Consider the following 55,286-nt stretch of genomic DNA (forward strand, 5'->3'; position numbering starts at 1 on the left):
CCTCGGAGTGCAGGGCGGTCACCCACAGGTCGGTCCGGTCGGCGTCCTCGCGGCTCGGCGCCGGCCCGACGCCCAGGACGCGCAGACCCGCCCGGCGAGCGGATTCGACCCCCGCCATCGAGTCCTCGACGGCGAGGGCGGAGGCCGGCGGTACGCCGCACAGCTGGGCCGCCGTCGCGTACACGTCGGGCCACGGCTTGGGCCGCACGACCTGCCGACCGGCATCGCCGCCGGCCGGGCCTTCACCGGCGGGCGCCGGCCCCGGCGTCTTGGTCGGGACGACGACGTGCAGGAAGTGCCGGCGCAGACCGGCCCGGCCGAGGCTCTCCTCCACCACCTCTTCCGGGCAGTTGCTGGCCACCGCCAGCGGCAGCCGGCCGGAGAGGAGCCGGACGAAGTCGACCGCGCCGGGCATGGTCACCGGGTCCTCGGCGACGAGCGTCCGGAAGTGGTCGAGCAGTGCCGCCGTCAGGTCGTCCGCCAGGTCGGGCTTGTTGGTCTCCTCGGCCATCAGGCGTCCGCAGTCGACGTAGTGCACGCCCTTCGCGCGCTCCGCGAATCCGGGCGGGGGAAGCAGCCCGAAGTCCCTGAAGGCACGGTTGCGTGCGTCCTGCCAGTGGCGTTCGGAGTCCACCAGGGTGCCGTCGCAGTCGAAGACGACGGCCTCGGGCGACCAGCCGAGCAGGGAGTGTGACCTTGCAGCCACGGGGACCTCCTTGAGGGGGGTGGGCGGCCGCCTCCTGGGCGGACACGCCGGACGAGGCACTGCGGCCTCCCGAGCCGTAATTCGGGACAACAGCCGCAAATGGAAAACATTGTGGTCGCTACGTTATTTCGTCCACAAAAATCCACGCAATCACCGTTCGGGGCACTGGACCGGCACCCGTTTCGGAGGTATGCGCTGGACGGACTCCGTTACGCCCGAGCCGTCTGACGCATAGTCATGTAAGCGCTTCCAAAAGGGAGTTGCCGTGCCTCTTCGCTCGCGGTCCCGCCCTGCACGGGACACCGCAGTCTCCTCGGGCGACGGCCAAGAACAGCACCTGAAAGGGCTAATGGCCACTCACACGCGCTCACATTCGAAAGAAATGCGCAATTATCATGCGCGAGCCGCTTTCGATTACTCCCGGCGCACGCGGGCGCACTACATTTTCCCGTCGTCACTCCGGAGGCGAGCGAAGGTGAAGAGGATCTTGCAGGAACGGGCCAGGGCGACCCGGAGGTCGCTCCTCGAGGCGGCCGCCGGCCTCTTCGCAGAGCAGGGGTACTCGGGAACGAGCGTCAACGACATAGGAGTCCGCTCCGGCCGGACCAGCGGGGCCGTCTACTTCCATTACGCCAGCAAGGAGGGCATCGCCCTCGCCGTCGTCCACGACGGCTTCGCCACGTGGCCCTCCCTCGCCTCACGCTACGGCGACCAGGCCGTGCCGCCGTTGGAACGCCTGGTCGGGCTGAGCTACGAAATCGCGCACGCCCTCGCCGAGGACCCGCTGACGCGAGCGGGCGCACGCCTGTGGGCGGAGCGGGACACCATCAACGCGCCCCTGCCCGACCCATTCGTCCTCTGGACGGCCGCCACCACACGCCTGCTCGCCCAGGCTCGCTCGACCGGTCAACTGGCCGCCCACGTCCGCCCGGCCACCGCCGCCCGCACCCTGGTCCGCGGCTTCTTCGGCTTCTGCACCCTCACCGAGTCCCTGGAGGGGCCGGGAGCCCTCAACGACCGGCTCTACGACTGGTGGTGCCTCACCCTGCCCTCGCTCCAGCAGGCCCCCGCGCCGCACGGCGAGCGGACACTGACGAGGCACTGACCGGCAGGGGCGCGCCCGCTGCCGCCGTCCCACCCCACCCGCGTCCGCCGCTCCCCCCGCTCCCCCGGCCGGCTGCGCGTCTACAGGTCCGGCCCGCCCGTAAATGGGCCGCTTCCCCAATGGCGACGGGCCGTCAGCTCGGCGAGGATCTTCACAACCCCTGTTCCGGCCCGGCGTCGTGCGGCCTCCTGCCGCTTTCGGCGCGCTCGTGCCTGCGCTTCCCGGTTCCTCACGGCCGTGCGGCCCGACTGGGCCTCGTCCCGAGGCCGCGGGCCCGGTCCTCGGGCGGGCGCGGCACGCCACTGGCCGGGCGACGACGAGAGGACCCCGGCAGTCATGACATCAGTGTTGCGAAAAGCCTCCTGGGCGAAGGAGTTCGACGACCCCGGACAGTCGCCGCGCACGTCGCACAGCGCGAAGGGGGACACTGGGTGAGCCTCACGACCTGGATGGCCGTGGCGGTCTTCGCCGTCGTCTTCGTGCTCATCGCGACCGAGTGGGTGAACCGTGTCGCCGCGGCGCTCGGCGGCGCCGTGGTGATGCTGCTCATCGGCGCGACCGACGCCGAGCACGCCTTCTTCTCCGAACACGCCGGCGTCGACTGGAACGTCATCTTCCTGCTGCTCGGGATGATGCTGATCGTCGCCGTGCTCAGACGCACCGGCGTCTTCGAGTTCATCGCGATCTGGGCCGCGCGCAAGGCCAGGGGCAGACCGTACCGGCTCATGGTTCTGCTCATCGTGGCGACCGGGGTGCTGTCGCCCTGGCTGGACAACGTCACCACCGTGCTGCTGATCGTCCCCGTGACGATCTCGGTCTGCCGGCGGCTCGGGGTGCCCGTCGTCCCCTACCTCATCGCCGAGGTGATGGCCTGCAACATCGGCGGCGCGGCCACCCTGATCGGTGACCCGCCCAACATCATGATCGGGTCCCGTGCGGGGCTGTCCTTCAACGACTTCCTGATCCACATGACGCCCATCGTCATCGTGCTGATGATCGTGTTCATCCTGATGAGCCGGGTGATGTTCCGGAACGCGTTCCAGTACGACCCCGAACGCGCCGCGTCGGTGATGGAACTCGATCCCCGGGACGCCATCAAGGACGGCCGGCTGCTCGTCGTGAGCGGTGTGGTGATCGCCGTCGTGATGAGCTGTTTCGTCCTGCACACCGCACTGCACCTGGAACCGTCGGTGGTGGCCATCAGCGGCGGTCTGGTGCTGCTCGCCGTCTCCCGGCTCGCCCCCGGGGAGGTCGTCAAGGACGTCGAGTGGGAGACACTGGCGTTCTTCGTGGGCCTGTTCGTCATGGTCGGCGCGATGGTGCAGACCGGAGTCATCGGCGACCTCGGCGAGGCGGCGGCCAGGGCGGCCGACGGCAACCTCCTCGGCACCGCGATGGCCCTGGTGTTCGGCTCCGTCGTCCCGTCCGCGATCGTCGACAACATCCCGTTCGTGGCCTCGGTCAGCCCGATCGTCTCCGAGATCGTCGCCTCGTCCGGCGGCCTGGAGGAGGCGGGGATGCTGTGGTGGGCCTTCGCCCTCGGCGCGGATCTCGGCGGCAACGCCACGATCATCGCCTCCTCCGCCAACGTCGTGGTCGTCGGCATCGCCGAACGCGAGGGCCACCACATCTCGTTCTGGCAGTTCAGCCGCTACGGACTCGTCGTCACCGCCGTCACCGTGACGGTGGCAGCGGCGTACGTGTGGCTGCGCTACTTCGTACTGATGTGACCCGGGGCGGGACCGGGCGTCCCGGACGATCCACCGGTCAGCGGGCCGGCTCGGCGTCCGCCAGGCGCTCGGCCCGCAGCGCGGAGCGCCTCAGCTTGCCCGCGGCACTGCGCAGCGGGGTGTCCACCAGCTCGATCGACCGCGGCCGCTTGTGGGGCGACAGCCTGGTGGCGAGGAAGGACCCGATCTCCTCCGCTGTGACCCCGGCGCCCGGTGCGGTCTGGACGATGGCGTGGACCCGGTTGCCGACCTCCGGGTCCGGCAGCCCGACGACCGCGCTGGACAGAACGGCCGGGTGCTCGGCGAGGACGCCCTCGATCTCCGCCGGGTAGACGTTCACTCCGCCGACCAGCAGCATGTCCGAACGCCGGTCGCGAAGGTACAGGTAGCCGTCCGCGTCCAGCTCGCCGATGTCGCCGAGGGTCGACCACCCGTCGGTCTCGCGCACCTCGGCACCGATAAAGCGGAATGCGGGCGGGTTGCCGGGAGCGACCCGCATGAACACCTCGCCCGCCACGCCCGGTTCGCGGACCGGTGTCCCGTCGAGCGCGACGATCTTGATTTCGCCCCAGGCCGCGCGGCCCACCGAGCCCCGGTGCCGTACCCATTCCGGGCCCGAGATGGTGCAGCCGGCCTGGGCCTCGGTACCCGCGTACAGTTCCCAGATCCGCTCGGCGCCCAGCCAGTCGATCCATGCCTGCTTGACCGCGGGCGGGCAGGGCTCGGCACAGTGCCACACCGACACCAGCGACGAGAGGTCGTAGCGCTCGCGGGTCCGCGCGGGCAGCGCCAGGATGCGCCGCATCATGGTCGGCACCAGGTACACCCATGTGATCGCGTACCGCTCCACCTCGGCCAGCACCCGCTCCGCGTCGAACTTGGGCAGCAGGGTGACGGTGCTGCCGTTGAACAGGGCCGTCATGGCCGTCGAGAAGGGCGCGTTGTGGTGGACCGGAGCGGTGATCAGCACCTGGTCCGCACCCCGCAGTCCCCAGGCCTCGGTGTCGAAGGGGTTGTACGTCCCCGGGGTGCCCGACAGGATGATCTTCGGCCGGCCGGTGGAGCCCCCCGAGGCCGGCGCCTTCCACGAAGGCCCCACCTCCGTCGCGAGCTCGGCGTCGCTGTCCCCCCGCCGGCGCAGCGTGTCGACGGTCACGGACCTGAAGCGGCCCTCGCCGAGCGGTGCGCCGTCCTCGGGACCCACGACGACCGCCGGGTCGGAGAGTTCGAGGACGGCGCGTGCCTCGGCGGGAGCGAGACGGGTCGACAGCGGCTGGGGCACGGCCCCCGTCTTGAGGCAGGCGAAGGCCGCCACCACGACGTCCGGGCCGTTGGGCAGCATCAGGGCGACGATGCGTCCGCGCGTGACGCCGCAGAGCCGCAGACCGCGCGCGACGGCGTTGCTCGCCCGCCGCAGTTCGTCCCACGTCAGCTCCTCGCCGCCGGCGCGCACGGCGACCGTGTCCGGACGTTGTGCGGCGTGCTCCTTGAGGATGTCGCCGAGCGGGAATCCGGGTCCGGGAGTGAACATGTGGGTCTTCTCCTCGTGGTTGAGGGCTCGCGGTTCGGGGCTCGGAGTTCGGGGTTCGGAGTTCGGGGTTCGGAGTTCGGGGTTCGTGGCTTGTGGAGTGGGGCCGGCCCGCCGGTCAGCGGTAGAGGTGGGCTCCGGGCAGCGCGTCGGGATCGCGGCGCACCTCGGCGGGGTTCGTCTCGGGCAGGAACCAGGCACTGGCCGAGGTGACGAGCCCCATGAGCGCGATGTAGGCGGCGACCAGGGTGGTGGTGCCCGTCTCGGCGATCACGGCGGTCATCAGGATCGGTGTGCCGCCGCTGACGACGATGGCCGAGAGCTGGTAGGCGAGCGAGGCGCTGGAGTACCGGACGTTGGGTGCGAACAGCTCACCGAGGTAGGCGGCCATCGGACCGTAGGTCAGTCCCTGGAAGAGGAACCCGACCGCGACCGCGACGAAGACCAGGGGCGCGGACGCCGTCCCCACCAGCGCGAAGTAGGGGAAGCCCCAGGCCGCCACGCCGAGTCCGCCCACGACGATCAGGGTCCGCCGGCCGAACCGGTCCGAGAGCCACCCCGCGGTCGGGAGCACCGCCGTCATCAGCGCCGCGCTCAGCAGAGTGACCGCCAGCAGCGCGTTCCGGTTCATGTCCAGCGTCTTCGTGCCGTAGCTCAGGAGACCGGTGATGCTCACGTAGAAGAGGCTGTTGGTGGCGGACAGGGTCCCGCAGCCGAGCAGAATGGTGCGCCAGTTGCGGCGTACGGCCTCCGCCAGGGGCGCCCGGACCACGGTCGCCGCCGTCTTCCGCGCTGCTGCCTGCTGCAGCCGGCGGAAGTCCGGGGTGTCCTCGACCCTGTTCTGGATGTAGAGGACCACCGGGAACATCACCGCACTGAGCAGGAACGGTATGCGCCAGCCCCAGGTCAGGAACGCGTCGCTGGAGACGGCCGTACCGACTCCGGTGAAGACGAGGTTGGCGATGATGACCGCGACCGGCACGCTGGTCTGGCCGAACGTGCCGGCGAAGCCGCGGCGTTTCGCGTCGGCCGACTCCGTGAGCAGCAGCGCGATGCCGCCCCACTGGCCGCCCGCCGCGATTCCCTGGACGAAGCGCAGGAGCACCAGCAGGATCGGGGCCAGTACGCCGACGGCGTCGGCGCTCGGCAGGCAGCCGATGAGGAAGGTCGCGACCGCCATGGCGACGAGGCACGTCACGACGGTCGGCTTGCGGCCGTACTTGTCACCGAAGTGCCCCGCGACGAGCCCGCCGAGCGGCCGGGCCACGAAGCCGGCCCAGAAGGTGCTGAAGGACAGCAGCGTGCCGGTGAGGGCGGACGCGTCGGGGAAGAAGACGTCCGGGAAGACCAGCGCCGCGGCGGTGCCGTACAGGAAGAAGTCGTACCACTCGATCGAGCTGCCGATCAGTCCGGCCGCCAGCAGTTTGCGGTGCGAGCGGCGCTCGGCCACCGAGGCGGTGCCGGACTCGCCGGCGTGGACATGCGCGTGCGCGGAAGAGGTCATGGGTGCCGTCCCTCGGGGAGTGGGGAGTGCGGGAGGAGGTGGGAGGACCAGGAGGTGCTGAGCGGACGTCGGGACACCGGCCGTGGGGGGAGAGTAGAGCCGGGCCGGGGCTCCCCGAGATGGAATGTCCCTACACTCCCGGGGACACGCAGGTGGACGAGGTATCCACCCCACTCCTGAGCGGGGGCATCGATGGGACCAACCGATTCCGGCCCGGACGGCACCACCACCGGGCGCGACGGGTCCGGTCCGGACGCCGGCACGGACGAAGGCGGCCTGCTCTCCTACCGGTTGCGCCGTGAACGCAGGCTCAGCAGCCTGTACGCGACCGCGCGGTCGCTGGCGGCGCTCGGCGAGGTCGACGAGGTGCTCACCTCGATCGTCAGACACGCCCACGAACTGATCGGCAGCGACATCGCCTACCTGTCGCTCCTGGACGCGGAGGGGAACCTCACCCTCAGGGCGTCGGCCGGGACCATCTCGGCGGAGTTCTCCTCGGCGCGCATGCCCCCGGGAATCGGTCTGGGCGGGCGGGTGATCAGGTCCGGGGCTCCCTTCTGGGTCAGCAACTACGGGGAGTCCGACGTCGTCCGCCACAACTCGGCGTTCGACCTGCTCGTTCCGAACGAAGGGCTCACGGCCCTGCTCGGTGTGCCGCTGCTCGTGGGCGACCGGGCGGTGGGCGTGCTGTTCGCCGCCGACCGCAGCGAGCGCCCCTTCCAGCAGGACGAGGTGGCCCTGCTCAGCGCCTTCGCCGATCACGCGGCGATCGCCCTCAACAACGCGCGGCTCTACGAGGAGAGCCGCGAGTCCCTGCAGCGACTGCGGGAGGCGTACCGGACGATCGAGGAGCAGGTCGCCTCGGTGGAGCGGGCGGCCGCCGTGCACGAGGCGCTGACCCACGTGGTCCTGACCGGCGGTGGCCCCGGCGACATCGCGCGGTTGCTGGTCGAGCATCTGCGGGGTGCGGTGACCGTCCTGGACCGGGACGACCGGGTCGTGGCGGCCCGGGTCTGCGACGGGCCGCCCGCGGCCACCGCCCGGGAACCGGCCCGGGAACTGCTGGAGCAGGCACGCAGGACCGGCCGCTGCGCCTCGGCGCCGGACGGCGACGGGGCGGTCTGCAGTGTGGCCGTCGTCCACGCGGGCGGCAGCCACCTCGGTTCCCTGTCGCTGACCCGGAGCGCCGCGCCGGGGTCGGCGGACGTCCGCATGCTCGAACGCTCGGCCCAGATCATGGGCCTGCTCATCCTGATGCGCGACGCCCGGGTCGAGGCGGAGGAACGGGTCCGCGGCGAACTGCTGGTGGAGCTGCTCTCACGTCCCGCGCTGCACCCCGCCCAGCGCGACCGGGCGCTCGCCCGCGGGGTCGACGTCGACCGCCTCGACGTCCTCGTGGTGGCCGACTGCCCCGGGAAGCCGACCAGCGACGTCGTGCGCCAGTTGAACGCCCTGTCCCCGGAGTGGTCCGGGCTGGCCGGCGAGTATCTCGGCCGGGCGACGATGCTGCTGCGGGCCGACGACGCGGAGGACGCGGCGAGTGCCCTGCACCGCCGACTGCGCCGTGCCCTCGGCGTTCCGGTGCTCGTGGCCGCAGACCGGGTCGACGGGCGGGAGTGGGCCCGCTCCTTCGGGCTCACGTGGCGCTGCGTCGAGGTGATGCGCTCGCTGGGCGCGACCGACCGGGGGTCGGCCACCGTGCAGTACGCGATGTACGCGATCGTCTTCGACCCGGAGCGCGCGCACGACCTGGACCGCTTCCTGGCCGACTGCCTCGGCCCCCTCCTGGAGTACGACCGGCGGCGGTCGACGGCCCTGGTGGCCACGACGGCCGCCTACTTCGCCCAGGGCGGCAACCTCAGCCGCACCGCCCGCTTCCTGCACGTGCACATGAACACCTTGCTCAAACGTCTGGACCGGGTCGGTGTCCTGCTCGGCGACGGGTGGCGCTCCCCGGACCGCGCGCTTCGCCTGCACCTGGCGGTCCGCCTCCACCAGCTGCGCGGGGCCCTCGACGGGGAGAACGACGGTTAGGCCCCGGGCCGCTCCTTGGCCCGGGCCTTCGTCAGGGCGCTCCCCTTGTGCATGGCGACGTGATCGGTTTTGTCGCTCTTGATCTCGTACTGCGGATCGTCCGGGGAGCAGTGCCGGGTACGGCCCTTGAACCGCACGTCGGCCGTGTGCTTCTTGACGACGACGCCCTGGACGTGCCCCGCCTCCGAGTTCCAGCGCACATGGTCCCCCACCTCGAAACCGCTCGCCATTCCGCTCTCCTCCGTTTTCCTCCGGCCTCGCTTTCCCCACCGGGTGAACGTCCCGGAAGGCCCCCAAACCCACGGCCGGGCGGGAGCCGGCACCGGGCGCGACACCCCCTGTTGTCGTGCGCCGATGTCAACGATCAGGCAGTTCACGCCTCGGATCCGCGCAGTCGAAGGTCACCTGGCCCGCACGTACAGGTGCACCCGGTTCTTGGCGGTCTCCCCCTCGGGGGCGGCGGGGCCGGGCCGGCCCCGCCGCCGGCCCGGTCTCATCAGGGCGAGGGCGTCGCCAGGTCGCCGAGGAGCGCCCAGGTGCGTCGCCGGTCCGCCTCTCCCGCGATCTGCGTGCCGGAGAAGACCACCTCGGTGGCCCCGGCGTCCCGGTAGCGCCGGACCTCGGCCGCGACCGTCGCCTCGTCGCCGATCACGGCCACGTCGGACGCCCTCCTTCCCCCGGAGAGTTCGACGACCCGTGCGTAGGACGGGATCTGCTCGTAGAACGCCAGTTGCTCGGTGACCTTCCGGCGCACGGCGTCGACGTCGTCCGTGACCACGCCGTGCACCAGGGCGACGACTCTCGGCGCGGGCCGGCCGGCGGCTTCCGCCGCGGCGGTGAGGGCCGGGACGATGAAGGTCTCCAGCGCCCGGGGGCCCGCGAGGTAGGGCAGGATCCCGTCCGCCAGTTCACCGCTGGCCCGCAGTGCCTTCGGTCCCATGGCCGCGACCAGGAGCGGAACACCTGACTCCGCACCGGGCACCCGGGCGGGCACCGGTGTGGCGGCGGTCAGGAGCTCGCCCCGGAAGTCGGCGCTGCCGTCTCGCGTCAACTGCCGCAGGGCGGTGAGGAATTCGCGCAGGCGGGCCACGGGGCGTTCGAAGGTCAGGCCGAAGCCGCCCTCGGTGAGGAGCCTGGTGCCCAGCGCCAACCCCAGGTGGTAGCGGCCGTGCGTGGCGGCCTGGGCGGTCTGGGCCTGGCTGGACACGATCAGGGGGTGCCGGCCGAAGACGGGGATCGCGGACGTGCCCACGTGGATCCCGGGCACCTCGCGGCCGACGATCGCGGCGAGCTGCGGCGAGTCCGCGCCGAAGGTCTGTCCGAACCAGGCGGATCGCAGGCCCGCGGCGGCGGCCTCCCGGGCCAGTTCCACGGAGGCGTCGACCTGGTTCCGCGCGTCGGACGCGTTGAGCGTCACTCCAACAGTCATGCCGGTGAGAACCCCCGGCGTCCGCGGTCTGATTCCGGTGGCCGTGTGACGACTTCTTGTCAGCCGTGTGTACGGCATCCGCGGCACGGTCGCCGGGCCGGCCCGGGAGGAACTTTTTACCCGTGGCCGATTCTTTGCGGCGTCGTCCCGGCACGACGCGGCGGGCGTCTTTCGCGCGTGCAAAGTCAGGCCGAAAACACGGGGGCGGACGGGGCCGGGGTGTTACGGCCGTGTTGACCGGGAGTCCCCGCCGGAGCACCCTCGTCGAATAGATGGCACTTACATCTTGTTCGCCCGGGGGTGCACTTCACCCACAGGTATCCGCAGGTGAGAGCGGTTTCCGGGCGAACCGGGACGAGAGGCGACGCGATGTGCGGCATCACCGGCTGGATCTCCTTCGACCGCGACCTGGGGACGGAGACCGCAGCATTGGATGCAATGACCGGGACGATGGCCTGCCGCGGCCCCGACGACTCCGGCACCTGGACGCAGGGCCCGGCCGCCCTCGGGCACCGCAGGCTCGCCGTCATCGACCTGCCCGGCGGCCGGCAGCCGATGACGGTCGACACCCCGCACGGGACGGTGGCCCTCGTCTACTCGGGCGAGGCCTACAACTTCACCGAGCTGCGCCGTGAACTGAGCGGCCGGGGACACCGGTTCACGACCGACTCCGACACCGAGGTGGTCCTGCACGGCTACCTCGAATGGGGCGACCGGATAGCGGAGCGGCTCAACGGCATGTACGCGTTCGCCGTCTGGGACAGCCGCAGTGACCGGCTGGTCATGGTGCGGGACCGCATGGGCATCAAGCCCTTCTACTACTCCGTGACGCCCGACGGCGTCCTGTTCGGCTCCGAGCCCAAGGCGATCCTCGCCAACCCGCTGGCCCGCGCCCGCGTGACGCTGGACGGGCTGCGCGAGCTGTTCACCATGGTCAAGACGCCGGGCCACGCCGTCTGGGACGGCATGGCCGAGGTCGAGCCCGGCACGGTCGTCACCGTCGACCGGTCGGGCCCGCACCGCCGCGTGTACTGGGAGCTGGAGACCCGCCCCCACACCGACGACCGCGACACCACCATCGGCACCGTCCGCTCGCTCCTCGACGACATCGTGCGCCGTCAGCTGATCGCGGACGTCCCCCGCTGCACCCTGCTCTCGGGCGGTCTCGACTCGTCCGCGATGACGGCGCTGGCCGCCCGGCAGCTCGGCGAACACGGCGAGAAGGTGCGCAGTTTCGCCGTCGACTTCGTGGGACAGGCGGACAGCTTCGTCGCCGACGAACTCCGCGGCACCCCCGACACCCCGTTCGTGCACGACGTGGCCCGGTCCTCCGCGACCGAGCACCAGGACATCGTGCTCGACTCGCAGGCACTCGCCGACCCCGAGGTGCGGGCGAAGGTGATCCGGGCGCGGGACCTGCCGGCCGGGTTCGGTGACATGGACGCCTCGCTCTACCTGCTCTTCAAGGCCATCCGCGAGCAGTCGACCGTGGCGCTGTCCGGGGAGTCGGCCGACGAGGTCTTCGGCGGGTACCTCCAGTTCTTCGACGAGGAGGCCCGGCAGGGCGGCACGTTCCCCTGGCTGGTCCAGTTCAGCCGCCACTTCGGCCAGGACAGCGAGGTCCTGCGCCCCGAGCTCGTCCAGGCCCTGGACCTGCCGGGATACGTGGCCGACGGCTACCGCACCGCCGTCGCCGGCATCGCCCGCCTCGACACGGAGAGCGACTTCGAGTACCGGATGCGGCGCATGTCCCACCTGCACCTCTCGCGCTTCGTACGCGTGCTGCTCGACCGCAAGGACCGGGCGAGCATGGCCGTCGGCCTGGAGGTCAGGGTGCCGTTCTGCGACCACCGCCTCGTCGAGTACGTCTACAACACGCCGTGGGCCCTGAAGTCCTTCGACGGGCGGGAGAAGAGCCTGCTGCGGGAGGCGACCGCGGACGTGCTCCCGAAGTCGGTGTACGACAGGGTCAAGAGTCCCTACCCCTCCACTCAGGACCCGAAGTACGCCGCGGCGCTCCAGGACCAGGCCAAGGAGCTGCTCACCCGCCCCGGCCACGCGGTCTTCGACCTCGTCGGCCACGACCGCCTCCACCGCCTCGCGCACCGTGAGGCGCCGGTGAACGGCCAGGCCGAGCGACGCGGCCTGGAGCGCACGCTCGACCTGGCGCAGTGGCTGGACATGTACCAGCCGGAGATCAGGCTCACCTGAGGCAACCCGCCGCCCCGCAGGCGCCCTTCATGCCTCTCCCCCTCAGGCGTCCTTCAGGTGGGCGAGTGCCGTGACGATGCGGTCGGCGACGTCCTGCGGCCAGCGGAAGGAAGGGCTGACGGCCCGCTGGTGGGCGAGTCCGTGCAGGCCCACCCACAGGGCCGTCGCGTCGGCGGGCACGTCGTCGCTCTCGGCGACGCCCGCCGCGACACACTCCCCCAGGGCGCCCGCGAGGAGCTCCATGGCCTCGGAACCGAGGGAGGCCATGTCCTCCTCGGTGAGGGAACTGCCCTCCAGGGCCGGAATCCACACACCCCCGAACATCGTTCGGTAGCGCTCGGGGTGGCTGCGGGCGAAGTCGAGGTACCCGTCGCACACGGCCCGCAGCCGCCGCCGGGGATCGTCGCCCGCCTGCTCGAGACCGGAGCGCAGGAGCTGTTCCAGGGCGGCGAACTCCCGCTGCACGACGGCCAGCATGATGGCCGGCTGGTCGGGGAAGTGCGGGTAGATCGAGGGGGCGGCGATCCCGACCCGGCGGGCGACCGAGCGCAGGGTCACGGCGTGCTCGTCACCGGCCTCGTCGAGCAGCTCGGCCGCCGCCGTGACGATGTCCTCACGCAGCCGCCCGCCCTCACCCCGCTTGTTGCGCCTGCGGGACGGTTTCGGTGCGGGCGGCGGCTGCGCCGCCGATTCGGAGTTCTCCATCCCGTTAGCTTACACCGCTAGCTTACACCGCGAAGTTTACGGAGGAACGGGAGGAAGAGGGGTGCTGGGTACACCCCCGAAGGGGTCGCAGCCCTCCTGCTTCCGCCCGCCCGCGACCGCAGACTCGGCTCCGTCAGGCACGAGGACCGACGGACGGGAGTCACGAAGATGGCCGAGCACACTCGACGGAGCGTTCTTCTCGGTGCCGCGGGCGTCGCCGCGGGCACCGGACTGGCCGGGGCGCGGGCACGGGCGGCATCCGGACCCGCGCCGGGGGCGGGACACCGGTTCCCCTACCTGGAGGGGGCGTTCAAGCCCGTCGCCGAGGAGCTGACGGCCTTCGGCCTCCCGGTCACCGGACGCGTCCCGCGCGAGCTGAACGGGCGCTACCTGCGTACCGGTCCCAACGTCCTGGGACTGGAGGACCCGCGGGCCCACCACTGGATGCTCGGCGAGGGCATGGTCCACGGCGTGCGACTGCGGGAGGGGAAGGCCGAGTGGTACCGCAACCGGTGGGTCCGCTCCTCGGAGGTGGCACGGAAACTGGGCGAGCCGTACCCCGGCCCCGTCCCGCCGGACGACTTCCCCTGCAACACCCACGTCATCGGCCACCGGGGGCGGGTGCTCGCACTCCAGGAGAGCGGTCCGCTGCCGTACGAGCTCGACGAGGAACTGGGCACCGTGGGCACGTACGACTTCCGGGGCACCCTGGAGGGCGCGTTCACGGCGCACACCAAGTTCGACGCGCACGCCGGGGAGCTGCACGCCATCGCCTACTACCCGGCCTGGGACCACGTGCGGCACCTCGTCGTGGACCCCGCCGGACGCGTCTCGCGCACGACGCGGATCCCCGTGGCCGATGCCCCGATGATCCACGACTTCGCCCTCACCGAGAACCACGTGGTCGTCCTTGACATGCCGGTCACCTTCGACAGGGCCGCCGCCGAGGGCGGGGCGCCGGTGCCGTACGTCTGGAACACCGCTCACCCGGCGCGCGTCGGCGTGGTTCCGCGGGCCGGCGGTGCCGCGCGGTGGTTCGAGGTCGACCCGGTGTACTACTCGCACACCCTCAACGCCTACGAGGAGGGAGAGCGGATCGTCGTCGACATGACGAACTTCCCCGCGCCCTTCCTCGTCGCCGGCAACGGCTCCGGCGGGCCTGGCGCGGTGGACACCGCGACCCTCGACCGGTGGACGATCGACCTGCGGCACGGAAGGGTGCGAACCAGGACGCTCGACGACCGCCCCCAGGAATTCCCCCGTGTCAACGAGTCGTTGGTCTCCCGCAGGCACCGGTACGGGTACACCGCGGCGGCGGCCGAGATGTCGCAGGCGTATCTGACCGCGGACGGCAACCCGCCCGACCGGGCCTTCGGCAACGCGCTCATCAAGCACGATCTGCTGCGCCACCGCACCGAAGTGCACCACCTGCCCCGGGGAGCCGCCGCGAGCGAGGCGGTCTACGTGCCGCGCGATCCCGCCGACCCGCGGGCGGCCGAGGACGACGGGTACACCGTCGCCTACGTGCACGACCCGGACCGCGGAGCCTCCGACCTGGTGATCCTCGCCGCACAGGACTTCACCGGTGAGCCCGTGGCCCGGATCCATCTGCCCGGGCGCGTGCCCCTCGGGTTCCACGGCAGCTGGATCCCGGACGCCTGACCCGGCCCCGGCGCGGAGCACCGGGAAGGCGTTCACACTCATGTCGGATCCGTGCAGCTTTACGGCCGGGGTCATGGAAGCCGGACGAGCCCCCACAACTCGCCGTAGGCCACCGGTCGACTCCGTGATAACACGAGGTGATCAACTCGAAAGGGCCTACGACTCATGGGTATCTTCAGCCGCCGCCAGACCACCACCGTCGAGCCCCCGCCGGCCGCCGGCCCGGGTCACTTCGCCGCCGCCCCCGCCGCACCCGCCCCGGGAGCACCCACGCTGGACCCGGCCCTTCGCGCGCTGACCGGACAGTGGTCCATCGACCGTCCGCACAGCCGGATCGGCTTCTCCGTGCGGCACGCCATGGTCACCACCGTCCGCGGCGCCTTCACCGACTACGACAGCGCCCTCTACTTCGACGGGGCCCGCCCCTCCGAGTCCCGGGCCGAGCTGGTCATCCGCGTGGCCAGCGTCGACACCGGCGTCGAGCAGCGGGACGGGCACCTCGTCGGCAAGGACTTCTTCGACGCGCGCCGCTACCCCGAGATGACCTTCCGCAGCACGTCCACCGTCCACGAGGGCGGCGAGACCTTCCGTATGACGGGTGACCTCACGATCCGCGACACCACCCGGCCCGTCGAGCTCCAACTGGACTACCTCGGTTCGGTCATGGACCCCTTCGGCTACGAGCGGGCCGGGTTCGACGGCACCACCACCATCGACCGCAGGGACTGGGGCCTCGTCTACAACCAGCGGCTCGACGCGGGCGGCAGCATGGTGAGTGAGAAGGTCCGTCTGCAGTTCGACATCTCCGCGATCCGGACCGTCTGACCGGCCCGCCCGGGCGCCGCCGAACAGCTCCGCCGGGAGCGGCGGTCACCTCCCGCAGCGGGTGTTCCTGCGGGAGGAACCGCCAAGGCCGGGCCGGAAACTCGTCGCGCTCGGCGGAGGACGGGGTCAGCCCGAGGCGCTCGCGGTGAGGTGGTCGCCGGGGATGCCGGACTTCTCCGGCCGGTAGTAGTCCCGGATGCCGTCCGCCCAGGTGGCCACCCGGACGCGGTCGCTCCCGTCCGGCCCGAAGGCGTCGAACAGCGTCTCGATGTTGCGGCGCCGGAAACCGATGGCGACCATCAGGGCGAGGAACTCCGGGCGGGCGACGAGGCCGTCCCCGTCGGGGTCGCCCATCGCGGCGAGCGCCTCGGCGAACTCGTCCACGGCGGCGTCGAAGCGCTGCGGATTGAGGACGACGGACTCGAACTCCTCGGGGCTGATCCGCCCGTCCCCGTTCGCGTCCAGCTCGGCCAGGAGCGTGTCCCAGTACTGGCGGAAGGACCGGGCGAGCCGGTCCTTCAGGGCGTCGCCGGCCGCCGGCACGGCCGCCACGACGCGGCTGCTCATCAGGTCGAAGTCGGCGAGTTCCAGGTAGCCGTTGCCGTCGGCGTCGAAGAGGGAGAAGACCAACCGGGCGCGGTCGGTCGCCTCGCTGGTGGGCGTCATGGTGCACCTCTGGATTTCCGGGTGGGTTGCCGCATTCCGATGCGGTCCGGGCTCCGCGCCCCGACTGCCCGTCCACTGTCCGCCCGTTTCCCCGCGATCGACGGGAAAGTCCCCGCTGTGCACACGATCGGGCGGAGTCCGCCCGGCCGTGCATGAAACGCCCCGGCCCTGGACAACGCCGGGTGAACGGCGTGGTTCAGGGCTGTGCGGGCTCGCCGACCGCCGGGGCGGGGCCGGGGTCCTCCGCGTCCGGTGCGGCGGACCCGGTGCCGTGGCCGGCCGCCCGGCGCAGCGCGTCCTCGTCGGTCCGGGCGTCGTAACCGATCAGCTTGGGCAGCGCGGTGGCGAGCAGGCCCACCGTGGCGACGCAGGCGACGCCGCCCGTCCAGATCGCCGGGCGGGCGCCGGTCCAGCCGGCCATGGCCCCGGCGCGGACCTGTCCGAGCTGGGGGCCGATGCTGTAGGAGAGGACCTCGATGCCGGCCAGCCGGCCCCGGAGCCGGTCGGGGATGGTCTGGTTCCAGATGGTCGAGCGGCCCAGGCCGCTGAGCATGTCGCCCGCCCCGGCCAGGGCGAGGCAGGCCAGCACCAGCCAGACGTTCGCGGTCCAGCCGGCCGCGGCGATGGCCGCGCCCCAGCCCGCCGCGCCGAACACCACCAGCAGCCCGTGCCGGTGGGTCCGGGACACCCAGCCGCTGGTGAGACTGACGAGCAGCGATCCGACGGCTCCCGCCGAGTACATCAGCCCGAGCGCCCAGTCCGCGTCCAGCTCGTCGGCCAGGAAGGGGAAGATGGTGTTCGGGAAGGCGAAGAACATCGCCGCCAGGTCGACGGCGTAGGTGCCGAGCAGGACCGGCCGCGACCAGGCGTACCGGGCCCCTTCCGCGATGCCCCGCAGGGACGGCCGGTCCGCGTGCTCGGCCGGTGGTGCGGGCGACAGCCTGCGGCACATCAGGACCGACGCGGCGAAGCTGACCACCGTGGTGGTGTACGCGGCGACGTTGCCCGCGTAGGCCACGACCAGGCCGGCCAGCGCGGGGCCGCCGATCGCGCCGGCCTGCCAGCGCAGGGCGTTCAGCGCGGCCGCCGCGGGAAGCTGGTCGTGCGGGACGATCCGGGCCATCAGGGAGTCCAGGGCGGGCCGCTGGAGTCCGGCGAGCGCCGCCACCCCGGCCGCGACCACGTACAGCGGCCACAGCATGGGACTCGGCAGGAGCGCGTTCAGCAGCAGGACGGCCGCCGACAGTCCCAGGCCCGCCTCGGTCAGGACGATGACCTTGCGGCGGTCCACCGCGTCGGCGAGTGCCCCGCCGTAGAGCCCGAAGACCACCAGCGGTACGAGTTCGACGGCGCCCATCACGCCGACCGCGAGCGGGGAGCCCGTGAGGTCCTTGATCTGGAGCGGCAGCGCGATCAGCGCCATGACGCTGCCGAGGTACGTGACGAGCCCCTGCACCCACAGGAGGCGGAAGTCCCGGGAGGAGCGCCAGGGGGCGAGGTCGGGCAGCAGGGCGGCGAGCCTGCGGGACACGGTCAGCGGCTCCCGGCCGGTGCGGACGGCTCGGGCCGGCCGGCGGGCGCGGTCCCGTCGTCCACGGTCTCGGCCTCCGCGGTCTCGTCGTCCGCGGCCCTCGTGTGGTGGCGTCCGATCGGGAGGACGAGGGGCCGGCCGGAGACCGGGTCCTCGATGACGCGGCTCTCCATGCCGTAGACGGACCGGACCATGTCCCGCGTCATGACGTCCTCGGTGGGGCCGGCGGCGTGCAGGCCCCCGGAGGCCAGGGCGATGAGCCGGTCCGCGTAGCGCGCCGCCAGGTTGAGGTCGTGCAGGACCATGACGATCGTGGTGCCGCGGGTGCGGTTCAGGTCGGTCAGCAGGTCGAGGACCTCGACCTGGTGGCTGATGTCGAGGAAGGTGGTGGGCTCGTCGAGCAGCAGCAGGTCGGTCTGCTGGGCCAGCGCCATCGCGATCCACACGCGCTGGCGCTGACCGCCGGAGAGTTCGTCGACCGACCGGTCCATCAGGTCCGTGGTCTGCGTGGCCTCCAGTGCGGCGGCGACCGCCGCGTCGTCCTTCGCCGTCCAGCGGGAGAACGCCCGCTGGTGGGGGTGGCGGCCCCGGCCGACCAGGTCGAGCACCGTGATGCCCTCCGGGGTGACCGGCGACTGGGGCAGCAGGCCCAGGGTGCGGGCGAGTTCCTTCGCGGGGGTGCGGTGGACCTCCCGGCCGTCCAGGACGACGCGGCCCGCGCGCGGCGCGAGGAGCCGGGACATCGAGCGCAGCAGGGTCGACTTGCCGCAGGCGTTGGCCCCGACGATCACCGTGATCCTCCCGGCGGCGAGGGTCAGGTCGAGGCCCTCGATGACCGTGCGGTCGCCGTAGCCGAGCGTGAGGTCCTCGGTGGACAGGGAGTGGGACGCGGTCACAGTGAGCCTCCGGCCCGGTTGGTGCGGACGATCAGGTAGACGAGGTAGGGCGCGCCGAGGACGCCGGTGACGACGCCCACGGGGTAGCGGGTGTCGAAGGCGTACTGGCCGGTGAAGTCGGCGACCAGCACGAGCAGGGCGCCGACCAGGCCGGCGGGGACCAGCAGGGAGCCGCCGGTGCCGACCAGGCGGGCGGCGATCGGGCCGGAGAGGAACGCGACGAAGGCGATCGGTCCGGCGGCCGCGGTAGCGAAGGCGATGAGGCCGACGGCCGCGACGATGACGACGACGCGGGTGCGTTCGACGCGGACGCCGAGCGCGGAGGCCGTGTCGTCGCCGAGGCTCAGGGCGCTCAGGTCGCGGGCCCGGGACAGCAGCACCGGTACGAGCACCAGCACGGCGAGGACCGCGGGCACCGTCTCCTCCCAGGTGGTGCCGTTCAGGCTGCCGGTGAGCCAGCGCATCGCCTCCTGGAGGTCCCACTCGCCGGCCTGCGACAGGACGTAGGAGGTGAGGCTGTCGAGGAGGGCGGCCATGCCGATGCCGATGAGGATGAGCCGCGTGCCGGCGACGCCGTCGCGGAACGCGAGCGTGTACACGAGCAGCGCCACCCCGAGCGCGGCGGCGATCGCGACGGCCGAGACCTCGGTGCCGCTCAGCGAGAACGTCACGATGGCGACGGCCGCCGCCGCGCTCGCCCCCGCGCTGATGCCGATGATGTCGGGGCTGGCCAGCGGGTTGCGGAGCATCGTCTGGAAGGTGACGCCGGCGATGCCGAAGCTGAATCCGGCGGTCAGGGCGAGCACCGCCCGGGGCAGGCGCAGCCGGCCGACGGTGAACGAGGCGCCGGGCACGTCGTCCCCCATGATCACGCGCAGCACGTCGTGGGCGGGGTAGAAGGTGTGACCGGCCATCAGGGTGGTGACGAACGCGGCGACGACCAGGACGAGCAGGGTCAGGACGAGCAGCCGTCGCCGGTAGGCGCCGCGGACGCGGGTCCGGGTGACGGTCCGCAGCGTGGGGGTGTCGCCGACGGCGGGGGCGCTCACAGGGATCTGACCTTCTGTCGGCGGACGATGTGGATGAAGAAGGGGGCGCCGATGATGGCGGTCAGGATGCCCACGTCGATCTCGGAGGGCCGGGCCACGACCCGTCCGACCACGTCCGCCGCCGTGAGGAGGACGGCACCGCCGAGCGCGGCGAACGGCAGCAGCCAGCGGTGGTCGACGCCGACGAGGAGCCGGCAGGTGTGCGGGACGAGCAGGCCGACGAAGGCGATCGGTCCGGCGACGGCGGTGGACGCGCCGCAGAGCACGACGGCGCCGAGCGCCGAGGTGGCCCGTACGAGGGCCACCCGCTCGCCGAGCCCGGCCGCCAGGTCGTCGCCCAGGGCCAGGGAGTTGAGGGCACGGGCGGAGGCGAGGCAGAGCAGGAACCCGGCCGCGAGGAACGGGACGACGCTGCCGAGCTGGGAGTAGGAGGCTCCCCCGACCCCGCCGATCTGCCAGAGCCGGAAGGTGTCGGAGATGTCGTTGCGCGGCAGGACGACCGCGCTGACCAGGGAGGCGAGCGCGGCCGAGATGGCGGCGCCGGCGAGGGCCAGCTTGAGCGGGGTCGCGCCGCCGCGGCCCAGCGAGCCGACGGTGTAGACGAATCCGGCGGTCAGCGCCGCTCCGGTCATCGCGACCCAGATGTACCCGGACGCCGAGGCGAGGCCGAAGTGGGCGATGGCGGTGACGACGGCCAGCGAGGCGCCCATGTTGACGCCGAGGATGCCCGGGTCGGCGAGCGGGTTGCGGGTCACTCCCTGCATGACCGTGCCGGAGACGCCGAGGGCGGCGCCCACGACGACGGCGAGGAGGGTGCGCGGTACGCGTTTGGTGACCGAGGCCTCCTCCAGGGTCTGGTCCGCTCCGCCGAGGGCGGACCACACGTCGGACCAGGCGACGTCGCGGGAGCCGAAGGCGAGGGAGGCGGTCATCACGGCGAGCAGGACGGCCGCGAGGACCAGGAGCCAGGTCACGCGGACGCGTGCCGAACGCCGCACGGGGGCGGTGTTCGGCACGCTCAGGGTCTGGGTGGCGGTCACGCGGCCTTGTCCGCGGCCTCGGCGAGCGCCTTCACGTAGTCGTCGAGGACGTACGGGATGGAGAGCGGGGTCGGGTTGGCGGCGGTGGCCAGCGGGGTGCTGCCGGGCAGCAGGTAGATGGAGTCCTGCTTGACGGCGTTCAGCTTGGAGGTGAGCGGGTCCTTCTTGAGTGCGCCGAGCAGTTCGCCCGTGTCGTCGCCGTAGCCGGTGACGATGTCGACGTCGTTGAAGTCGTCGATGCGTTCGGCGCTCTTGGTGAGGACGAACTTCTCGGTGTCCTTGGACGGCTCGGAGACGCTGGCCGGGATCTTCATGCCGAGGTCGGTGAAGAACTGCGTGCGGGTGTCGTGCGTGGTGTAGAAGCCGACCTCACTGACGTCCTTGGAGGACACGTGGGTCATGAACATAGCCGTCTTCCCCTTGATCTGGGGGTACTTGGCGGCGGTCTTGGTGATCTGCCCCTCAAGGTCGCCGATCAGCTTGTCACCCTCGTCGGCCAGGCCGATGGCTTTGCTGTTGAGCTTGATGATGTCGCGCCACGGGGTCGCCCAGGCCGCTTCGGGGTAGGCGACGACGGGGGCGATCTGGCTGAGGGTCTCGTAGTCCTCGGCGGTCAGCCCGGAGTAGGCGGCGAGGATGACGTCGGGCTTGGTGTCGGCGACGGCCTCGAAGTCGATGCCGTCGGTCTCGTCGAACAGCACGGGCGTCTTGGCGCCGAGTTCCTTGAGGCGGTCCTCCGTCCAGGGCAGGACGCCGTTGCCGTCGTCGTCGCCGAAGTTGGCCTTGGCCATGCCGACGGGAACGACGCCGAGGGCGAGCGGCACCTCGTCGTTGGCCCAGTTGACGGTGGCGACGCGCTCGGGCTTCTCGGGGACGGTGGTGGTCCCGAGCGCGTGCTTGATCGTCACGGGGAACTGGCCGGCACCGTCTGCGCCGGCACCTGCGGCGCTGCTGTCGTCCTTGGCGTCGTCCTGGCCGCCGCAGGCGGTGAGGCCGAACAGGAGGGCGGCCGCGAGGGCGAGCACGCGAAGGCGGGGTGTTCTCATCGACCCGGGGTTCACTCTCGGTCGGGGTGACGGGCGCGCGCGTCCGCAGCTGTGGACGCGCGAACCCGCACCGCAGTTGCACTGAAGGTTAGGTAAGGCTTGCCTGCATAGACTAGAGAGCCGGTGGGCACGCTTCAATCGAGACTTTGTGACACGCCTTGTCGCGATCGGGACACGCAGGACCCCGGGCCCTGCGCGCGGGGCGCACCGCCCGACGTCGTCAGCGCGGCCGGAACGTGCCCGGCGTGGTGCCGGTGGTGCGCCGGAAAGCCGCCCCGAAGGCGCTCGCCGAGCGGTAGCCGACGGCGTCGGCCACCACGTCGACCTCGAAGCCCCGGGACAGCAGCTGCACCGCGTGCTGGGCCCGCACCGAGGCGACCCAGCGGGCGAAGCTCGTGCCCGTTTCCGCGCGGAACGCGCGGGTCAGCGTGCGAGCGCTGCAGCCGAGAGCGGTGGCCCAGCCGGTCAGCGTCCGCTGGTCGGCGGGGTCCGCCCGGACCGCGTCCACGATCGGCCGCAGCAGCGGCGACGTGGGGAGGTGCACCAGCAGCGCCCGGGGCGACGGCCGCAGCACGTCGAGTGCCATGGCCTCGGTGACGGACCGGGACCGCGCCGTCAGGTCCGGCTCCCCGAGCCGCTCCAGTACGAGCCGCAGCAGCGGCGTGATCTCCACGGCCACCGGAACGTCGGGCAGCACCGACACCGTGCCGTGCCGGAAGAAGTGGGCGCGGTAGGAGGTGCCCGCGACGGCGGAGGCGGAGTGCAGCTGGCCCGCGGGCATCCAGAGCCCCAGCGTCGGGGTGATGCACCACACCTGGGTGCCGACCACGGCGGTGGACGCGCCGTGCTCGTTCCAGAGCAGTTCGTGCCACGGGTGCGAGTGCTCGTTCCAGGCCGTGTCGGCGGCGACGACCTCCTCGTACCCCTTGATCACGAACGAGACGTCCACCTCGCCGGCGGCGAACGTCGGCAGTTCCCTGGTGACACGCATGAGCCCAGGCTAATCGGGACCGCCGGACCTGCCGCACGCGTCCCGGGGCCGTCGGCACAGGGGGCGTCCGCCTCAGGCCGGCTTGCGCCAGACGGAGATGTGCTTGACCGAGTCGTCGGTGAACGGCGTCCCGTCCCAGTCCGCGACGCGGCGTTCCAGCTCCAGCCCGGCGATCCGCGCCATCAGGTCCAGCTCCGCCGGCCAGGCGTACCGGTGCCGGGAGGCGCCGCGGCGGTACTGGCCCGTGTCGCCGTCGCGGGTGAAGTGGTGGGAGACGAGGAGCTGTTCGGCCAGGTCGAAGGTGTCGAAGCCGAGGTGCCGGTCGGCGACGTCGAACGGCACCGCGACCTGGCCGGGCGGCAGGAAGCGCAGCGGTGGCACGCCCAGCTCGATGACGAACCTGCCCCCGGGCCCGAGATGGCGTGCGGCGTTGCGGAAGCACTCGACCTGTTCGTCCTGGGTGAGCAGGTTCGTGATGGTGTTGTACACGAGGTAGACCAGGGCGAACTCGCCGGGGACGACGGTGGTGGCCATGTCCCCGATGACCACCGGGAGCGTGTCCTCGTCGGTCTTGCGCCGCAGTACGGCCGCCATGTGCTCGGAGAGTTCGATGCCGGTCACCGGCACGCCGCGTTCCCGGAGCGGGACGCCCACGCGTCCGGTTCCGACGGCGAACTCCAGTGCCCGGCCGTCGCCGGCCAGTGCGGTGAGGAAGTCGAGGGTCGGTGCGAGGACGGCGGCCGAGGAGTGCCCGGCCTCCTCGGTGTCGTAGCGGTCGGCGGTCTCTCGGGTCCACAGTTCGCTGCTCGTCACGGGCGGTCACTCTGCCGGGAGCGGACGAGCCGTGTCGACTGCTTTTCTTCCGGCTCGGCCGGCTGCCTTCTGCCCGCTCTGCCGGTGCTACTGGTCCCTCCGGCCGCTTCCCAGGCGGTCCGCCAGTTCGTCGGCCCGCGCGCGGATCAGCCGGCGGACCACGACGGCGGAGCGCGAGGGCCGGCTGTCGGCCCGCTGGACCAGGCTGACCTCGACCGGATCCGCGTCCGCCAGCGGCAGCCACGCCAGGCCGGCCACGGTCTGCCGGGGGTCGAAGCGGGCGAGGAGGCCGACCCCGGCCCCCTGGGCGACCATGGTCTGGACCGTGCGGGCCGACATCGCCTCGACCGTCGCCTCGGCGTCGGGAAGGCGCTCGCGCAGCCGCTGATGCAGTACGGTCCCCGGCCGCATGGTCACGATCGGCCACCGGCCGAGTTCGTCCCAGGTCACGTCGCGCCGGCCGGCGAGCGGGTGGTCGAAGCGGGTGTGGACGCCCAGCGGGGCCGCGAGGATCCGCCGCCGGACGAGCCCGCGCGGTGCCGGACGGCTCGGCGTGGTCACCACGGCGAGGTCCAGGTCCCCGGCGGCCACCGCGCGCTCGATGTCGGCCGACGAGCCCTCGCGCACGGAGAAGCGCAGGCCCGGGTGGTCGGTGAGCAGCCGCCCCACGACCGGAGCGACGACGGTCTCGACGGTCACCGATCCGCCGCCGACGGCCACCCGGCCCTGATAGGTCCCGTTGGAGGCCAGCGCCGCCTCCCGCACGGTGTCCTCGGCCGCCACGAGACGCGACAGCGGACCGACGAGGGCCTCTCCTGCGGGTGTCGTGCGCACGCCCTGTCTGCTCCGGATCAGCAGCACGGCGTCGAGCTCCTCCTCCAGCAGGGTGAGCTGCTGCCCGATGGTGGGCTGGCTGACGCCGCAGGCGGCCGCCGCCGACCGGAGGGATCCCGTGCGCACCGCTTCGAGGAAGTACCGGGCCCGTTCGACTCGCATGCCGGGAGGGTACAGCCGTGCCGTGAAAGCCGTTGCCTTTCACCTCCTGAAGCGTTCGGCGTCTTCCCGCGGCCTGTCCCGGGCGACATCGTGACGCGGGTCACGGTCTTCCGTGGCTTCGCGGTACTCGTGGAAGGAAGAACTGTGTCCGGTCCCCTCAGCGGTGTGCGCGTCCTCGACCTCTCGACGGTGCTCGCCGGGCCTCTTGCCTCGTCCCTGCTCGGTGAGTTCGGCGCGGAAGTGATCAAGGTCGAACAGCCGGGCACCGGCGACCCGGCCCGCGGCTACCCGCCGTTGGCGGACGGGGTGTCCGCGGCCTGGTCGGTCGTGGGCCGGAACAAGTCGAGCGTGACCGTCGACCTGCACCATCCGGACGCGGCGGCCCTGGTCGGACGGCTCGCCGCGACGACCGACGTGGTGGTCACCAACTTCCGGCCGGCGACCCTGAAACGGTTCTCCATCGACTTCGAGGACCTCGTCCTCCACCGCCCCGACCTGGTGATGGTGCACGTCAGCGCCTTCGGGCGCACCGGCCCGTACGCCGACCGTCCCGGTTTCGCGCGGGTGGCGGAGGCCTTCGCCGGACTGACCCATCGCACGGGCTTCCCGGACGGCCCGCCGGTCTTCTCCGGCTATCCGGTCGCCGACGGCGTCACCGGCATCTACGCGGCCTTCGCGGCGACGCTGGCGCTGCGTCAGCGCGACCTCACCGGAGAACCGCAGCTGGCCGACATCGGCCTGTACGAACCGCTGCTGCGGATGATGGAGGACTTCATCGCCGACTACGGCGCGACGGGCGAGAGCCAGGGGCGCCGGGGCAACGAGAATCCCCACATCAGCCCCAACAACCTCTACCGGACGCGGGACGGGCGGTGGCTGGCCCTGCCGGCGTCGACCGAGCAGATGTGGCGCCGGCTGGTCGGGGCGATGGGGGAACCGGATCTCGCCGCCCACGATTCCATGACGAGCCGGATCGAGCACCGCGCGGAGATCGAGGGCCGGGTGGCCTCCTTCGTCGCCGCCCGCGACCTCGTGTCCCTGACCGAGGTCCTGGACCGGGCCGGCGTCGCCCACGGGCCGGTGAACACGGCCGCCGACATCTGTGCCGACCCGCACGTCAGAGCCCGCGGCTCGGTGGTCGAGGTGCCCGACGAGGGCAGCGGCCGTACCCGGCCGGTGCAGGGGTCGGCCGGCAGGTTCTCGGGATTCGAGCAGACCGTGGGACACACCGCACCCCGGCTGGGCGAGCACACGTTCGCCGTGCTGCGGGACCTCGGTCTCGCTCCCGCCGCCATCGACGAGCTCGCCGCGCGCGGCGTCATCTGAACCGGGAGCCGCAGATGTCCATGGCCGACGTCTCCGTCGTCGTTCTCGTCGCCCTCTTCGCGGCGACCCTGTTGCCGCGGTTCAACCTCGGTCTCGCGGCCCTGCCCGCCGCGTTCCTGGTCGGCCTCGCCGCCGACCGCACCGCCGACGAGGTCACGGCGTTCTTCCCCGCCGACTTCTTCGTCCTGATCGTCGGTATCACCGCCCTGTTCGCCGTGGCCCAGCTCAACGGCACCCTCGACTGGCTGCTCGACGGCATGCTCCGCCTGGTCGGCGGGCGCGTGCTGCTGGTCGCCCTGGTCCCGTTCCTGATCGGCGCCGTGCTGACGGCGATCGGCACGCTGCCCGCCGCGGCGACCGCCGTCGTCGCACCCGTCGCCCTCGGCCTGGCCGCCCGCTACGGGATCTCCCCTCTCGTCGCGGCCGTACTGGGCATCACCGGCATCATCAGCGGGCTCCTGTCGCCACTGGCCGTCTACGGCACGAGCGCGCGCCGGCTCGGTGACACGCTGGAGATCGGTCTGCCCGACTCCGCCCCGGTCGTCTTCTTCCTCGGCGGGCTCGTGGCCGGTCTCGCCGTCGCGGCCGGCTGCCTCCTGGTCGGGCTGCGCACCGGCGCGGTGCCCCGGGGCCGCGTCTCCCCCACCGCACCCGGCACCACGCCGGCCACCTCCGTCGCGGGTCCGGCGCAGGCGGGCCCGGAGACGGGGCCGGGTACGGCGTCGAAGGCGGACCCGAAGACGGATTGGGAGACGGCGTCGAAGGCGGGACCGGAGCCGGAATCAGAGGCGGAGGCCACCGGGCGGGCGGTGTCGCCGGCCGCCGCCCGGGTCCTCACCCTCACGTGCCTGGCGGCCGTGGTGGTGCTGTCGGTCGGTTTCGACGCGAACATCGGCTACCTGGGGCTCACCGCGGCGGTGGTCCAGCAGATCGTCCTCCGGCTGGAGCCCGGCGAGATCGTCTCCCGGATCCCGTGGAACATCGTGCTGCTCGTCGGAGGGCTGCTCACCTACGTCGGTCTGATGCAGGACCTGGGCGCCTTCGCCCGGATCAGCGACCTGCTGCGGGTCGAGGGGGCACCGCTGCTGAGCCTGCTGGTCCTGTGCTACATCGCCGGCATCACGTCCTTCGCGGCGAGCTCCATCGCCGTCTTCGCGACCACGATGCCGCTGGTTCCCGCCGTCGTCGCCGAGGGCGCCTCGCCGGTCGGCGCCGTTCTGGCGGTGGCGTTGGCGTCGATCCTGGTCGACATCAATCCGCTGGGCATCACCGGCGGCCTGATCCTCGGTGCGGCGCGGCCCGACGACCGCCCGCGGCTCTTCCGCCACCTGCTGACCTACGGAGCCGTCTCGGTGGTCGTCGGACCCGCGCTCGCCTGCGTGGCCTTCGGCTGGTGGTGACGGGCGGGGTGCCCGGACAACGGCTCCCGCCCGTCCAGGCGCTCCGCTACGGCTTGCGCGCCATCCCGGCGGCGATGAGGCGTTCCCAGACGGTGAGTTCGCGTTCGCCCTCCCAGAGACCGTCGGCCGTACCGGGGCGCCACAGGGGCGCCGGGACGACCCCGGGCTCCAGGATCTCCAGGCCGTCCAGCAGCGCGGCGATCTCCTCGTCGGTCCGCCACCGGCCACGGCCGAAGGTGCCCTGGAGGACCTTCTCCGCCTCGGCCGTCTCCGGATTGTTCCCGGAGCGGAAGTGGCTGACGAAGAAGTAGCTGCCGGACGGCACGTGCTCGCGCCAGTCGCGGACGATCCCGGCGGGGTCCTCGTCGTCGTTGACGTGGTGCAGGATGGCGCTGAACATGACGGCGACGGGACGGCCGAAGTCGATCAGCTCCAGGGTCTCCGGACGGGTGCGCACCTGCTCCGGGTCCCGCACGTCGACCGGCACGACCCTCGTCCGGTCGTTCTCCTCCAGCAGGGCCCGCCCGTGGACCAGCACCTGGGGATCGGTGTCGACGTACACCACGCGGGACTCGGGAGCGTACCGCTGGGCGACCTGGTGCACGTTGTCGGCGGTGGGCAGGCCGCTGCCCAGGTCGACGAACTGCCGCACGCCGGTGGTCGTCACTATCTCGGTCACCGCCCGGGTCAGGGAGGCGCGGTTGGCGAAGGCGATCGCCACCGAACCGGGCAGGTCGCGCTTGAACACGTCGCCGATCTCCCGGTCCACGGCGTAGTTGTCCTTGCCGCCGAGCAGGTAGTCGTAGACGCGGGCGATGCTGGGCCTGGTGCTGTCGATCGACGAACTCTCTCCCGTCATGGCACCCATCCTCTCCCCCAACGCCCCTTGCAGACCACCGTTTCGGCGCCCGACGTCCAGGTCAGCGGGGCTCCGGAGTGCGGTGCGGCTGCCGGGTTTCCTCGGCCTCCGGCTGCCAGAGCGGGTGTTCGCGCTCCGCCCACGCCCGCGTGACCGAGCCGGTGCGCATGCCCCGGCGGGCCTCGGGGTCGCCCATGGCCATGCCGATGTGGCCCGCGAGGACGATGCCAAGGGTGAGGGCCAGCCAGTCGTGGACGAACGTGGCGGCGGTGCGCCACACGAGCGGGGTGAGGTGGGTGAACCACATCATCAGCCCCGTGCCGAGCATGACGAGCGTGGCACCGGCCGCCCAGGCGGCGTAGAGCTTCTGCCCCGCGTTGAACTTGTGCGCCGGGCGGGCGGACGGCCGCTTGTCCCTGCGCAGGACGGCGCGCAGCCACTGACGGTCGTGCGGGCCGAAGCGGTTGAGCAGGCCCAGGTCGGCGCGGAGGGCGCGGGAGCCGAGGGCGGCCAGGACCGGGACCGGGAGCGCGGCTCCGGTCCACTGGTGCACGGTGACCACCAGGGCACGCCGGCCGACGAGTTGGGCGAGCTGGGGGAGGTAGAGGCAGGCCGCGGTGAGGACGCAGACGCCCGCCAGCAGGGCCGTCGCGCGGTGCGCCCAGCGTTCGGCCGTGCTGAAGCGCCGCAGGTGCGTGGGGAGTTGCCGCGGCTGCGCCGGCCGTTCCGGTTCAGGTGGTGGGTTCATCGTCCCGTCCGTTCGAACGTCCGACCCAGGCGTCGACGTCGTAGCCGCGCTCCTCCCAGTAGCCGGGCCGGACCTCGTCCGTGACGGTGATGCCGGAGAGCCACTTGGCGGACTTGTAGAAGTACATGGGCGCCACGTACAGGCGTACCGGGCCGCCGTGCGAGTGGCCCAGGTCCTCGTCCTGCATCCGCAGCGCGACCAGGACGTCCGCGCGGCGCGCCTGTTCCAGGGTGAGGCTCTCCGAGTAGGCGCCGTCGAAGCAGGTGAAGCGCACCGCGCCCGCCGAGGAGCGCACCCCGGCGGCGTCCAGCAGCTCGGACAGGCGTACTCCTTCGAACGGGGTGCCGGGCACCCGCCAGCCCGTGACGCACTGGACGTCGCGGACCATCCGGGTCTGCGGCAGCGCCCTGAGGCCGGCCAGGGTGTACGTCGCCGGGCGGTCGACCAGGCCGTCGACGGTGAGCCGGTAGTTCCCGGCGTCCTTGTGCGGGACGGAGGAGGTGACCGAGTAGTAGCGGAAGCCGCCGCCGTTCGGGAGCAGCCCCGTCAGGCCGGTGGGGTCCCGGTCGGCCGCGCCGCCGAGGAACGCCTCCGTGCCGCGCTGCAGCGCGGGCGCCGCGAGGACCCCCAGTGCGCCGAGGCCGAGTGTGCCCAGGAAGACGCGCCGCCCCACCGGAGCGCCCCGCGTCTCGGGCGGTTCAGAGTTCACCCGTTCATTGGAGCACCCGCCGGCTCCCCGGACCAGTGACCGCCGGTCCGCGTCAGACTTCGGTAATCCTCCGGCGCGGTGCCGCTCCTATAGTGAGGGCATGTCGCTCGCAACGCCTGCCGATTCCCCCGCCGTTGACCCGGCCGAGCTGGTCAAGGACCCGTACGCCGTGTACGCGCGCCTGCGCGAACAGGGCCCGGTGCACGCCGTCACGGGGACGGACGGGCTGCCGGCCTGGCTGATCACCCGGTACGAGGACGTCCGGCACGCACTGGCCGACCCGCGGCTCTCCCTGGACAAGCGCAACGCCGCGCCGGGCGGCTACCGGGGCATGGCACTTCCCCCGGCGCTCGACGCCAACCTGCTCAACATGGACCCGCCCGACCACACCCGCATCCGCCGTCTGGTCTCCCGCGCGTTCGGCCCCCACCAGGTGACGCGGCTCCACGAACCGATCCGCCGCACGGCCGGCCGGCTGCTGGACGCCATGGCGCCCCACGGACGGGCGGACCTGATCAGCGCCTACGCCGCCCCGCTCCCGATCACGGTCATCTGTGATCTGCTGGGCGTGCAGGAGGAGGCCCGCGGGGACTTCAGGTCGTGGACCGAGGCGCTGGTGTCGCCCGACCCGGAGCATCCCGAGCGGGCCGGTGCCGCGGTGCGCGGCCTGCTCGGCTTCTTCGCCCGGCTGATCGCCGACAAGCGCGCCCACCCGGCCGACGACCTCATGTCCGCACTGGTCGGCCTCCGCGACGAGGAGGACCGGCTGTCCGAGGACGAGTTGACCTCCCTGGCCTTCCTGCTGCTGATCGCCGGATACGAGAACACCGTCCACCTGATCGGCAACGCGACGCTCGCCCTGCTCGAACGGCCCGACCAGCTGGCGGCCGTGCGCGCCGACCCCGGGCTGCTGGACAACGCCGTGGAGGAGCTGGCCCGGTTCGACGGGCCCGCTCCGCTGGCCATCCGCCGTTTCGCCACCGAGGACGTGCCGGTCGGCGGCGTCACCGTGCCGGTCGGCAGTACGGTCCTGCTGTCGCTGGCGGCCGCGCACCGCGACCCCCGCCGCTTCACGGACCCCGACACGCTGGACGTCACGCGGGACGTGACGGGGCATCTCGCCCTCGGCCACGGCATCCACTACTGCCTGGGCGCGCCGCTGGCCCGTGCCGAGACGCGGATCGCCCTGTCCGCCCTGTTGGAGCGGTTCCCGGACCTCGCCCTGGCGGTGGAGCCCTCGGAGCTCGCGCGGCGGCCCTCCATGCGGTCCCGGGGCCTCCTCGCCCTGCCGGTGCGCTACTGAGAGGTCCCCAGCGCCCGCGCGCCCGGGGCGTGCGGCGGACGGCTCACGCCGGCCGGCGGACCAGGGGCAGTTCGGCGAGGGCTCGCCAGCCCGTGGGGCCGAGGGCCACCACGTGCAGCGCGGAGATCCATGCGGTGAGCGGCAGCCGGGCGGCTGTCCGCCGGGCGATGCCGGCGGCGGCTTCGGGAGCCGCGCTCAGGGCCACGGTGACGTGGACCGGCGGGTCGGTGCCGAACCGGCCGCCGTACGGGACCTCTTCGGGGAAGGCGGCGCGCACGGCGGTGGCCGCGGCGCTCAGCCCGGGCACCGGTACGCCCACGAAGCCGCCCTCGTGCTCCACCGCCGTCAGCTCGGCCTCGATCCGGCCCTGCGGCAGTGCCGCCCGCAGGCGCCGCAGCGCGGGCTCGTCGACCCGGTCGGCGGCCAGCCAGGGATAGAGCAGCGCCGCGTGCGCGGGCACTCCCGGCCGCACGGCCCGCGCGTCCACCCCGGCGGCCAGTTCCAGCAGTGGTTCGGCCTCCGGCAGCAGCGCCAGTACCGCCGTCGTACCCGTCTCGGCCATGGCTCCCCCTCCCGGTCCCGAGGATGTCATGCGGGCGGAGGGTGCGGGGCTGAGGGTCGGGCCGCGTTCCCCGGCCGCGGTGCCGCGCGTACGGTCGCCCACGCCGCCGTCACCAGCAGCGCGGGGAGCAGCGGGGCCGCGTCGTGCAGCGAGCGTTCCAGCAGTGTGGCGGTGGTCGCGCCGAGGATCAGCAGCGTCGTGTTGCCCAGGGCCTGCCAGTGGACCCGCCGGGCCGTCACCGCCTCGGCGACGGCTCCGGTCAGCAGGCCCGTCAGGTACGCGGTCGGCGCCCGGTCCCCCATCGTGAGGCGGACACCGGCGTTCTGGCAGCCCATCGCCGCCGCCAGCGCGCCCAGCACGGCCGTACCCTGCCCGGCGTCCGGGCCGCCGTCCGCCGCGAGCCACCATCCCGCGACGGACCACAGCAGGAGGAGTTCGAGCAGCAGGAAGCCGGCCGGGCGGCAGCGCCCGCCCCGGTGGGCGCGGGCGGCCGTCCAGCTGCCCGCTGCGGCGCCGAGCACGTAGCAGAGCACGGCGAGGGCGGCCCGGACGCCGAGCGTCGTCTCCGCCCCGCCCAGGGCGACCCCGGTCAGCGCCGAGTTGGCGGTGACCACGCTCGTGAAGACTCCGCCGAGGGCGAGGAAGCCCAGCGCGTTGACGGCGCCCGCGGAGAACGTCAGCAGCCGCGCCGCCCAGGCGTCCGCGCGGTGCCGCGGGCGGGCCGGTCCGGCCTCCTCGACCGCCATGTCTGCCTCCCGAGCGATGCCGGAATCCTCTCCGACCGCGGGGGCGGCACGGGCGGCGACATGCCGGGGCGCCCCTGCCGGCCGGCCCGGTGCACGCGTGCGGTCGGTGGGTGGCGGGAGGCGGGGCCGGCTGCGGGCGGCAGGCGGCGGGCGGCGGGCGGCGGGCGGCGGCGAATTCCTCTCCGGTCGTTCTGGGGAAATCCTTCACGCCCCGTTCGGTCGCGCCGCGCCGCCGGATCTGGACGTTTTCCGTCACGTAAAACGTTCGACGCGGGATGACAACTCACTGACCAGCGGTGATGCAGGATTCCGCCATTGACTGGCGCAAAGTCGCCGGTTAGCTTCATCGGCATGACCCAGGAAGCCCTCGCGGACACGATCGACGAGCTGGACCGCCGCGTCGTAGCGGCGCTCCAGCTCAACGGCCGTGCCCCGTGGAGCGCGGTGGCGCGCTGGGTGGGCGCCAGTGAGACGACCGCCCAGCGACGCTACGCGGCGATGCGCGAGCGCGGGCTGCTGAGGGTCACCGGCACGCTGGAGCTGGACCGTACCCGGGAGGGTTCGTCCATGCTCGTCCGGGTGCAGGCGCGCCCCGGGCGGGGACTGGAGGTCGCGGACTCCTTCGCCGCGAGCCCCGACGTCCGCTTCGTGGCCGTCGTCACCGGCTCGGCGGACCTCATCGTCGACTTCGTCGCCCGGGACAACGAGGAGATGATGCGGATGCTCTTCGCCGACCTGCCCGCGGCGGACCTCATCACGAGCACCGAGGCGGTTCCCGTCATCAGGGCGTTCACCTCGGCCGCGATGTGGGACACCCGGCTGCTTCCGCCGGAGGCGGCCGCCGACCTGCGGCCGGACACGTTCTCCTCCTCGTGCGACCGCACCGACTGGGGCCGGGCGCCACAAGCGCTCACCCCGCTGGAGCAGGAGATCACCACGGCCCTGAGGGAGGACGGCCGTACGCAGGTCAGCGTGCTGGCACGGCGCCTGGACCGCGCCGAGTCCAGTGTCGCCCGGGCCCTGGACCGTCTCATCTCCCGCGGCATCCTCCAGTTCCGCACCCTCGTCGAACCGGCACTCCTCGGTTTCGACGCGGAGTTCATGGTGTGGCTCTCCATCGAGCCGGGCCGGCTGGACGTCGCGGGCCGGCAGCTCGCCCGCCATCCCGGGACGAAGTTCCTCAGCGCGGCGACCGGGCGCTTCAATCTCGTCGGGCACATGGTGCTGCCCCGGCGGGCCGACCTCTTCCGCTACACGAGCGACGTGATCGGGTCACTGCCCGGGCTCCTCTCCTCCGACGTGACGCTGCACCTCGTCACGATGAAGTACTCCTGGCACCGGATGGTCCGCCCGGCCTGAGCCGACGGCCCACCGCTCCCCACCACCACCCGGCACAGCACGGCCGCGACGCGGCCCTTCACACCGCTCACTCCCTCCCCCGTACCCCCGTGGAGTCACCATGTCCTCAGAAGGCTTCGGCCTGCCCAAGGAGAGCTGGCGCTGGCCCGAGACCGCCTGGCGCGGTCACGTCGACGCCGTCCGCGCCGGACGGCGCCTGGTTCCCGACCGCTGGCCCGGCGGCGCCCGCGTCGCGGTCGCCCTCTCCTTCGACTCCGACCACGAGACCATCCCGCTGCGCGACGGCGAGACGAGCCCCGGCCGCCTGGCCCAGGGCGAGTACGGCGCGCGGGCCGGCGCCCCGCGGATCCTGCGGCTCCTGGAGCGCTACGGCGTTCCCGCCACCTTCTTCATGCCGGCCGTCTCGGCGCTCCTCCACCCGGAAGAGGCCCGCGCCTACACCCGGGACGGGCACGAGCTGGCCGTCCACGGCTGGATCCACGAACGGAACATGCTCCTGGACCGCGAGGAGGAGCGGGAGCTGACGGCGCGGGCCCTGGACACCCTGACGACCGTGACGGGGCAGCGCCCGGTCGGGATCCGGACCCCTTCCTGGGACTTCTCCGACTCCACCCTCGACATCATGCTGGAGCTCGGTTTCGCGTACGACTCCTCGCTGATGGCCGACGACGAGCCGTACGAGATCGTCGCCGGCGGGCGCTCCACCGGCCTGGTCGAGATCCCGGTCGACTGGATCCGGGACGACGCCCCGTACTTCACGATGGACCGCTACGGCTCCGTCCGCCCCCACAGCCGGCCCCGCGGGGTCGGGGAGATCTGGCGCGACGAGTTCGACGCCGCGTACCGCGACGGCGGCGTCTTCCAGCTCACGCTGCACCCGCACGTCATCGGCCACCGCTCGCGGCTGGTGGTGCTGCGCGAACTGCTCGACCACATCGCCTCGCACCAGGACGTCTGGTTCGCCACCCATGCCCAGCTGGCCGACGCCGCGCGCAGCATGCTGCCCGGCTCCGGCCCAGACCGTCCCTGACGCCACGGAGCGCACTGCAATGAACACCGGATCTGTCACGCCCGTCGGCTCCCCCCAGGGCAACGGCGGCGGCTCCCCGCCGGGCAAACTGAGCGGCGCCCAGCGCAAGGCCATCGTCGCGGGCACCATCGGCAACACCGTCGAGTGGGTGGACTGGGCGCTCTACTCGATCTTCGCGAAGATCATCGCCGACGAGTTCTTCCCCAAGGGGGACGGCGCGGTCGCCCTGCTCTCGACCCTCGCGGTGTTCGCGGTCGGGTTCGTCATGCGCCCGGTCGGTGCGGCGGTCCTCGGCGCCTACGCCGACCGGCGCGGCCGCAAGAAGGGCATGACGCTCACCGTGGCCCTGATGGCGGGCGCCGGGTTCGCCATCGCCGTCACCCCCTCCTACGAGAGCATCGGCGTCGTCTCGCCGCTGCTCCTGCTCGTCGCCCGGCTCGTGCAGGGGTTCTCCGCCGGTGGCGAGTTCGGCTCGTCGTCGGCCTTCCTCGTCGAGTCCGCCGCCCGGGGCCGGCGCGCGTTCGCCGGGTCCTGGCAGCAGGTGTCGGTCGCCGGCGGCGTCCTGATCGCCTCGCTGCTCGGCACCCTCACCACGTCGGCGCTGAGCGACGACGCCCTGCACTCCTGGGGCTGGCGCGTGGCGTTCGTCTTCGGCGGACTCCTCGGCCTGGTGGGCCTGTGGCTGCGGGTCTCGGTCGAGGACACCGAGTCCTACACCGAGGCGCAGGGCAGCGGGCGCACCCGGACCAACCCCGTCAAGGCGATGTTCGTCGAGCACCCGGCGGCGACGCTGCGGGTCGCCGGCATCACGGTGGCGGGCACCCTCACGTACTACATCTGGGTCAACTACCTGCCCACCTACGCGAATCTGACCACCGGCATCCCGCTGAGGACGGCGCTGCTCTCGCAGACCCTGTGCCTGATCGTCTTCGTGATCGCGCTCCCGTTCGCGGGACTGCTCTCGGACCGGCTCGGACGCAAGCCGACGATGGCCGGTTTCGCGGGCGGCTTCGTGGTCCTCGCCTGGCCGCTGCTGCACCTGCTGGGCGACAGCTTCCTCAGCCTGTTCCTGGTCCAGCTCGTGGGCATGCTGCTGATCCTCGGCTACTCCGCGAACTGCGCCGTCATCATGGCCGAGCAGTTCCCGCCGGAGGTGCGCGCCACCGGGATCGCGCTGCCCTACGCGCTCGCCGTCGCCGTCTTCGGCGGCACGGCGCCGTACGTCACCACCTGGCTGCACGAGAGCGGGCACAGCGACCTGCTGTGGATCTACGTGAGCGCCGCCGCGCTGATCTCCCTCGTCGTCTACCTCACGATGCCCGAGACCAAGGACAAGGAATTCAAGTGACCCCGCACGTTCTCGTCACCGGCGCCGCGGGCGGCATCGGCGGTGCGATCGCCGACGCGTTCGCCGCCCGGGGCGCCTTCCTGACCCTCGCCGACCTCGACCGCGACGCGCTGGAGGCCGCGGCGTCCCGCTTCGGCACCGGCGCGGCCGTCCACGCCGTGGATCTGAGCGGCGCGGACGCCGCCGCCGGCCTGGTCGAGCAGGCGTGGTCGGCGCACGGGCCCCTCGACGTCCTGGTCAACGCGGCGGGGATCTATCCCTCGCTGGACATGGCCGAGGTCGACGCGGGCGCCTGGGACCGGCTGTTCGCGGTCAACCTGCGTGCCCCGGTCCTGGCGACCGCCGCCTTCGCCCGGCTCGCCGGCGCGGCGGGCCGGCCCGGTTGCGTCGTCAACATCTCCTCCGGTTCGGCCCTGCGCTCGCGCCCGGGCGGCGGGCCGTACGCCAGCTCGAAGGCCGCCCTGGAGATGGCCACCCGGGCCGCCGCCCTCGAACTGGGCTCCCAGGGCCTGCGCGTCAACGCGGTCAGCCCCGGCTTCGTACTGGTCGACAGCGACTGCAACCCCGTCTCCGCCGAGTACGCCGCGGCCATCGGCGCCAACCCGCTGGGCCGTCCCGGCACGCCCGAGGACATCGCGCGGGCCGTCTGCTGGCTCGCGGGGCCCGAGGCCTCCTGGGTCACCGGAGAGGTGCTGCGGGTCGACGGCGGATCCAGCACCGGAGCCCATCACCTGCCCCGCATATGGCAGTCCCACGACACCCGCGCCACCGCCACCCCCACGGCCACGGAGGAACCCGCCCGATGAGCGACACCACCCCGCAGCGAGCCGCCTACACCGTCGTCGGCGCGGGAGCGATCGGCGGCACCCTGGCGTTCGCCCTCGCCCGCGCGGGCCACCCCGTCACCGTCGTCGACACGGACCGCGCCCACGTCGACGCCATCCGGGCCGGCGGCCTCGTCGTCGCCCGGGGCGGCACCCGCACGAGCGTCCCCGTGCGGGCCGTCACGCCCGACGAGTTCACCGGCACCCTCGGCCGGGTGCTGCTCTCGGTGAAGGCGCAGGCCACCGGGGCCGCCGTCGACTGGATCGCCCCGCGGCTGGAGCCGGACGGCTGGGTCGTCTCCGTGCAGAACGGTTTCAACGAGGACCTGATCGCCCGGGTGATCGGCGAGCACCGCACGGTCGCGGCCTTCGTCAACATCTTCGCCGACGTCGTCGCACCGGGTGTCGTGCAGGACGGCGGAGCCGGAGCCCTGGTCGTCGGCGAGCCGCACGGCGCCCCCGTCGGCGACCGGGTCCGCGGCCTGGTCGCCGACCTGCGGAGCTGGGGCCCCGCACAGGCCAGCGACAACGTCGAGGGCTACCTGTGGGCCAAGGCCGGTTTCGGCGCCATGCTCGCCGCCACCGCGCTGGCCGACGCCCCCATGGCCGACCTCATCGACCGCCACCGCGTGGCCATGGCCGGACTGACCGGCGAGATCTTCGCGGTGGCGGACCGGCGCGGTGTGGCACTGGAGGCGTTCGACGCCTTCGACCCGCACCCGTTCCGGCGGGGCGCGGACCCCGCCGCGCGCGAGGCCGCCTTCGACCGTCTCACCGCCTGGCTGCGCACCCAGAGCAAGGACCGCAGCGGCATCTGGCGCGACCTGGCCGTACGCCACCGGCCCGTCGAGGTCACCACCCACTACGCGGACGTCGTCGAGGACGCGGCGCGCGAGGGACTGCCGGTGCCTCTCCTGCGGACCGTCCTGGACGGTCTGCGCGAACTGGAGGGCGCGCCGGGGAAGATGTCCGAGTCCCGCCTGGCCGGACTCGACCGGATCGCGGGCCGGCCCGCGGAGTGCGCCTCGTCCGAGGGCGAGCGGGCCCGGGCGGTCAAGGAGTGGCTGGAGGAGCACCGCGAGGACATGGTGGCCGATCTGGCCGCCTACACCGCGCAGGGCAGCGCCAGCGACGACCTGGACGCCCTGGACGCCTGCCTGGCCTGGCTGCGCGACTGGCTCGACCGCCGTCTGGGGTCCCCGGACACGGAGGAGGTCCTGCCCCGGGACGAGACCGGCGACATCCTGGTCCGCCGCTACCCGGCCCGCGGCACGGGCGACGACCGGCCGGTCGTGCTGGTCGGCCACTACGACACCGTGTGGCCGACGGGCACCCTGGACACGTGGCCCTTCCACCGGGACGGCGACCTGGTGACCGGTCCCGGCGTCTTCGACATGAAGGCCGGGCTCGTCCAGGCGGTGTGGGCGCTGCGCGCGCTCGACGCCCTCGGGCTGCCGCGTCCCGCCTGCACGGTCCTGCTCAACGGCGACGAGGAGACCGGCAGCCTCGCCTCCCACGAGGCGATCGTCGCCGAGGCGCGCGGCTCCCGGCTCGCCATGGTCTTCGAGGGCGCGGCCGACGGCGCCATCAAGACCGCCCGCAAGGGAGTCGGTCTGTTCACCCTGACGGTCACCGGCACCGAGGCGCACGCCGGTCTCGACCCCACCGCGGGAGCCAGTGCCGTGCACGAACTGGCGGCGCAGGTACTGCGCTTGACGGGGCTGACCGATCTCGACGCCGGGACCTCGGTCAACGTGGGCGTGGTCGAGGGCGGCACCCGCAGCAACGTCACGGCGGGCCGCGCCACCGCGCGCCTGGACGTCCGCGTGGCGTCCGCCGCCGAGCAGGAGCGCGTCACCCGGGCCCTCGCCGCCCTCGAACCCGCCGACGCCCGCACCCGGCTGCGGGTCACCGGGGACTGGAACCGCCCGGTCTTCGAGCGCAGCGAGGAGGTCGCCGCCCTCGCCTCACTGGCGAAGTCCTGCGCGCGGCTGCTCGGCCACGACCTCGCCGAGGCGTCGGTCGGCGGGGCGAGCGACGGCAACTTCCTCGCCGCGGCCGGGACACCGGTGCTGGACGGCATCGGCGCGGTCGGCCACGGCGCCCACGCCCGTTCGGAGCGCGCCAGCGTGTCCGGCATGGTCGGCCGTGCGGCGCTGGCCGCCACCGTCCTCGCCACGCTGGCGGAGCGGTGACGGCGGTCGCCGTCACCGCTTGATGCCGACCCCCGCCCACAGGCTGACCTGCGCGTCCGTCGGCGCCTCGGGGCCCAGCGGCCGGGTCGGCCGCCAGCGGTGGCCGACGGTGACGCCGGGGTCGAGGAGGTCGAGTTCCTCGAAGAAGCGGGCGACGTCGTCCTGCGCGCGGAACTGCACCGGCGTACCCGCCCCGGTGTAGATGTCCGTCACCTTCTCCCAGGTGGGCGGGTCGAAGTCGGGCGTGCAGTGGCTCAGCGCGAGGGCGCTGCCGGAGGGCAGGGCCGCCATGACCCGGTTGACGATGCCGTACGGGTCGGCGGCGTCGGTGATGAAGTGCATCAGCGCGTTGAGGGACAGGGCGACGGGCCGGGACAGGTCGAGCACCTCGGCCAGCTCCGGCGCGCCCAGCAGCGCCTCGGGGTCGTTGACGTCGGCCTCGATGTAGGTGGTGCGGCCCTGCGGGGTGCTGCGCATGAGACGCTCGGCGTACTTCAGGACCAGCGGGTCGTTGTCGGCGTAGACCACACGTGCCTCGGGGACCACGGACTGCGCCACCTGGTGCACGTTCGGCTCGGTGGGTATGCCGGTGCCGATGTCGAGCCACTGCCGGATGCCGTGCTCCTCCGCCAGAACACGGGTGGCGCGGTGCATGAACGCGCGGTTCTCGCGGGCGCAGGTGAAGATGCCCGGGTACGCCTCGGCAACCGCTTGCGCGGCCTGCTTGTCGACCGGGAAGTGGTCCTTGCCGCCGAGGTAGTAGTCGTACATGCGGGCCGAGTGCGGCCTGCTGGTGTCGAGGTCCCGCCGGACGTCGGTGTTGCTCATCGTGTTCCCTTCAGAAGGTGTGCTGCGGTGTCGCGCGTCAGGTGGTCGGCCATGCCCTGCTTGACCCCTCTGACGAAGGCGCCGATCTCCTCCGGCGTGTAGATGAGCGCCGGACCGGCGGGATCGGTCGACTGGCGCAGTGCGACGCGCCCGTCGGCGAGTTGCTTCGTCTCGACGCACTGGCCTCCGTTGGGCCCGCTCCAGGGACGCTCCCAGCCCTGCTCGCCGAGGTCGGAGGCCGGCATGCCGTTGTAGACGGTGTCGTCGGTGGTGGTCATGAGTACTCCTTGCGCATGCGGTTCAGGAGTGCTTTGCCGGCCCGGGACGACGTCATCAGCGACATCCTGTTGTGGGCCTCCAGGTGGGCGACGACGTCGTCGCGCTGGTCCAGGTAGACCGAGGCGGAGAGGATCTCGCTGTACACGATGTCCGGCAGCTCGGGCTCCTCGAACCGGAAGTAGGTGAACGGGGCGCACGCGCCGACGTGGGCGCCGACCTCGAAGGGCAGGATGTCGATGCTGACGTGGTCCAGTTCCGACACCTCCAGGAGCCGGTCTATCTGTTCACGCATGACGTCGGGGCCGCCGACCACCCGGTGCAGGACGGCCTCCTCCATGACCACCCAGAGCGTGGGCGCGTTCTCGCGGTCGAGCAGGCCCTGCCGGCGCAGTCGGAGGTGGACGCGGCGTTCCAACTCGTCCTCGGTGCCGTTCGGGAAGCCGCCGCTCAGTACGCCGCGCGCGTAGGCGGGGGTCTGCAGGAGCCCTGTGACGTAATGGGGTTCGTAGGTGCGCAGCGTGCTCGCGCCCGTCTCCAGGCTGACGTACGCGGTGAACCAGCTGGGCAGCACGTCACGGTAGGCGTGCCACCAGCCGGGCTTGTTGGCCTGCTCGGCGAGGGAGACGAACTCGTCCGTCTCCTGCTGTCCGGCGCCATAGGTCTGCAGGAGCTTCTCTACGTAGAGGGGTTTGAGGGCGACTTCGGCCTTCTCCAGGCGGCGGATGGTCAGGGACGTCACCCGCAACGCCTTGGCGGCGTCGGCCAGGGACGCGTCCGCCGCCTGCCGCATGTCCTGGAGCCGCTTGCCAAGGATCATGCGCAGTACCGTCGGGGCGCTCGTACCGGTGCTGGATCGGGCTTCACTCACGCCCTACCTCCTGATGGGCTGTCACTGTTCGATTCTGTCAGCGACTTGGTGACGACACCACCCTGATCACGTCTCGCTGAAATTATCAGGGAAGCGGTTGCAGCATGAAGCGGGCTGCGAGCATAGTTGCTCCGTGAGCGAGCCCTCCCGACCGGCCGGGGCGCCGTCAATTCGTGTGCGTGTGCGAGGAGTTACATTCCTGTGCACGGACAGCAGACTGTCCTCTCCCGCGCCCCGGACCAGGCCCGCCCCTCTTGCGCCGCCGCCCGTCCGCTTTGGAAGGCGATCAACGTGACCCCCCACACGGCCTCCTCGCCCGATCTCTTAGTCACCACACCCGCGGACCGGGAGCACTGGTTCGACCTCCCCTCGATCCGGGCGAGTGTGCGGACGGCCCGTGACACGGCCCGTCGGCAGCTGCGCACCTGGCGGCTGCCCGGCGACGTCTGCACCGACGCCGTACTGCTCGTCTCGGAACTGGCCACCAACGCCGTCATCCACTCCGCGAGCAGCGGCATGCTGTGCGGGCTGTCACTGACGCCGGGCGAGCGCCTGCGGGTCGAGGTGCACGACGACGGGCGCGGCGAGGCGCGTCCCTCCGGTGCCCGGCCGCCCGGCCCGGACGACGAGAGCGGTCGCGGCCTGCTGATCGTGCAGCAGCTCGCGGACTCCTGGGGCGCCGTCCGCTCGGCGCGCACCGGGGGGAACGCGGTGTGGGCCGTCCTGCGGGTCGACCCCTGAGTCCCGCTCCCGTCCGGCTCTTCGAGGGCGGCCCCGCGGCAGCACCGCGCGGGGCCGCCCCGCCGCCGCGGTGTGTGCAGTGTCACCCGGCGGGAGGGTGGTCCGCGTTGTGTGGCTCACAGCGTAAATGTCCCTTTGGCGTGCATGCTCGGTAGTGGATGCCGTCGTGCCCTCAAGTGGCATGCAGCGGCCCGGACTTGATCACGGTGTGCTGGACCGGAGTACTGGCGTGAGCCACGCCACGGCGCCCGTGACGTACCCCCTCCGTCACCGCAGAAAGGTGCGCATCGTGGCCGCATACCTGTGCCCTCCCTCCGTCATCCACGGCGAGCACGCCGTCAGTACCGGCCAGATCGTGGAAGAGGTGCGCGACCGGCACCCGCATGCGGCGTGGGCGCCGCGGATCGACGGCATCGCGGCGAGCACGGGCATCGAGACCCGCGGCTGGATGCTCCCGCTCCAGACCGCCGTCGCCCCCGGCCGGGAGGGTGCCCTGCCGGCCGCCTCGGCCGGTCCGGCGCGCGAGGCGCTGGCTCTCGACGGGTTCTCCGCCGAGGACGTGGACCGCGTGATCGCCTCACTGGAGGCGATACCGGCGCCGCAGACCGTGCAGGAGCGCACGGCCCCGGCCTGGGACGCCGTACAGGCCTACGGCGAGCGGGCGGCGCGCGGGGCGCTGCAGAGCGCGGGACTCGACCCCGCCGACGTCGACTGCCTGATCACCAGCAACTCGACGACCCCGGCGCTGCCGGGGCTGGACGTCACCCTGGCCAACAGGCTCCCCCTCCGGAGCGACGTGATGCTGCTGCCGGCCGCCCAGTGGGCGTGTGTCGCCGGGACCCGTTCCCTGGCGCTCGCCGCCGACCTGGTGGCGGCGGATCCCGACCGGGTGGTCCTGGTGGTGATCTCCGAGGCGCTCAGTACGACCTACCAGCCCGCGGACGACACCCTGGAGTCCCTGATCGTGCGGCTGCTGTTCGCCGACACCGCGGTCGCCGCGGTGGTCACCGGGCGGCCGCGGCCCGAGTCGGTGCTGCGGCTGGACTCCGCCTGGCACCACACGCTGCCGGACACCCGGGACCTGCACCGTCTGGAGACGCGGGCTGACGGCACCCACTTCGTGATGGACCGGCGGGGGCCGCGCGCCGTGCAGCAGACGGTCACGGCGATGTGGGAGTGGCTGCGGGTGCGCTACCAGGACGACCCCGCCGCCTGGCACCCCGACGTCCTGCTCGCGCACCCCGGCGGGACCCGGGTCCTGGAGTACATGGAGCAGACGATGCCCGCCGAGTGGCCGTCGGGTCTGCTCGACCACAGCCGGAAGAGCTACACCAGCGGCAATCGCGGCGGAGCCGCCGTGTTCGACATCCTGCGCAGGGCCCACGACGCGGGCCAGAAGGCGGGCGCCCGCGCCGTGCTGTACGCGGCCGCCCCCGGCCTCACGGCCACCGCTCTGGAAGGGGAGTGGCTGTAGGGCCCGGCGTCCACGCGGGCCCTCCGCACCCGCCTCACCTGGTGACCTCCGCCCAGACCACCTTGCCGGTGTCCGTCCACCGCACGCCCCAGCGGGTGGTGAGCCGGTGCACGATGTGCAGGCCGCGCCCGCCGTCGTCGAGGAGCGCGTTGCGGCCCAGCCGCGGCCTGCCGTTGCCCGCGTCGCCCACCTCGCACAGCAGGCCGTGGCCGAGCCTGATCAACCGCACCGTGATGGGGCCGCCGGCGTACCGGACGGCGTTGGTGACCAGTTCGCTGACCAGGAGCACCACGCTGTCGCGGAGGTCGCTCCTGGTGTCCCACCGCTCCAGCAGCGCGTGCACCAGCGTGCGGGCCCGGGCGGCCGCGTCGTCGCGGGCGGGCAGCCGCCACGTCGCGGTGTCGCCCTTGCGGTAGCCGATCGTGCGGGCCAGCAGCAGGGTCACGTCGTCGCGCCGGCGGGCCGGTGCGAGCGAGGCGACCACGTGCCGCGCCGCCTGCGCCAAGCCGTCCCACGGGTGCACCCGGGACACGGCGGCCGCGAGCCGGGCGATGCCGTCGTCGATCGACAGGGCGGGGTCCTCCACCAGGCCGTCGGTGTAGAGGGCGAGCAGGGACCCGGGGGGCGTGGAGAACGTGTGCACCTCGAACGGCTCCCGCAGCGCGAACTCGGCGCCCAGGCCCGGGTGCGGGCGGACCGCGAGGGGGGCGGCGGGCCCTTCCGGGGGTGCCAGGACCGGGGGCAGGTGGCCCGCGCTGGAGAGCGACAGGCGGTGGCTGACCGGGTCGTACACGGCGATGCAGCAGGTCGAACCGAGGGCGCTGTAACCCGCGGCCAGCCCCGATTCCGCGTCGTCCAGCAGCGTCACGGTCTCGTCCAGATGTTCCAGTACCTCGTCGGGCGCCAGCCCCGCGGACAGCAGGGCGCGGGCCTCCATGCTCAGCTGGCCCATGGTCGCCGCCGCCCCCAGACCGTGCCCGACCACGTCACCGACCACCAGCGCGGTGCGGCCGTCCGGCAGCGGGAAGCTGTTCACCCAGTCGCCGCCGACTCCGGCGCTGTCGGGCGTGGCGGGCTGGTAGACGCTGGCCGTCTCGACGGTGTCGCCGCCGACGCGGGGCAGCAGCCGGCGCTGCAGAGCCAGAACCTGCGTGTGCTCGCGCTGGTGCCGGCGGGCCAGGTCGACGTGGTGGGAGGTCCGGGCCACCAGCTCCTGCAGGTCGAACAGCTCGCTGTCGGCGAAGGGGCGGTCCGTCCGCCGCCAGACCTCCACCACGCCCAGCACGACGGGCGGCGTGTCGTCCAGGACGAGCGGCACGCACACCACGCCCGCCGACCGGTCGCCGGGCACCAGGGCGCGTACCAGCCGCGGGTTGCCGAGCACCCGTTCGATCGCCCGCCGGTGCGGGATGACGAGGGCCTGCGGCGCGTCGTCCCGCCGGATCGCCCGGGCCAGCAGACGGCTCGCCTCCGGGGGGAGGTCCTGGCCCACCGTGACGTACCCCTCGGGCCACGCCCGGTCCGGCACCAGAGCCGCCCGCCGCAGCCGGATACGCCCGGACGGGTGCTCGGTGACCCCCTCCCCCGTCCACACCGCCAGGTCGAGGTCGACGGCGGCCACGTCGCCCCACGCCAGCAGGGACTCCGCGAGCGACTGAGCCGTCTCGCCGATGTCCAGGGAGGTGCCGATCGCGGTCTCGGCGGCGTACAGGTGCAGCCGCCTGGCCATGGCGATCAGGGAGACGGTCAGCCCCTCCTGGGGCGCCGCCGCGGCCAGGATGCTCATCGAGACCACCAGCTCCGACCCGTCGGCGCGCCGCAGGCGCTGGACCCTCGCGACGTGCGCCTCGCCCGTCCCGAGGACGTGCCGCAGCCGGCGGGTGACCGTGGGCACGTCCCAGGGCGGCAGAAGATCGGTGAACGGGGTCCCGGCCACGGCCTCCAGTCCTGCGAAGACGGGGGCGTCGAGGTTGCTGCGGGTGATCCTCAGATCCCGGTCCAGGTTGACCGCGCCGAGGATCTGCTCCTGCCCCTCGGCCGCCATGTCGACGGGGCCGCCTCCCGGTCCCCCGTCCCCCCGCGCCTCCGCGGCACCGGCCGCCGCCGCGCCGGGCGGGATGTACCGGCCCAGGGCGCTGCTGACGAGGTCGAACGGGGACTCCGAGGGCGAGGGCGACGAGGGGGAGGGTGTGGAGTCCATACGGCTCTCCCAGCTCGCTCGCCAACCCCGGCACAGCCCTGGGCCGTGCCCGAACCCGTACGGCAGCACCGGAGCGCCGTGCCGCACACACCTCATTCAATAACAACCGGAGCCGTGGCGCCCACCAACGGAGCGGGAGATTCCGGTCGGCGTGCACGAGAGGGCGCCCGTCAGGGGCGGGCGTGAACGCCGAGGCCCCCGGAGATCGCGAGGTTCTCGCCGGTGATGTATCCGGCCGCGTCGGAGGCGAGGAAGGCCACGGCCTCGGCGACGTCGGCGGCGGCCCCGGCTCGGCCGAGCGGGACGTCCGCGCCCCAGGATTCGATCATTTCCCGGGAGACGCCCAGCTTGCCGTAGGCCGGGGTGTCGATCAGTCCCGGACTGACGGCGTTGACGCGGATGCGGCGGGGGGCGAGTTCGAGCGCGAGGGACCGCACGAGGGGCAGCAGGGCACCCTTGGCCGCTGTCACGGCGGCCCCGATCCCTTCGCCGGCGCCGACGGTGAAGACCACGCACGAGCCCTCGCGCAGGAGTGGGAGCGCCTTCTGCAGAGTGAAGAAGTTGCCCTTCACATTGATGTCGAACAGGTCGTCGAAGGCTGCCTCGTCGATCGACTCGACGGGACCGGGGCGGGAGACGCCCGCATTGAGGAACAGCAGGTCGAGGGTGCCGAACCGGCTGCGCGCCTCGTCCACCGCGCGGTCGATATCCGGCAGGGACCGCGCGTCGGCGCGGACGGTCACGATGTCGCCGGGCAGTTCGGCGCCGGCGTGGCCGCCGGACCCGGTGACCATGACGCGGTGGCCGCGGGAGTGGAGGAGTTCGGCGGTGGCCCTGCCGATCCCGCTCGTTCCGCCGGTGATCAGAGCTGCAGGTGCGGGCATGGCGTGCTCCTTCTCTTCGCTGACGAGTGCCGAGCCGCCGACACGGACGCGCCGGCCCCTCTCTGGCAGCGTACGACCACTTGGCAGTGACTGCCAACCTGCGCATGAATGTCAGACTGGCACTCTCGGTTAACCTGGGGGGATGAAGCAGGAAGCGAAGGCGGGAAGGAAGGGAGCGGCGGGCGGACCGGCCACCCTGTGGGACCGGACGCGGCAGCTGGCCTCCCGGGAGATCCTCGAGACGGCTCTGCGCCTGTTCACCGAGCAGGGCTACGACGAGACGACCATCGCCCAGATCGCCCGGGAGGCCGGCGTCTCCCAGCGGACCCTCTTCCGCTACTTCGGGACCAAGGAGGAACTGCTCGGCGGCGACCAGGACCGGTTCGGCCGGGTCCTGACGGAAGCGGTCGGCGGGCAGCCCGCCGGGACCGGCGTCTGGGAGGCCCTGCGCGCGGGCGTCGCCGCCGTACTGGCTCTGCACGAGAGCCGGGCGGACGCCCTGGAGCGGTTCCGCCTCCTGCACAACACGGCCTCGCTGCGGGCCGGCCGGCTCGAGAAGCAGCTGCGCTTCCAGGAGGAGCTGCTGCCGCTCGTGGAGGAGCGGATGGGCACCGCGCGGGGCGGCGCCGACCCGAGCGCCCGGGCGGTGGTCGCGACGGCGTTCGCGTGCCTGGACGCCGCGACGGCGACCTGGGTCGCGGGCGAGGGCGAGGACGACCTAATGGACCTGTACGACAGGTGCCTGGCGGCAGTGCGCGGCGGCTCCTGACCTGCCGGGGCGGCCTCGTGAACTGCCGGGGCGGCCTCCTGAACTGCCCACGGCGGCCTCCTGACCCGCCCGCGCCGGCCGCCGCGTCCTCGCGGCGCCTCTCGCTCGGGCCGGCCGGCGTTCCGGTGGCCCGAGGCGCCGCGCGGTCGGTGTCAGTCGTCGATCCAGCCGTGGGTCCTGCCGAGGCGCAGCATCTCCTTGCGCACTTCAAGGATCTGAGCCCCCGTCAGGCCGGGAACCGCCTGCAGAAGGGCCTCGGTCAGCTCCGCGCCGTACTCACCCGCCGTCAGGATGTCGCACTCCGGCTCCTCGCCGTCGGCCACGCGCCTCGGCGCGGCGGGCGAAGGTGTGCCGGCGGCGCCCTTCGCGAGCCCCACGGTGGACGCCTTCGGGCCCCGGTCGCCCTCTTCGACCTCGAACTCGACGACCACGCCCGGGCGGATGACCGACTCCGGCACCACCAGGTCGTTCACGTGGAGGAAGACATCCTCGCCACCGTGGTCGGGGGCGATGAACCCATAACCCCGGACCCCGTCGAAACGCACCACTCGTCCAACAACCATGTCAACCCATACCCCGACCACAACGGGCCCCTTGCCCGTACCCGGGTCCCATACTAACCACGGGCGGTCAGGCGGCGCCCAGGTCGGTGTGGAGCAGGTGGTGGTCCGAGTACGGGGTGGGCCGGACCCGGTGTCCCCGCGGGACCATGCCGCGCAGGAAGACGTAGTCGAATTTGCTGTGCCAGTCCGTGGTCACCTCGCACGCACCGGCCCGCCCGGGACGGCAGCCGGGATCGGCGTCCGCGGCCACCTTCCACAGCGGGGCCAGTTCGGGAGCGTCCGGCACCGCGTTGAAGTCACCGAGGACGAGAGCGCGTTCGTGCTCGGCGACGGCCCCGGCGAGCACGTCGGCCTGGCCCGCACGGACCGTCTCCTGGCGCCGCTGGGCGAGGTGGGTGTTGAAGACCCGGACGGCCTGTCCGCCGATCCGCGTGGTGACGGCCAGGTACCCGCGGTCCTCGGACCCGCCGTCGGGGTACTCGACGGTGACGGGGTCGGTCATCGGTGCGGCCGACAGGAGCGCCTGGCCGAAGTCCCCGGGGTTCCACGGCGCTCCCCCGCAGCGCCCCCAGTGTTCGAGCACCGCCCCGTACTCCACGTGGTAGACCAGCCCGTAGAGGCGCTCCAGGTGGTCGCGGATCCTTCTCACATCGCCCTCGCACGCCTCCTGCAGGCCAACGACCTGGGGTGCGTACGTGGCGATCTCGGCCGCCCGGTCGACGTTGCTCTCCTCGCAGGGGTTGCACAGGTTCCACGTCATGACACGGTTCGGCACGACCTCCGCGGCGGCGTACGCGGGCAGCGCCCTGGCGAAGGGGGCGCCGCCGCCCGGCGCGCTGGGCCCGACCAGCACCAGGCAGGCCAGCGCCAGCGCACCCGCGAGCAGTACCACGCGTCTTCCGAGCACCCCGACTCCCCTGCAAAGATGCCTGCTTGCACGTCAAGGCACACTTTCACACACGGGTTCGGGCGCCGTGAAGCCGGTGACCGCGCGGCCCGCCGCCGCGGCGGACGCCGTCGGAGCGGCAGGCGTCACCCTGCCCGGAGGCAGAAGGGGTGGCCCGCCGGGCTGGCGTAGACGCGCCCGCCCTGCCCCGCCCCCGGCTCTACCGCACCGGTCGGCCGCAGCCGGACCGCCCCCGCGCGAAGCGCCAGGTCGTCCGCGGCCGCGAGGTCGTCGGTCGTCAGGTCGAGGTGCACCTGCTGCGTACCGTCCTCGGGCCACCGCGGGCGGACGTGCCCCGCCGCCCGCTGGATCACGAGGACCGGGAAGCCGTCGGCGCGCAGGAAGTGGTGTGTCGCGGTCCTCGTGACCTGGCCGCCCAGGAACCGGTGCCAGAACGCACTCTCGGGTTCGAGCTCGCCCGCGTCGACGACCACGGCGGTGAGGCCGATGTCCATGCTCTTCTCCTCTTTCGTCTCTCGTTCTTCGTCTGTCGCCCGCCCGGTGCTCACACCACCGGGATGATGCCGCCGTCGACCCGGAACTCGGCCCCGGTGAGCCACTTCGCGCGGCGGGAGGCGAGGAACGCGATCATCTCCGCGACGTCCTCGGGATCTCCCGGCCGGCCCATCGGGACGTTCAGCCGGTCCACGATCCGCTGCCGCATCTCGTCCACACCGACGCCCTCCTGCTCGGCGACGTGCCGGAGGTGTTCGACGGCGCCCTCGGTGGCCACGAAGCCGGGCAGGACGCACACCACCCGCACTCCGTGCTCACCGACCTCGGTGGCCAGCTCGCGGCTGTACGCGTTGAGCGCCGCCTTGGCCGCCGCGTAGGACACGTCGCCGCGCTGCGGAAGCCGACTGGCTATGGACGACACGTGCACCACGACTCCGGACCCCCGCTCGACCATGCCCGGCACGAGGATCCGGTCGAGCCGGACGGCGCTGAGCAGGTTCATCTCCAGGTCGGCGCGCCATGCCTCGTCGGACCGTTCGAGCGTGGGGGCCGGGCCGCTCGTGGCGCCCGCGTTGTCGACCAGGACGTCCACGCCGCCCATCCGGTCGACGACCCGGCGTCCCAGCTCCGCCACTCCTCGCTCGGTGGCGAGGTCGGCCGGCACGAAGCCGGCCCGCAAATCCTCCTCGGGTTCGCTGCGGGAGGCGGTGAGCACCGTCGCCCCCGCCGCGGCGAAGCGCCGCGCCGTCGCCCTGCCGAGGCCTCGGCTGCCTCCGGTGATCAGCACGCGCAGGCCGCTGAGCCCTTCGTCCGGAACCGTCATGGGAATGCCCTTCCAGTAAAGTGAACCCGACTCCGGAAACCGTACACAACATGAACCTGGTTCACCTTAAGGAGGCACTGTTGCCGTCGTCACGTCCGCTGCGCGCCGATGCGCGGGGCAATCGCGAGGCGCTGCTCGCCTCGGCGCGGGAGGCGTTCCTCGACGAGGGGAGCGACGCCCACGTCAAGGAGATCGCCCGCCGGGCGGGGGTCGCGGTGGGAACGCTCTACCGCCACTTCGAGACCCGCGAAGCACTGGTCGAGGCGGTCTACCGCCAGGAGGTGGCCGAGCTCTGCGCGGCACCGGCCGGGCTGCTCACCCGGCACGCCCCGGACGAGGCACTGCGCCGCTTCCTGCTGCTGCTCGTCGAGCACTCGGCGGTCGGCAAGGGCATGGGCGAGGCCCTGGAGAGCATCATGGCGACGGACTCCCCGGTCTTCGACGACTCGCGCGCCGCGATGGCCCGCGCCCTCGACGAGTTGCTCGACGCCGGCGTCGCGGCCGGCTCCGTCCGGGGCGGAATCGACGGGAAGACACTCCTGCGGGCCCTCGGCGGCATCTGCGGCATGCGCGCCCAGGGCTGGGAGGACGACGCGGTCCGCATCACCGCGCTCCTCCACGACGGGCTGCGCTACGGGGCGTCGAGCCCGGGCCGGCCCTCCGACCGATCGTCCGGCGGCCCGGCGAGGTAGCGGTGGAGCATGGCGACCAGTTCGTCCTCGAAGCGGCCCAGGTCCACGCGGTCGGGCTCGGCGCTGACCTTGTGGACCACCAGCTCGATCGTGGTCACGACGAGCCGGGCGGCCATCTCGGTGTCGGCCACCCGGGCCTCCGGGTGGCGCTCCAGCAAGTCCCGGGTGTAGACGAGGCGTTCGGCCTCGTAGGCCGCCACCTTCCCCAGCAGCTCCGGTGAGCGCGGCCCCTGCTCCGCCATGACGCGCAGGAGTTGCGGATCGTCGAGGTGGTTGTCGACCGCGACCCGGACGAAGAGACGGAGCACCTCCTCCAGGGAACGGGGCAGCTCCTTCCCCTGGTGGCGCATGACGGCGGCGCGCCCCGTGTCCAGGTGCCGGGTCACCAACTCGGCCAGGATCGCATCCTTGTTCGGGTAGTACTGGTACAGCGAACCGATCGAGACCCGCGCCCGCTCGGCGATCCGGTTGGTGGTCCCCGCGGCGTAGCCGTACTCGCCGAAAACGTGAGCAGCCGCGTCGAGGATGCGCTCACGGGTCAGTTCCGCCCGGACCTGCCGGGGCTGCTTACGTGGGGCGAGTCCGCGTCGGTCGGACGTCATGCCACCTCCTGGTCGGCGCCGTGAAAGCGAGTAGCCAACAAGCTGAGTAATTGCTCAGAATAGTGCCATGAACTGCGGCGGAGCCGTCGGCGGACCTCGTCCGCCGGAGCCGGCGCCCGCCGGTGCCGCCCACAATCCCGAGAGGACCTCTTCATGACGCATGCCGCCACCCGGATCCGGTCGGTGGGCCCGCGGGAGGTCAGGGCCCGGCTCGGCCTGCCCGACGCCATGACCGCGTCGAAGAAGACCGACCGCCTGGACGAACACTTCCGTCGCTTCATCGCCCACTCGCCGTTCCTGACGATGGCCACCGCGGACGCCGAGGGGCGTGCCGACTGCTCGCCCCGGGGCGACTACCCGGGCTTCGTCAAGGTCCTGGACGACCGTACGCTCGCCATCCCCGACCGGCCGGGCAACAAGATCGCCGACTCCTTCGGCAACCTCGCCGAGAACGACGGCGTCGGGCTGCTCTTCCTGGTCCCCGGCATGCGCGAGACCCTGCGTGTCAACGGCCGCGCCCGCGCCACCGACGAGCCCGACGTCCTCACCCGCATGGAGGTGGAGGGCAGGAGGCCCGTGCTGGCCGTCGTCGTCGAGGTGACCGAGGTGTACTTCCACTGCGGCCGCGCCCTCATCCGGTCGCGGCTGTGGGACCCGGCGAGCCGGGCGCTCGCCGACGAACTGCCGTCGGTCGGCGAGGTCGCCGTCGAGCAGTACGGCCTGGACGTCCCGCCGGAGGTGCTGGAACGCCGGCTCCAGGACGGCTACCGCAAGCTCTACTGAACCGCTCCCGAACCACTCCACAGGACGGCCCGCAGATGACCCCACCGACGGCCACACCCGCAGACGCACCGGCGACCGCACCCACCGCCGCACCCGTGCAGGCGACCGTCGTCGACCGCATCGACCGCGTCGCCGAAGACGTCGTCGCCCTGACCCTGCGCGGCACCGGAGGACCGCTCGCGCCGTGGGAACCGGGCGCCCACATCGACCTCCGGCTGCCCAACTGGCTCACCCGGCAGTACTCCCTGTGCGGGGACCCGGCGGACCGGGACACCTACCGGGTCGCCGTGCGCCACGACCGCCTCAGCAGGGGCGGCTCGGAGTACGTCCACCGCTTCCTGCGCCGGGACCGGCCGCTGCCGGTGTCCCTGCCGCGCAACCACTTCCCGCTGCTGCCCGCGCCCCGCTACCTGTTCGTCGCCGGCGGCATCGGCATCACTCCCGTGCTGCCCATGCTGCGGGCGGCCGTCCGGGCGGGCGTGCCGGCAAACCTGCTGTACGTGGGGCCGTCGCCGGACGCCATGCCGTTCGCCGCCGAACTGCGCGCCGCACTCGGGGACATGGTGCGGGTCGTGGCCACCCGGAGCGAAGGCAGGCCGGACCTGGGCGCCCTGGCCGCGGAGCTGGACGAGGACTCCCTGGTCTACTGCTGCGGTCCGGCGCCCCTGCTGGCCGCGGCGGCGCAGGTCTTCCCCGCGCAGCGGCTGTACACGGAGCGCTTCCGCCCGCTGGCGAGGACGTTCGGCCCGGACACCGCGTTCGAGGTCCTGTGCCGCCGCTCGGGCCGGACGGTCGCGGTCCCCTCCGACGAGTCGATGCTCGACGCCCTGACGCACGCCGGGCACCCGCTGCCCGCCGGATGCCGCGAGGGAGTCTGCGGCAGCTGCGAACTCGCCGTGGCCGAGGGCGAGGTCGAGCACCGCGACGACCTCGGCGCCCCGGAGGGCCGCATGTACCCGTGCGTGTCCCGGGCCCGGTCCCCGCGCCTCGTCGTGGACCTGTGAGCGGCTACCGCGGAGGGTGCAGCCTGCGGAAGTACGTCCAACTCGTCTCGTTCGGCTCGCTCCACGCCTCGGGCGCGTGCGCGAACTCGGGGTGCCGGTCGGCGATGTAGGCGCGCGTACGCCCGGGGACCTCGGCGTACGAGCCGAGCTTGCGGCCCCGGCAGTGGAAGGTGAGGCCGCCGGGCCGCTGTCCGCGCTCCATCCACGGCAGCCACGGGGACATCCGGGTCCACGACATGGTGGCCGGGACGCCGGGTGCGGTGCCCGCCAGGTCGGCGCGGTGGGCGAAGAACTGGAAGCACTCCAGCGCCTTGTACGTGTCGCCCGCCGAGTGGACGGGGTACTCGGCGACCGGCAGCGGCGAGGGGTAGGCGAGCGGGATCTCCAGGCTGAAGCAGACCTGGTCGCCGAGGTCCGTCGTCGGGACCGGGAACGGGCGCCACTTCTGGTTGGCCGGGTCGTTCCAGACGTGCACCACCGGCAGGTCCTGCCAGGTCTCCAGGATTTCGCGGGTGCCCGGGTCGAGGTAGAAGGCGGCCTCGCGGGTGAGCAGCCGGTAGGCGTCCGGGCCGTCCTCGGCGTCCTGCACGAGGCGGGCAACGTTGACCCCTTCGAAGCCGAAGAGGCGCTCGTAGGGTGCGTCCGGGGACCAGGAGTACACGTCGCCGGTCCACCAGTAGGTGACCTCCTCCCCGTCGAGCGAGGCCCGGGTGCGGGCGAGGGAACGGAGCGACTGAGCGGGTGTGGTCATGGGACGTACTCTTTCAGTACGCGTCGTGTTGCAGCGGCGGGTCCACGGGGAGCGCCCCGGCCTGCTTCACCCAGGTCGGGGCGCTCGCCCTGCGGTACCGGCTCAGCGTTCGCCGGCGAACCAGTCCTTCTGCGGGGTCCTGGCCGCGAGCGTGCCGCAGTTGGAACCGAAGTTCCAGGCCTGCTGGCTGCCGATGACGCCGCCCCACTCCACGCAGGCACCGCGTGCCGCCACGTACACGGGGCCCGCGTACGAGCGGTACTCGCCTTCGTCGTACTGGTCCTCGTTGGTGTCGACGTTGCGCACGTAGGCCACCATGTACGTCGGTGAGCCGGTGCTGTTGCGGACCGTCACCGTACAGTTCTTGCCGTTCGACGCGTTGTAGGTGAGGTACACCGTGCCGGTGCTGCCGACCGGCATGGAGTTCACCACCTTGTAGCCGGAGCCGCAGACCCCGTTGTACGACGCCGCCGCGCCGGCGGTGGCCGCGCTCGCGGCGGGAGCTGTGACCAGCATCCCCGCCCCGACGGCCGCCGCCGCGATCACCGACGCTCCCACGGTCTTCATGGAACGCTTCATGGCACCTCGATCCGTGACTGGACTGGCTTCTCCATGATGTTGCCGAAGCCACCCAATGAGACCTTTGCGCCGGTTCGGTGGTTGCACGGCGTTGGCGGCTGTTTACGGCCATTCGCGTACAGGCGCCCCGCGTCGAACGGCGGTTCGTGTCACTTCCCGTGCGGATCGGTGGCGTTGAGGGCCTCGACGACCTGGTCGTAGTCGCCGCGGGCCTCCCCGTAGCGCAGGAACTTCACCCGTTCGACCTGGATCTCCTTGGCGTCGGGCCGCGCTTCGATCAGGTCGACGACCTCGGTGACGAACTCGTCGAGCGGCATGGCGTGCTCGTTGTCCTCGTGCCCGGGCAGCAGCGCGGTGCGCACGGACGGGGGTTCGAGTTCCACCACCTTGACCGAGGTGTCGGCCAGCTGCAGCCGCACCGACTCGCTCAGCATGTGGATCGCCGCCTTGGACGCGTTGTAGCTGGGTGTGATCTTCAGCGGGGCGAAGGCCAGGCCCGAGGAGACGGTCATGACCGTGGCGTCCGGGCGGGTCCGCAGGTGCTCCACGAACGCGGCGATGAGCCGGATCGGTCCGAGCACGTTCGTCACGACGGTGGACTCGGCGGTGGCGAGGAACGACGCGGGGTCGTGCCAGTCCTCGGCGTGCATCACCCCGGCCATCGTCACCAGGACGTTGAGGTCGGGGTGCGCGGCGAGCACCTGCTTCGCTGCGGCGGTGATGCTCGCGGGGTCCGTGGTGTCGATGCGCACGGTGTCCAGGCCGGGGTGCTCGGCCGCGATCCGTTCGAGCAGCTCGGCGCGCCGGCCGCCGACGATGACGGTGTTGCCCCTGGCCTGCAGCCGGAGGGCGAGGGCGAGACCGATGCCGCTGGTGGAGCCGGGGATGAAGACGGTGTTTCCGGAGATGTCCATGACCCGATCGTCGTCACTCTCCCCCGGCGGGTGCAGAGACCGGTTGTCGGGGGATCGGCGGTCCCTGGATCCCGGTCCGGCACCGGGTGACAATCGGCGTATGGACCGAGCAACACTGGCCGAATTCCTGCGCAACCGTCGCGAGGCGCTCCGGCCCGAGGACGTCGGCCTCCCCGCGGGCCCGCGCCGTCGCACCCGCGGGCTGCGGCGCGAGGAGGTCGCGTCGCTCGCCGTGATGTCGACCGACTACTACA

54 protein-coding genes (2 of these 54 cut by a window edge) are annotated in these 55,286 nt (G+C 72.6%); 21 read left to right on the forward strand and 33 right to left on the reverse strand.

The features are described from left to right. Positions 1 to 706 carry the 5' portion of an HAD family hydrolase gene (locus IG94_RS0106330; RefSeq protein WP_031032239.1) on the reverse strand. It extends 65 nt beyond the left edge of the window, so only the first 706 of its 771 coding nucleotides appear in the window; the start codon lies at positions 704 to 706; its stop codon lies off the left edge, out of view. 475 nt (positions 707 to 1,181) lie between these two features. Between IG94_RS0106330 and IG94_RS0106335 the strand changes: the two genes are divergently transcribed. Together IG94_RS0106335 and IG94_RS0106340 are read left to right on the forward strand one after the other, a co-directional pair. Next, on the forward strand, positions 1,182 to 1,811 hold the full coding sequence (locus IG94_RS0106335) for a ScbR family autoregulator-binding transcription factor (protein ID WP_031032241.1): 630 nt from the start codon (positions 1,182 to 1,184) through the stop codon (positions 1,809 to 1,811). Positions 1,812 to 2,260: 449 nt separating this feature from the next. Beyond that, complete coding sequence (locus IG94_RS0106340) at positions 2,261 to 3,541, forward strand: ArsB/NhaD family transporter (protein WP_230091907.1); 1,281 nt, start codon at positions 2,261 to 2,263, stop codon at positions 3,539 to 3,541. 37 nt (positions 3,542 to 3,578) lie between these two features. Here IG94_RS0106340 and IG94_RS0106345 read toward each other — a convergent pair whose 3' ends face one another. Further along, positions 3,579 to 5,072 carry an AMP-binding protein gene (locus IG94_RS0106345; protein ID WP_031032246.1) on the reverse strand — a complete coding sequence of 498 codons (1,494 nt, stop codon included), beginning with the start codon at positions 5,070 to 5,072 and terminating at the stop codon, positions 3,579 to 3,581. Positions 5,073 to 5,187: 115 nt separating this feature from the next. Then, a complete protein-coding gene (locus IG94_RS0106350; protein WP_031032248.1) occupies positions 5,188 to 6,573 on the reverse strand; it encodes an MFS transporter in 1,386 nt (461 codons plus the stop codon). A 192-nt stretch (positions 6,574 to 6,765) separates the two neighbouring features. Between IG94_RS0106350 and IG94_RS0106355 the strand changes: the two genes are divergently transcribed. Then, positions 6,766 to 8,607: a helix-turn-helix domain-containing protein gene (locus IG94_RS0106355; protein WP_078892179.1), complete on the forward strand. Its 1,842-nt coding sequence runs from the start codon at positions 6,766 to 6,768 to the stop codon at positions 8,605 to 8,607. Here IG94_RS0106355 and IG94_RS0106360 read toward each other — a convergent pair. Then, the gene (locus tag IG94_RS0106360; protein WP_031032252.1) at positions 8,604 to 8,837 is read right to left on the reverse strand and encodes a hypervirulence associated TUDOR domain-containing protein; all 234 of its coding nucleotides are present in this window, start codon (positions 8,835 to 8,837) and stop codon (positions 8,604 to 8,606) included. The two genes, IG94_RS0106355 and IG94_RS0106360, sit on opposite strands and share 4 nt — an antisense overlap. Positions 8,838 to 9,103: 266 nt before the next feature. After that, the gene (locus IG94_RS0106365; protein ID WP_031032254.1) at positions 9,104 to 10,036 is read right to left on the reverse strand and encodes an LLM class F420-dependent oxidoreductase; all 933 of its coding nucleotides are present in this window, start codon (positions 10,034 to 10,036) and stop codon (positions 9,104 to 9,106) included. Positions 10,037 to 10,405: 369 nt separating this feature from the next. Between IG94_RS0106365 and asnB the strand changes: the two genes are divergently transcribed. Beyond that, positions 10,406 to 12,247 carry an asparagine synthase (glutamine-hydrolyzing) gene (asnB, locus tag IG94_RS0106370; RefSeq protein ID WP_031032256.1) on the forward strand — a complete coding sequence of 614 codons (1,842 nt, stop codon included), beginning with the start codon at positions 10,406 to 10,408 and terminating at the stop codon, positions 12,245 to 12,247. Between the two features lie 42 nt (positions 12,248 to 12,289). Here asnB and IG94_RS0106375 read toward each other — a convergent pair whose 3' ends face one another. Then, complete coding sequence (locus tag IG94_RS0106375; RefSeq protein WP_031032258.1) at positions 12,290 to 12,952, reverse strand: TetR/AcrR family transcriptional regulator; 663 nt, start codon at positions 12,950 to 12,952, stop codon at positions 12,290 to 12,292. A gap of 168 nt (positions 12,953 to 13,120) precedes the next feature. On the opposite strand from IG94_RS0106375, the gene IG94_RS0106380 reads away from it, so the two are divergent. Then, entirely contained in the window at positions 13,121 to 14,614 is a 1,494-nt protein-coding gene (locus IG94_RS0106380) for a carotenoid oxygenase family protein (RefSeq protein WP_031032260.1), read from the forward strand. 165 nt (positions 14,615 to 14,779) lie between these two features. After that, positions 14,780 to 15,439, forward strand: a complete 660-nt coding sequence (locus tag IG94_RS0106385) for a YceI family protein (protein WP_031032263.1) — start codon at positions 14,780 to 14,782, stop codon at positions 15,437 to 15,439. Positions 15,440 to 15,565: 126 nt separating this feature from the next. Here IG94_RS0106385 and IG94_RS0106390 read toward each other — a convergent pair whose 3' ends face one another. The 9 genes from IG94_RS0106390 to IG94_RS39620 all read right to left on the reverse strand — a co-directional run bounded on the left by IG94_RS0106390 (position 15,566) and on the right by IG94_RS39620 (position 24,467). Continuing rightward, the gene (locus IG94_RS0106390; protein ID WP_031032264.1) at positions 15,566 to 16,105 is read right to left on the reverse strand and encodes an EF-hand domain-containing protein; all 540 of its coding nucleotides are present in this window, start codon (positions 16,103 to 16,105) and stop codon (positions 15,566 to 15,568) included. 196 nt (positions 16,106 to 16,301) lie between these two features. Continuing rightward, positions 16,302 to 17,636, reverse strand: coding sequence for an MFS transporter (locus IG94_RS0106395; protein WP_031032268.1), 1,335 nt, complete (start codon positions 17,634 to 17,636; stop codon positions 16,302 to 16,304). Positions 17,637 to 17,638: 2 nt separating this feature from the next. Next, positions 17,639 to 18,532 carry an ABC transporter ATP-binding protein gene (locus tag IG94_RS0106400; protein ID WP_052410567.1) on the reverse strand — a complete coding sequence of 298 codons (894 nt, stop codon included), beginning with the start codon at positions 18,530 to 18,532 and terminating at the stop codon, positions 17,639 to 17,641. Then, positions 18,529 to 19,581 carry a FecCD family ABC transporter permease gene (locus IG94_RS0106405; protein ID WP_031032272.1) on the reverse strand — a complete coding sequence of 351 codons (1,053 nt, stop codon included), beginning with the start codon at positions 19,579 to 19,581 and terminating at the stop codon, positions 18,529 to 18,531. Before IG94_RS0106405 ends, IG94_RS0106400 begins: the two co-directional genes overlap by 4 nt. Continuing rightward, the gene (locus IG94_RS0106410) at positions 19,578 to 20,621 is read right to left on the reverse strand and encodes a FecCD family ABC transporter permease (protein ID WP_031032275.1); all 1,044 of its coding nucleotides are present in this window, start codon (positions 20,619 to 20,621) and stop codon (positions 19,578 to 19,580) included. The genes IG94_RS0106405 and IG94_RS0106410 overlap by 4 nt, the downstream gene beginning before the upstream one ends. Further along, positions 20,618 to 21,667, reverse strand: a complete 1,050-nt coding sequence (locus IG94_RS0106415) for an iron-siderophore ABC transporter substrate-binding protein (protein WP_031032277.1) — start codon at positions 21,665 to 21,667, stop codon at positions 20,618 to 20,620. The genes IG94_RS0106410 and IG94_RS0106415 overlap by 4 nt, the downstream gene beginning before the upstream one ends. A gap of 220 nt (positions 21,668 to 21,887) precedes the next feature. Then, positions 21,888 to 22,658 (reverse strand): AraC family transcriptional regulator, encoded by a 771-nt coding sequence (locus tag IG94_RS0106420; RefSeq protein ID WP_031032279.1) that lies wholly within the window; start codon positions 22,656 to 22,658, stop codon positions 21,888 to 21,890. A 72-nt stretch (positions 22,659 to 22,730) separates the two neighbouring features. Beyond that, positions 22,731 to 23,471 carry a class I SAM-dependent DNA methyltransferase gene (locus IG94_RS0106425; protein WP_031032281.1) on the reverse strand — a complete coding sequence of 247 codons (741 nt, stop codon included), beginning with the start codon at positions 23,469 to 23,471 and terminating at the stop codon, positions 22,731 to 22,733. An 87-nt stretch (positions 23,472 to 23,558) separates the two neighbouring features. Next, positions 23,559 to 24,467, reverse strand: a complete 909-nt coding sequence (locus IG94_RS39620; RefSeq protein ID WP_031032284.1) for a LysR family transcriptional regulator — start codon at positions 24,465 to 24,467, stop codon at positions 23,559 to 23,561. A 144-nt stretch (positions 24,468 to 24,611) separates the two neighbouring features. Here IG94_RS39620 and IG94_RS0106435 point away from each other — a divergent pair, with 144 nt between their 5' ends. Further along, the gene (locus tag IG94_RS0106435) at positions 24,612 to 25,793 is read left to right on the forward strand and encodes a CaiB/BaiF CoA transferase family protein (RefSeq protein ID WP_052410568.1); all 1,182 of its coding nucleotides are present in this window, start codon (positions 24,612 to 24,614) and stop codon (positions 25,791 to 25,793) included. A 14-nt stretch (positions 25,794 to 25,807) separates the two neighbouring features. After that, complete coding sequence (locus IG94_RS0106440; RefSeq protein ID WP_031032288.1) at positions 25,808 to 27,193, forward strand: SLC13 family permease; 1,386 nt, start codon at positions 25,808 to 25,810, stop codon at positions 27,191 to 27,193. Positions 27,194 to 27,239: 46 nt separating this feature from the next. On the opposite strand, the gene IG94_RS0106445 is transcribed toward IG94_RS0106440, so the two are convergent. The 3 genes from IG94_RS0106445 to IG94_RS0106455 all read right to left on the reverse strand — a co-directional run bounded on the left by IG94_RS0106445 (position 27,240) and on the right by IG94_RS0106455 (position 29,509). After that, positions 27,240 to 28,052, reverse strand: a complete 813-nt coding sequence (locus IG94_RS0106445; RefSeq protein ID WP_043483029.1) for an SAM-dependent methyltransferase — start codon at positions 28,050 to 28,052, stop codon at positions 27,240 to 27,242. A 61-nt stretch (positions 28,053 to 28,113) separates the two neighbouring features. Then, positions 28,114 to 28,800: a cytochrome b/b6 domain-containing protein gene (locus tag IG94_RS0106450; RefSeq protein ID WP_052410569.1), complete on the reverse strand. Its 687-nt coding sequence runs from the start codon at positions 28,798 to 28,800 to the stop codon at positions 28,114 to 28,116. Next, the gene (locus IG94_RS0106455) at positions 28,784 to 29,509 is read right to left on the reverse strand and encodes a molybdopterin-dependent oxidoreductase (protein WP_031032295.1); all 726 of its coding nucleotides are present in this window, start codon (positions 29,507 to 29,509) and stop codon (positions 28,784 to 28,786) included. The genes IG94_RS0106450 and IG94_RS0106455 overlap by 17 nt, the downstream gene beginning before the upstream one ends. A gap of 100 nt (positions 29,510 to 29,609) precedes the next feature. Here IG94_RS0106455 and IG94_RS0106460 point away from each other — a divergent pair, with 100 nt between their 5' ends. Then, complete coding sequence (locus IG94_RS0106460; RefSeq protein WP_031032297.1) at positions 29,610 to 30,812, forward strand: cytochrome P450 family protein; 1,203 nt, start codon at positions 29,610 to 29,612, stop codon at positions 30,810 to 30,812. 43 nt (positions 30,813 to 30,855) lie between these two features. Here IG94_RS0106460 and IG94_RS0106465 read toward each other — a convergent pair whose 3' ends face one another. Together IG94_RS0106465 and IG94_RS0106470 are read right to left on the reverse strand one after the other, a co-directional pair. Then, entirely contained in the window at positions 30,856 to 31,374 is a 519-nt protein-coding gene (locus IG94_RS0106465) for a 2'-5' RNA ligase family protein (RefSeq protein WP_031032299.1), read from the reverse strand. Between the two features lie 26 nt (positions 31,375 to 31,400). Then, on the reverse strand, positions 31,401 to 32,120 hold the full coding sequence (locus IG94_RS0106470) for a YoaK family protein (protein ID WP_078892183.1): 720 nt from the start codon (positions 32,118 to 32,120) through the stop codon (positions 31,401 to 31,403). A 351-nt stretch (positions 32,121 to 32,471) separates the two neighbouring features. Here IG94_RS0106470 and IG94_RS0106475 point away from each other — a divergent pair, with 351 nt between their 5' ends. The 5 genes from IG94_RS0106475 to IG94_RS0106495 all read left to right on the forward strand — a co-directional run bounded on the left by IG94_RS0106475 (position 32,472) and on the right by IG94_RS0106495 (position 38,876). Continuing rightward, a complete protein-coding gene (locus tag IG94_RS0106475) occupies positions 32,472 to 33,479 on the forward strand; it encodes an Lrp/AsnC family transcriptional regulator (RefSeq protein ID WP_031032303.1) in 1,008 nt (335 codons plus the stop codon). 100 nt (positions 33,480 to 33,579) lie between these two features. After that, positions 33,580 to 34,509, forward strand: a complete 930-nt coding sequence (locus IG94_RS0106480; protein WP_031032305.1) for a polysaccharide deacetylase family protein — start codon at positions 33,580 to 33,582, stop codon at positions 34,507 to 34,509. 19 nt (positions 34,510 to 34,528) lie between these two features. Then, positions 34,529 to 35,857, forward strand: a complete 1,329-nt coding sequence (locus tag IG94_RS0106485) for an MFS transporter (RefSeq protein ID WP_031032307.1) — start codon at positions 34,529 to 34,531, stop codon at positions 35,855 to 35,857. Continuing rightward, positions 35,854 to 36,663, forward strand: a complete 810-nt coding sequence (locus IG94_RS0106490) for an SDR family NAD(P)-dependent oxidoreductase (RefSeq protein WP_031032310.1) — start codon at positions 35,854 to 35,856, stop codon at positions 36,661 to 36,663. The genes IG94_RS0106485 and IG94_RS0106490 overlap by 4 nt, the downstream gene beginning before the upstream one ends. Further along, positions 36,660 to 38,876 carry a 2-dehydropantoate 2-reductase gene (locus IG94_RS0106495; protein ID WP_031032313.1) on the forward strand — a complete coding sequence of 739 codons (2,217 nt, stop codon included), beginning with the start codon at positions 36,660 to 36,662 and terminating at the stop codon, positions 38,874 to 38,876. Before IG94_RS0106490 ends, IG94_RS0106495 begins: the two co-directional genes overlap by 4 nt. A 12-nt stretch (positions 38,877 to 38,888) precedes the next feature. On the opposite strand, the gene IG94_RS0106500 is transcribed toward IG94_RS0106495, so the two are convergent. The 3 genes from IG94_RS0106500 to IG94_RS0106510 are packed head-to-tail and all read right to left on the reverse strand — an operon-like array spanning position 38,889 to position 40,851. After that, positions 38,889 to 39,704, reverse strand: coding sequence for an SAM-dependent methyltransferase (locus IG94_RS0106500; protein ID WP_031032316.1), 816 nt, complete (start codon positions 39,702 to 39,704; stop codon positions 38,889 to 38,891). Beyond that, on the reverse strand, positions 39,701 to 39,982 hold the full coding sequence (locus IG94_RS0106505) for a DUF397 domain-containing protein (RefSeq protein WP_051159902.1): 282 nt from the start codon (positions 39,980 to 39,982) through the stop codon (positions 39,701 to 39,703). The genes IG94_RS0106500 and IG94_RS0106505 overlap by 4 nt, the downstream gene beginning before the upstream one ends. Then, positions 39,979 to 40,851, reverse strand: coding sequence for a DUF5753 domain-containing protein (locus tag IG94_RS0106510; RefSeq protein WP_031032326.1), 873 nt, complete (start codon positions 40,849 to 40,851; stop codon positions 39,979 to 39,981). The genes IG94_RS0106505 and IG94_RS0106510 overlap by 4 nt, the downstream gene beginning before the upstream one ends. A gap of 291 nt (positions 40,852 to 41,142) precedes the next feature. Between IG94_RS0106510 and IG94_RS0106515 the strand changes: the two genes are divergently transcribed. After that, positions 41,143 to 41,592, forward strand: coding sequence for an ATP-binding protein (locus IG94_RS0106515; RefSeq protein WP_078536094.1), 450 nt, complete (start codon positions 41,143 to 41,145; stop codon positions 41,590 to 41,592). 289 nt (positions 41,593 to 41,881) lie between these two features. Further along, entirely contained in the window at positions 41,882 to 43,066 is a 1,185-nt protein-coding gene (locus IG94_RS0106520) for a beta-ketoacyl-[acyl-carrier-protein] synthase family protein (RefSeq protein WP_031032333.1), read from the forward strand. A gap of 34 nt (positions 43,067 to 43,100) precedes the next feature. Here the strand turns inward: IG94_RS0106520 and IG94_RS0106525 are convergent, their stop codons facing one another. Further along, a complete protein-coding gene (locus IG94_RS0106525) occupies positions 43,101 to 45,266 on the reverse strand; it encodes an ATP-binding SpoIIE family protein phosphatase (RefSeq protein ID WP_031032335.1) in 2,166 nt (721 codons plus the stop codon). A 170-nt stretch (positions 45,267 to 45,436) separates the two neighbouring features. Continuing rightward, positions 45,437 to 46,150, reverse strand: a complete 714-nt coding sequence (locus IG94_RS0106530; protein ID WP_031032338.1) for an SDR family NAD(P)-dependent oxidoreductase — start codon at positions 46,148 to 46,150, stop codon at positions 45,437 to 45,439. A gap of 142 nt (positions 46,151 to 46,292) precedes the next feature. On the opposite strand from IG94_RS0106530, the gene IG94_RS0106535 reads away from it, so the two are divergent. Continuing rightward, positions 46,293 to 46,919 carry a TetR/AcrR family transcriptional regulator gene (locus IG94_RS0106535; protein ID WP_052410570.1) on the forward strand — a complete coding sequence of 209 codons (627 nt, stop codon included), beginning with the start codon at positions 46,293 to 46,295 and terminating at the stop codon, positions 46,917 to 46,919. A 152-nt stretch (positions 46,920 to 47,071) separates the two neighbouring features. Here IG94_RS0106535 and IG94_RS0106540 read toward each other — a convergent pair whose 3' ends face one another. The 4 genes from IG94_RS0106540 to IG94_RS0106555 form a co-directional block, all read right to left on the reverse strand. Beyond that, the gene (locus IG94_RS0106540; RefSeq protein ID WP_031032342.1) at positions 47,072 to 47,482 is read right to left on the reverse strand and encodes a cold-shock protein; all 411 of its coding nucleotides are present in this window, start codon (positions 47,480 to 47,482) and stop codon (positions 47,072 to 47,074) included. Positions 47,483 to 47,549: 67 nt separating this feature from the next. Beyond that, a complete protein-coding gene (locus IG94_RS0106545) occupies positions 47,550 to 48,389 on the reverse strand; it encodes an endonuclease/exonuclease/phosphatase family protein (RefSeq protein ID WP_031032345.1) in 840 nt (279 codons plus the stop codon). Between the two features lie 125 nt (positions 48,390 to 48,514). Next, positions 48,515 to 48,883 carry a VOC family protein gene (locus tag IG94_RS0106550; RefSeq protein WP_031032347.1) on the reverse strand — a complete coding sequence of 123 codons (369 nt, stop codon included), beginning with the start codon at positions 48,881 to 48,883 and terminating at the stop codon, positions 48,515 to 48,517. 50 nt (positions 48,884 to 48,933) lie between these two features. Beyond that, on the reverse strand, positions 48,934 to 49,707 hold the full coding sequence (locus IG94_RS0106555) for an oxidoreductase (protein ID WP_031032349.1): 774 nt from the start codon (positions 49,705 to 49,707) through the stop codon (positions 48,934 to 48,936). Between the two features lie 80 nt (positions 49,708 to 49,787). Here IG94_RS0106555 and IG94_RS0106560 point away from each other — a divergent pair, with 80 nt between their 5' ends. Next, positions 49,788 to 50,399, forward strand: coding sequence for a TetR/AcrR family transcriptional regulator (locus IG94_RS0106560; RefSeq protein WP_052410571.1), 612 nt, complete (start codon positions 49,788 to 49,790; stop codon positions 50,397 to 50,399). Here IG94_RS0106560 and IG94_RS0106565 read toward each other — a convergent pair. Further along, on the reverse strand, positions 50,339 to 51,001 hold the full coding sequence (locus tag IG94_RS0106565; RefSeq protein WP_031032353.1) for a TetR/AcrR family transcriptional regulator: 663 nt from the start codon (positions 50,999 to 51,001) through the stop codon (positions 50,339 to 50,341). The genes IG94_RS0106560 and IG94_RS0106565 overlap by 61 nt on opposite strands. Before the next feature lie 153 nt (positions 51,002 to 51,154). Here IG94_RS0106565 and IG94_RS0106570 point away from each other — a divergent pair, with 153 nt between their 5' ends. Both IG94_RS0106570 and IG94_RS0106575 read left to right on the forward strand, forming a co-directional pair. Continuing rightward, entirely contained in the window at positions 51,155 to 51,784 is a 630-nt protein-coding gene (locus IG94_RS0106570) for an MSMEG_1061 family FMN-dependent PPOX-type flavoprotein (RefSeq protein WP_031032356.1), read from the forward strand. 95 nt (positions 51,785 to 51,879) lie between these two features. Beyond that, positions 51,880 to 52,788: a PDR/VanB family oxidoreductase gene (locus IG94_RS0106575; RefSeq protein WP_031032357.1), complete on the forward strand. Its 909-nt coding sequence runs from the start codon at positions 51,880 to 51,882 to the stop codon at positions 52,786 to 52,788. 4 nt (positions 52,789 to 52,792) lie between these two features. Here IG94_RS0106575 and IG94_RS0106580 read toward each other — a convergent pair whose 3' ends face one another. The 3 genes from IG94_RS0106580 to IG94_RS0106590 form a co-directional block, all read right to left on the reverse strand. Further along, complete coding sequence (locus IG94_RS0106580) at positions 52,793 to 53,539, reverse strand: DUF1838 family protein (protein ID WP_031032360.1); 747 nt, start codon at positions 53,537 to 53,539, stop codon at positions 52,793 to 52,795. A 102-nt stretch (positions 53,540 to 53,641) separates the two neighbouring features. Further along, a complete protein-coding gene (locus IG94_RS0106585) occupies positions 53,642 to 54,106 on the reverse strand; it encodes a hypothetical protein (RefSeq protein ID WP_043483033.1) in 465 nt (154 codons plus the stop codon). A gap of 161 nt (positions 54,107 to 54,267) precedes the next feature. After that, entirely contained in the window at positions 54,268 to 55,032 is a 765-nt protein-coding gene (locus IG94_RS0106590; protein WP_031032364.1) for an SDR family oxidoreductase, read from the reverse strand. 100 nt (positions 55,033 to 55,132) lie between these two features. Between IG94_RS0106590 and IG94_RS0106595 the strand changes: the two genes are divergently transcribed. Beyond that, on the forward strand, positions 55,133 to 55,286 hold the 5' end (the start) of the coding sequence (locus IG94_RS0106595) for a helix-turn-helix transcriptional regulator (protein WP_031032367.1). It continues 710 nt past the right edge of the window; 154 of the gene's 864 nt are visible here — the first part of the coding sequence; the start codon lies at positions 55,133 to 55,135; the stop codon falls past the right edge of the window.

The sequence above is a fragment of the Streptomyces olivaceus genome (genome assembly GCF_000721235.1).
Lineage (GTDB): Bacteria > Actinomycetota > Actinomycetes > Streptomycetales > Streptomycetaceae > Streptomyces > Streptomyces olivaceus.

Coding starts and splice junctions, on each gene's coding strand:
- IG94_RS0106340 (WP_230091907.1), top strand. CDS start 2,261: ATGGCCGTGGCGGTCTTCGCCGTCGTCTTCGTGCTCATCGCGACCGAG.
- IG94_RS0106345 (WP_031032246.1), bottom strand. CDS start 5,072: ATGTTCACTCCCGGACCCGGATTCCCGCTCGGCGACATCCTCAAGGAG.
- IG94_RS0106350 (WP_031032248.1), bottom strand. CDS start 6,573: ATGACCTCTTCCGCGCACGCGCATGTCCACGCCGGCGAGTCCGGCACC.
- IG94_RS0106355 (WP_078892179.1), top strand. CDS start 6,766: ATGGGACCAACCGATTCCGGCCCGGACGGCACCACCACCGGGCGCGAC.
- IG94_RS0106360 (WP_031032252.1), bottom strand. CDS start 8,837: ATGGCGAGCGGTTTCGAGGTGGGGGACCATGTGCGCTGGAACTCGGAG.
- IG94_RS0106365 (WP_031032254.1), bottom strand. CDS start 10,036: ATGACTGTTGGAGTGACGCTCAACGCGTCCGACGCGCGGAACCAGGTC.
- asnB (WP_031032256.1), top strand. CDS start 10,406: ATGTGCGGCATCACCGGCTGGATCTCCTTCGACCGCGACCTGGGGACG.
- IG94_RS0106375 (WP_031032258.1), bottom strand. CDS start 12,952: ATGGAGAACTCCGAATCGGCGGCGCAGCCGCCGCCCGCACCGAAACCG.
- IG94_RS0106380 (WP_031032260.1), top strand. CDS start 13,121: ATGGCCGAGCACACTCGACGGAGCGTTCTTCTCGGTGCCGCGGGCGTC.
- IG94_RS0106385 (WP_031032263.1), top strand. CDS start 14,780: ATGGGTATCTTCAGCCGCCGCCAGACCACCACCGTCGAGCCCCCGCCG.
- IG94_RS0106390 (WP_031032264.1), bottom strand. CDS start 16,105: ATGACGCCCACCAGCGAGGCGACCGACCGCGCCCGGTTGGTCTTCTCC.
- IG94_RS0106415 (WP_031032277.1), bottom strand. CDS start 21,667: ATGAGAACACCCCGCCTTCGCGTGCTCGCCCTCGCGGCCGCCCTCCTG.
- IG94_RS0106420 (WP_031032279.1), bottom strand. CDS start 22,658: ATGCGTGTCACCAGGGAACTGCCGACGTTCGCCGCCGGCGAGGTGGAC.
- IG94_RS39620 (WP_031032284.1), bottom strand. CDS start 24,467: ATGCGAGTCGAACGGGCCCGGTACTTCCTCGAAGCGGTGCGCACGGGA.
- IG94_RS0106440 (WP_031032288.1), top strand. CDS start 25,808: ATGTCCATGGCCGACGTCTCCGTCGTCGTTCTCGTCGCCCTCTTCGCG.
- IG94_RS0106445 (WP_043483029.1), bottom strand. CDS start 28,052: ATGACGGGAGAGAGTTCGTCGATCGACAGCACCAGGCCCAGCATCGCC.
- IG94_RS0106450 (WP_052410569.1), bottom strand. CDS start 28,800: ATGAACCCACCACCTGAACCGGAACGGCCGGCGCAGCCGCGGCAACTC.
- IG94_RS0106460 (WP_031032297.1), top strand. CDS start 29,610: ATGTCGCTCGCAACGCCTGCCGATTCCCCCGCCGTTGACCCGGCCGAG.
- IG94_RS0106465 (WP_031032299.1), bottom strand. CDS start 31,374: ATGGCCGAGACGGGTACGACGGCGGTACTGGCGCTGCTGCCGGAGGCC.
- IG94_RS0106470 (WP_078892183.1), bottom strand. CDS start 32,120: ATGGCGGTCGAGGAGGCCGGACCGGCCCGCCCGCGGCACCGCGCGGAC.
- IG94_RS0106475 (WP_031032303.1), top strand. CDS start 32,472: ATGACCCAGGAAGCCCTCGCGGACACGATCGACGAGCTGGACCGCCGC.
- IG94_RS0106480 (WP_031032305.1), top strand. CDS start 33,580: ATGTCCTCAGAAGGCTTCGGCCTGCCCAAGGAGAGCTGGCGCTGGCCC.
- IG94_RS0106485 (WP_031032307.1), top strand. CDS start 34,529: ATGAACACCGGATCTGTCACGCCCGTCGGCTCCCCCCAGGGCAACGGC.
- IG94_RS0106495 (WP_031032313.1), top strand. CDS start 36,660: ATGAGCGACACCACCCCGCAGCGAGCCGCCTACACCGTCGTCGGCGCG.
- IG94_RS0106500 (WP_031032316.1), bottom strand. CDS start 39,704: ATGAGCAACACCGACGTCCGGCGGGACCTCGACACCAGCAGGCCGCAC.
- IG94_RS0106505 (WP_051159902.1), bottom strand. CDS start 39,982: ATGACCACCACCGACGACACCGTCTACAACGGCATGCCGGCCTCCGAC.
- IG94_RS0106525 (WP_031032335.1), bottom strand. CDS start 45,266: ATGGACTCCACACCCTCCCCCTCGTCGCCCTCGCCCTCGGAGTCCCCG.
- IG94_RS0106530 (WP_031032338.1), bottom strand. CDS start 46,150: ATGCCCGCACCTGCAGCTCTGATCACCGGCGGAACGAGCGGGATCGGC.
- IG94_RS0106535 (WP_052410570.1), top strand. CDS start 46,293: ATGAAGCAGGAAGCGAAGGCGGGAAGGAAGGGAGCGGCGGGCGGACCG.
- IG94_RS0106540 (WP_031032342.1), bottom strand. CDS start 47,482: ATGGTTGTTGGACGAGTGGTGCGTTTCGACGGGGTCCGGGGTTATGGG.
- IG94_RS0106550 (WP_031032347.1), bottom strand. CDS start 48,883: ATGGACATCGGCCTCACCGCCGTGGTCGTCGACGCGGGCGAGCTCGAA.
- IG94_RS0106555 (WP_031032349.1), bottom strand. CDS start 49,707: ATGACGGTTCCGGACGAAGGGCTCAGCGGCCTGCGCGTGCTGATCACC.
- IG94_RS0106565 (WP_031032353.1), bottom strand. CDS start 51,001: ATGACGTCCGACCGACGCGGACTCGCCCCACGTAAGCAGCCCCGGCAG.
- IG94_RS0106570 (WP_031032356.1), top strand. CDS start 51,155: ATGACGCATGCCGCCACCCGGATCCGGTCGGTGGGCCCGCGGGAGGTC.
- IG94_RS0106580 (WP_031032360.1), bottom strand. CDS start 53,539: ATGACCACACCCGCTCAGTCGCTCCGTTCCCTCGCCCGCACCCGGGCC.
- IG94_RS0106585 (WP_043483033.1), bottom strand. CDS start 54,106: ATGAAGACCGTGGGAGCGTCGGTGATCGCGGCGGCGGCCGTCGGGGCG.
- IG94_RS0106590 (WP_031032364.1), bottom strand. CDS start 55,032: ATGGACATCTCCGGAAACACCGTCTTCATCCCCGGCTCCACCAGCGGC.